This window comes from Proteus sp. TJ1640 (genome assembly GCF_003144445.1).
Taxonomy (GTDB): Bacteria; Pseudomonadota; Gammaproteobacteria; order Enterobacterales; family Enterobacteriaceae; genus Proteus; species Proteus penneri.
Genome location: NZ_PENY01000034.1, coordinates 1 through 57671, shown reverse-complemented (window position 1 = coordinate 57671; position 57671 = coordinate 1). Strand labels below are relative to the sequence as shown.

Below are 57671 nucleotides of genomic sequence, written 5' to 3'. Positions count from 1 at the left end.
CAATTGTTATTTACACTTTCATTATTCAAAGAAAAACTATTTTTACTAAAGAGTAAAAGTACAAAGCAGAATAGGTGAATTTTTTTAAATTTATGCATATATAAATCATCCTTAAAAAGATGTTTATATATTTACATAGGAAACGCATTTTAAAGGTTATCATTAAATAGTAGGTGTATAATACTTTTGGAAAACGTTCTTTCAGCAAATATTGACAAGTTTCTATTAACCCTATATTGCTAGATACTTAACTTGCACTTAGCTTACATTAAAAAAACAAGGCTAATTATAATGAAACACTTGCAACTCAACAAAACACAATTTCGCTTAAGCGATAAACTCTGTTTACAAATTGACAATTTAGTCATAAACGAAGGTGACAGTTGGGCGTTTGTAGGCAGTAATGGAAGTGGCAAAACTGCCTTAGCAAATGCATTATGCCAAGAAGGTATTTTGCTCTCTGGTGAGTTTATCAATACATTTTCTCGTCCAATTAGCCTCTCTTTTGAAAAACTACAAAAAATGATTGAAGAAGAGTGGCGTCGTAATAACACAGATTTATTAAGTGAAGGTGAAGAAGACACTGGCTTAACCGTAGCTCAAGTTATTCAAATGCAGGTAAAAGATGATGACAGATGCTTTTTATTAGCCAAACAATTTGGTATTGAATACTTGCTATCAAGACGATTTAAATATCTTTCTACTGGTGAGTCTCGGAAAGTATTACTTATTCAGCTTTTAATGAACAAACCAGATTTGATTATTTTAGATGAGCCTTTTGATGGCTTAGATGTTGATTCTCGCCGCGCTTTAAATGAGTTACTAACTCTATTACATCTACAAAATCTTACTATCATACTGATTTTAAATCGTTTTAACGATATTCCTGACTTTATTCAGTATGCAGGTCTACTAATTAATTGCGAATTAGTCGCCAACGGTGAGAAAGAACAGGTGTTATCTAACTCTGTAATAGGGCAATTCTCTCACAGTGAAACGCTGGAAAATCTCACATTACCTGAGCAAGATCTACCAGATGCTATTCCTCAATTATCACCGACACTTTCCCCTATCGTGCTAAAAAATGGCGTAGTGAGCTATAACGACAAACCTGTTCTTCACCATTTAAGCTGGGAGGTAAAACCTCAGCAACATTGGCAGATTTTAGGCCCTAATGGTGCAGGGAAATCAACGTTATTAAGTTTGATTACAGGTGATCACCCTCAAGGTTACAGCAATGACTTAACACTATTTGGCCGCAAAAGAGGCAGTGGTGAAACAATATGGGAGATTAAACGCCATATTGGTTATGTCAGTAATGCCTTGCATCAGAGTTATCGAGTTTCTTCAACAGTAAAGAATGTCATTATTTCAGGTTTTCATGACTCTATTGGCATTTATCAAGCGATTACAGATAAGCAGCTTAAACTCGCTGATGAATGGTTAGCGTTAATTGGTTTAACAAACTATGCCAATAGTCCATTTCATGCTTTATCATGGGGGCAGCAACGTTTAGTGTTAATTGTTAGAGCATTAGTTAAGCACCCTACTTTGCTCATTCTTGATGAACCACTGCAAGGATTAGATACAACGAATCGGCTCTTAATCCAACGTTTTATAGATATCATGATAAGCCACAGCAATACGCAACTTTTATTTGTGAGCCACCATCAAGAAGACGCGCCATCGTGCATTACTCATCGATTGACATTTATTAAAGAAGGCGAAATTTATCGTTACCAGCAAGAAATTTGTTAAATGTTGATTTTTACTGTCATAATCAGGGCAATGATTTTAGAAATTAACGGTAAACTTAGCTTTACTTTTTTATTTAAATTGACGCTTTTTTGCTTATTATTCGAACAATAATAAATAAAAAATCTGTCATTTTTGCGGACGTTATTTTCGTCTATTTTTTATACAAAACGGATATTTTGTTTTTTTACGCCGATCCCGCTAGATTAACAGCTTGAACGATTAAGCAAAAGGTGTGACAACTGTGCAATAATTCATCGAACAAACGACATTTTTGACTTAATCCCTCTTGTTTTGTCACTTATGTTTGGCGTTCTTGTCGATGATCCATATAATGATTGAAGTGCTGATTTTAAACTTATATTAAGAAAGTAATTATAGGAGTCTAAACTATGGCAGTAACTAAGCTTGTGCTAGTTCGACACGGTGAAAGTGTATGGAACAAAGAAAACCGTTTTACAGGCTGGACTGACGTTGAGCTGTCCGAAAAAGGCCGTAATGAAGCGCAAGAAGCAGGTAAACTGCTAAAAGCTGAAGGTTTTGCTTTTGACTATGCATATACTTCTGTTTTGAAACGCGCAATTCACACCTTGTGGAACATTCTTGATCAAGTTGATCAACAATGGCTGCCAGTTGAAAAAAGCTGGAAATTAAACGAACGTCATTATGGCGCTCTGCAAGGTTTAAACAAAGCTGAAACCGCTGAAAAATACGGTGATGAGCAAGTTAAACAATGGCGTCGTGGTTTTGCTATCACTCCACCAGAATTAACTAAAGACGATGAACGTTTCCCAGGTAAAGATCCTCGTTATGCATCTTTAACTGAAGCAGAACTGCCATTAACAGAAAGCCTAGCATTAACTATCGACCGTGTAACACCATACTGGGAAGAAGTTATCAAACCACGTGTTGCTTCTGGTGAGAAAGTTATCATCGCCGCTCACGGTAACTCACTGCGTGCTCTGGTTAAATACCTAGACAACATGAGCGAAGATGAAATTCTTGAGCTGAATATCCCAACCGCTGTACCTTTAGTTTACGAATTTGATGAAAATATGAAACCAATCAAACGTTACTACTTAGGTAATGCTGACGAAATCGCAGCAAAAGCAGCCGCTGTTGCTAACCAAGGTAAAGCAAAATAATTTTACTTTTATTTTGAGTTAGATAAAAAAATGCCACTTCAAAGTGGCATTTTTATACTCTAAATTTAATTATTACGCTTTATTTCGACGCGCCGCAACTGCATATGCTAGTTGGCGTAACAGTATTTCGGTATCATCCCAACCAATGCAAGCATCAGTAATGCTCTTGCCGTAAACCAAAGGCTCGCCACTTTCTAATGACTGGCTCCCTTCCACTAAATGACTTTCAATCATAACGCCAATTAATGCTTTTTCACCCGCACTAATTTGTTGGCAAATGTCAGCACCAACCTCCATTTGTTTCTCAAATTTCTTGCAACTATTGGCGTGACTGAAATCAACCATCACATTTTGTGGTAAACCGGCTTTTTTAAGCCCTTCTTTCACCGCTGCAACATGTTCAGCGCTGTAATTTGGCTCTTTACCACCACGTAAAATAATGTGGCAATCACCATTACCTGCTGTACGCACAATAGCTGAATGACCCCACTTAGTCACTGAAAGAAAACAGTGTGGTGATCCCGCCGCATTGATTGCATCAATAGCAACTTTAATGGTGCCATCTGTACCATTTTTAAAACCAACAGGACAAGATAAACCAGATGAAAGCTCGCGGTGAACTTGTGATTCTGTGGTTCGAGCGCCAATAGCCCCCCAACTCATTAAATCAGCAACGTATTGAGGTGTTATCATATCTAAGAACTCGCCAGCAGTTGGCAAGCCACTATCATTAATCGTTAATAAAAGATTACGAGCAATGCGTAAACCTTCATTAATATCAAAAGTATGATCCATATGAGGATCGTTAATTAAGCCTTTCCAACCGACTGTTGTACGTGGTTTTTCAAAATAAACACGCATTACAATTTCAAGTTTATCTTTCAGCTCTTCTCTAATAAGACTTAAACGTTGTGCATACTCCAGTGCAGCTTTCGGATCATGAATAGAACAAGGTCCAATTACCACTAATAGACGATCATCTTTTCCTGCTAGGATTTGATGAATAGCTTCACGGGCATGACGAACTGTAAAAGCCGCATTATCAGTTGCTGGAAACTTTTCCAATAAAGCTACTGGCGGTAAGAGTTCATTAATTTGTGTTATTTTAAGGTCATCATTTTGATAATTCATTCCCGTGTATCCACTCTTTTATGTTATCTAGTCAATGTTATTATTGCTTTCCCAATCTAACCATTCATTTTCTATCTGTAAACACCCTTTCACCTTAAAGCATCTATAGTTATTTTTCTAAAAAATCATCAAAAATGAAAATAGCGCATTTAAGCGAAATAATGATTCAAAATTGCGTTAAGGATAAGAATAAAAACAATGAATAGTAAAGCTGGCGAGAAAGATAACTCTGCCAGCCTTTTTTTTATTAGGAGAGATAATTATTTCTACTAGAGTGTTTTGCTGCTTTGATCCACAAACGAGAACCATTAATAGCGATAGCCAGTAAAATAATATATTCAACAGACATTGCATAAACACCTTGTTTGTAGAATATAACAATACTAATCACATTAATAACAGACCAAATTAGCCAGTTTTCAACTAATTTCCGTGTCATTAAGATCATCGCTACAATCGACAGGACGGTCATTGTAGAGTCCCAGAATGGGTAAGCATCAGGTTCAATCACTGGTGTAGCTAAGTTTGCACCAAAGACATTTAGTATATCAACAGCAACAACGGCTAAATAACCAAATACAGTATCAATATTAAAAGTCAAAGCGACAATAGCAGCAATTGAAACAATAATTAAAAAGAGACGATGGCTTGGTTTTAACCAACGAATTCTTAGTTCCGCTTGCTCAAAATCATTTACTCGGCTCCATGCATACCATCCATAAATATTGGCCGCAAAGAAGAAAATTTGAAGCAATAAACTTGCATATAACTGAATTTGGAAAAAGATAATGGCAAATAAGGTGACGTTAATCAGTCCAAATAAGTAATTAATAATTTTTTCCTGACTTGCAAGCCATATACACAAGAGACCTGCTATAGTGCCCACAGCTTCAATCCACGAAAGTGGGTACCCACCTTGTCCAAGTGGAATGTTGACTAAAATATTATTGATACTAAACCAACTCATGACATCCATTTTTCAACCCCGACTTAATCATAGAAAAAAACAAAGAAAATATGGGTTATTGCGACATCTTTGCAAAGTAGTAAAGATATATTATAAATTCATATTTATAATGGCACTTAGTTTTAAATACTAAACATTATATTGTTTAACTATAAAAACAACAAAAAAAAGTTTTATACACTAAACAAATTATTCTGATCTACGCTTTAAACAATAAAAACGATAAATAACTTTATACCTTTTAATTATTAGAGAGAAATATGGAGCCAACAACACGCTTAATCGATCGCACACTATCTTTTGCTCTCCTCGATCCTAGAATTGAAGCTGTAATACTGACAGGATCATTAGGTCGTAATCAAAAGATAGACAGTTATTCTGATATTGATATAGAGCTTATCGGTTATGGTGCGACTGAACTCGCAAAAAACCAACATTGGTTATCACAATTTGGTGATAGCTTAGTTAACTTACAATTAGAGTGTGAAGATCCTAAAGGTAAACTTTGGCCTATTTATTTACATGTTTTAGCTCAAGGTCGCAAAATGGACATTATGATGGCAGAGCCTGAGCGTATTTTTAGCATGAAAACAGAGGGACTTAGCCCAGTTTACCAGCGTGGATACCAGATCTTACTTGATAAAACAGGTTTATGTGACGGACTTCCTGAAATTAGCACTATAACGCCACCTACGCTCACGAAAGAGCAAGCTTACAATAATGCTCAAGAATTCTGGTTCGAAGCGTCACAAGTCGCTATAGCCATTTTACGCCATGAGTTTTGGTTTGCTAATTATCGTATAAACGATATGCGTGAATGGCTAATCGAGTTACTTGAACAAGTTGCGCTAAGTACATCAACACAAGATGTGTGGTATCAAGGAAAAAATCTGAAAGAATGGCTACCTAAGTTTTATTCATTGCGTTCACTAGAAAGCACCTTGGCAATGAGTACACCTTATGAGTCAGCAGCCGCTCTTTCTGTTATGATGACTTTTTTCCTTGATGCTTCGAAACGGTTAAACCATCCTATCGATACAGCCATTAAAACCCAAGAGCTTGTCAGTAATTGGTTAATCGATAATGAATTTTTGACTGAAAATGAATACATCCAAATCACGTCATCAATTATTTGTCATTACTGATTTGAATATTATTACAGATTAAGACCTGATAGTTTTTTCAATTGGGATAAAACTATTTTCATTGCTTAATAAAGTGGTGAACTGCACTATCAAAAAATAGAAAGATAATAAACATTATTTACTGTTTAAGAAATGATAGATATACAAGGAAGGGTTTGAAATGGTGGGTCGTGGGCGATTCGAACGCCCGACCAATTGATTAAAAGTCAACTGCTCTACCGACTGAGCTAACGACCCATTTCAATAAAAACGGATTGGTATTCGAAAATGGTGGGTCGTGGGCGATTCGAACGCCCGACCAATTGATTAAAAGTCAACTGCTCTACCGACTGAGCTAACGACCCTTTTTCGAACTCGCCACATTCTCTGTGGCAACGGCGGGTAATAATACTGATTTAATGTATTTGTGCAACGTTTTTTTTCAAAAAAACATTCAACCGTTGAAAAAACAATCATTTAACCCCGAAAATGCAACATTTTACATTACGGGGTCAATAATTAGAGTGTTCCTAGCTGCTTTTGCGCTAATTTAGCGCCAGCGCTATTTGGATATTGCTTAATCACTTGTTGGTAAACAGCTTTAGCATTATCCTTTTGCCCTTTCTCTTGCATAATTAAACCAATTTTATAAAAGGCTTCACTTGCTTTTTGAGATTTTGGATAGTTTTTAACAACAATAGCAAAGGTGCTTGCTGCCTGATCCTTATTACCTTTTAAGTAATACATCTGACCCAACCAAAATTGTGCATTTGATTGATAGCTAGATTTTGGATAGTTATTGATAAAGTTGTTTAATTCAACAATTGCCTTATCGTAATCTTTTGAATTCAATACGATATCAATTGCTGCATTATAATCAGCCTTCTCATCACCTTGCCCTGAATTAGTTGCCGCAGGAGATGTTGAAGAAGCAGTATTATCAGATTGGGTGGCTTCTGTTGATGTTGAAGCTCCACCACCAAGGCTATCTAATTGTTGATAGATATTGCGTTGGCGTTCAACAACTTGATTTAACTGATATTGATTTTCCTGAATTTGACCACGTAACATATCAATATCACGCTGAGAATCAGCGAGTTGTTGCTGTAATTGAGTCAAAAGCTGGCTGTGAGCATTTGAAAAACGCTCAAGTTGGGCGAGTCGTTCATCGGTCGAACCTGAACCGATATTACTGATTGGCGCTTGGGCAATAGCGGCTACAGGAGCCGCTACGCCAACCAGTAACAACAGACTCATCAAGAAAGGTCTGAAGTTACTGTTGTTCATGCCGTTCTCTTAGTAATCCAGTACTGCACGACGGTTTTTCGCATAAGCGGCTTCGTCATGACCCAGTACAGCTGGTTTTTCTTTACCGTAAGAAACGATTGACAGTTGTTCAGCTGATACGCCTTTACCTTGCAGGTACATTTTCACAGCGTTAGCACGGCGTTCGCCCAGCGCGATGTTGTATTCTGGAGTACCGCGTTCATCCGCATGACCTTCTACAGTGATACGTACTGAAGGATTAGCACGCAGGAATGCAGCGTGTGCATCTAACAGGTTAGCGTAGTCTGAGCTAATGTCATATTTGTCAAAACCGAAGTAAACGATGTTTTGTTGTTTCAGTTGTTCTAATTGCTGACGTGCTAATTCTTCAGCAGTAGGACCTTGTTCAACAACTGGTACATTGTTTGTATCAGTTTGATCGTCGTTTTTGTTTGAGCTACATGCTGCAACAGCAACGAGTGGTAATGCTAACATCAACCCTTTAAACACTTTGTTTAATTGCATCTCTATTTGTTCCTTTATTTGTTTGCCATACATAATTTTTATGCATCACATAAACGGCGACCAGGCAGGCGATTTAACCTGACCATCAGTCGCCGGAAGACGCGCTTTGAAACGTCCATCAGTCGATACTAGCTGCAAAATGGTGCCTAAGCCTTGTGTAGAGCTATAAATAACCATTGTGCCGTTAGGCGCGATGCTTGGCGTTTCATCCAGAAACGTATCTGTTAGATATTGTACGGAATTCGTTTCCAGATCCTGCTTAGCGATATGTTGCCTACCGCTTTCAGAACTCACCATAACTAAGAAACTGCCATCTGGGCTTACTGCAGGATTTTGGTTTTGTTTACCTTCCCACGTAATACGCTCTGGCGTTCCTCCGTTAATATTAACCTTGTAAATTTGTGGACGTCCACCTTGATCTGAAGTATAGACTAAGGTTTGTCCATCTGGCATCCAATTTGGCTCAGTATTATTACTTCTGCCATTGGTTACCTGTGTCATATTTCCACTTGCTAAATCCATAACATACAGATTTAAGCTACCACTCTTAGAAAGAGCAAATGCAAGTTTAGAGCCATCTGGTGAAAACGATGGTGCACCATTATGTCTTGGGAATGATGCTATTTGACGAATTTCACCTGTTGCTAATGTTTGTACCACTAAAGCAGATTGACCACTTTCAAAGGTTACATATGCAAGTTTAGCACCATCTGGTGACCATGCTGGTGACATTAATGGCTGTGATGAACGATAAACACGATCTTGGTTAAAGCCATCATAGTCAGAAACGCGCAATTCATAAGGATATGCGCCACCATTAGTCACAACAACATAAGCAATACGTGTACGGAATGCCCCACGAATACCTGTCAGTTTTTCAAACACTTCATCACTGGCAGTGTGAGCAGAATAACGTAGCCATTTAGATGGGACCTTAAACTCGCTTTGAGATAAAACCGCGCCTGGAGAGCCCGCAACGTCAACTAACTGATAGCTTACTAAATATTGACCATCCGCTGACGGTTGTACGCGTCCAACAACAACAGAATCAATCCCTAATGCAGTCCATAATGCAGGTTGGACTTCAGAAGCCGTGACAGGCTGTTGAGGTATACGTGATACATCAATAGGATTAAACTTTCCGCTATTACGCAAATCTGCTGCAATCACACCAGCGATATCTTCTGGCATTTGACCAGTGCCTTCCCATTTAAAAGGAACAACACCGATAGGGCGTGCAGTATTCACCCCTTGTGTAATTTCAATTCGAACTTCAGCGTTAGCCAGAGTGGTTACGCATAAAATTAAAAGCCCGAAGATAACATTTAATGCCTGCTTCATCATGTCTCCCTTTTATTATTGCGGTTATTACGCAATAACGCACAGAATAGTAACAAACGCTTTTCAACAACACCATACAACGCATCAATAACATTCTAAAATAGATATAAATTAGTGTGTGTTTTCCTACAATCAGACAGTTTTATGGTTTAAACTCAATTACTGATGATTTTACTTGTTCATAAACATCTTTCGGTGGCTTCGGTAATTTAGCGGTATTTGCTGCTCTTAATGCCACTTGACATAAAGAAGGGTCCCCCCCTACAACCTTCGCACTGATTAACAAGCCATCAGGTGCAATACTGACTTTTAGCTCACAAGTTCGCCCTTTATACAACTCAGGGTCAATAAACTTTTGCTCAATAGCCGTTTTTACTTGTCCAATATAAGTAGCAACACCTGCATTATTGGCACCAGTACGATTTCCACCGCCTTGACCAGCGGCTGCTGCACCACTTTGTTTATTACCATCAGCCATTAAACCATCAAGTAAACTATCTACTGCTTTACTTTGCTGTTGAGCTGCGGCTTTTGCTTTAGCCTCTGCTGCTGCTTTGGCCTTTGCTTCTGCGGCTGCTTTGGCTTTAGCGTCCGCTTCAGCTTTCGCTTTAGCATCTGCCTCGGCTTTAGCTTTCGCCTCTTCCGCTTTTTGCTTTGCGGCTAATTCAGCCTGTTTTTTCGCTTCAGCTTCTGCTTGTTTTTTAGCATCTGCTTGCTCTTTTAAAATGCGATCACGTTCAGCTTTTGCTTGCGCAGCCGCTTCTTCTGCAACCTTTTGTTCTTCTTTTGCTTTAGCGGCAGCTAATGCTGCTTCACGTTTTTGAGCCTCTGCCGCCTCTTTTGCTTGTAAACGTTCAACTTCTAACGTTTTCAAACGTTCTTGTTCTTTCATTTGCTGCTGACGCAACTCTTCTTCTTGTTGCTCAGCTCGCTCTTTACGCTCTTGCTCGGCTTTTTGGACGTTAGCTTGTTGCGCTTTTTGCTGATTATACTGTTGCACCACAGCATTAGGATCGACCATAATAGCATCAATAACTTGTCCATCAGATCCACCGCCACCACCTAAATCCCATTTCTGAGTTAACGAACCCCAGATAAGTAAGGCTATAACGAGTAAATGCAAGGCGGTAGACAAGATAACTGAACCGCTCAATTTACTTCGAATTGGCTTCGTTTTCTTTCCCACGCTATTATCCAAACTTATTTCAACCTAATTACATAGGTTGAGTCATTAAACCTACAGATTTAACACCTGCTTGACGTAACATGTTGAGCGCTTTAATTATCTCATCATAAGGAACATCTTTAGCACCGCCAATAAGAAATACAACTTTCGGATTTTTTTCCAGTTGTCGTTTAGCTTCAGCCATAATCTGTTCTTGTGGTAATAATTCTAATACTTCCTGATCAACACGAATATTGTATTGCCCAACCCCTGCCACTTCGACAATCACAGGAGGGTTATCACTACTTGAAACAGTTTGTGTCTCTGTTGCTTCAGGAAGATCAACTTCAACACTTTGCGAGATAATAGGTGCCGTCGCCATGAAAATAAGTAACAGCACTAATAATACGTCGAGCAAAGGAACAATGTTAATCTCTGATTTTACGCCTCGGCGGCTACTGCGACCCCGTGCCATCAGCTCTCTCCTTCTGCGTTAACTATTTCTTTTCTGCGGAGGCAAAAGCTTGGCGATGTAAAATCGTCAGGAACTCTTCCATAAAGTTATCGTAACTTTGTTCCAGTTTATTTACACGCTGCGTAAACCGGTTATAAGCCATAACTGCGGGGATTGCCGCAAATAAACCGATAGCTGTTGCAATCAACGCTTCAGCAATGCCGGGAGCAACCATTTGTAATGTTGCTTGTTTAACACTACCTAATGCAATAAATGCATGCATAATTCCCCATACTGTACCAAACAGACCAATATATGGGCTGATAGAACCAACAGTGCCGAGGAAAGGAATATGAGTTTCTAAAGATTCTAATTCACGATTGAAAGAAACACGCATTGCTCTTGATGCCCCATTAACAACTGCATCAGGAGCATGAACGCTTGCTTGATGCAAACGGGCAAATTCTTTAAAGCCAGAATGAAAAATTTGCTCTGAGCCAGATAATTCATCACGGCGAGCTTGGCTATCTTTATATAAACGAGCCAAATCAGTACCTGACCAGAATTTATCTTCAAAATCTGCAGCTTCACGATCGGCGGCATTCAGAACTTTAGTTCGCTGAATAATAATCGCCCAAGATGCAATAGAAAATCCGATTAAAAGCAACATGATCAACTTAACTAAAAGCCCTGCTTTTAGAAAGAGATCGATAACATTCATGTCAGCCACTACTTAAACTCCGCGATAATGGACTTGGGAAGCGCTACTGGCTTCATTTTTGATGAATCTACGCAGACAACAAGCACTTCTGCGCTACATAATACACAACCATCTTCATTAATAATCTTTTGAGAAAATGTCATTGAAGCACCACGCAATGTGGTAATTTCACTTTCTACTTGCAAAAGATTATCAAGTCGAGCTGGCGCAATATATTCTATTGATAATTTACGTACAACAAATACAACATGATCATACTCCCGTAAATCATGCTGATGAAAACCTTTTTCTCTGAGTAGTTCAGTTCTAGCGCGTTCAAAATATTTCAGATAACTGGCATGATAAACAACACCACCGGCATCAGTATCTTCATAATAAACACGAACAGGCCAAAGAAACTGCATATTACCTCCATTACCTTTCCCGAGTTAAGTCCATAAATAATGTAGCTATAGGTTACCTAACTATACTTAAGAGGTCGCTCTAAGGGAATCGTAGTAACGTAAAGAATAGAAAACGCAGTTTTCAGGCGCCAATCATAAACTCTTCTTTGCAACACGCAATATGCTTTGTGCTCTGAATAGAAAAAATATTTTTATTAAGACAGCATAAAAATGCTTGCTAATTAGAAATTCATAGATTGTCTAATTTAATAGTATTATTTTTAATGACAGAAAAAAACCAGTTAAAAACTGGTTTTATATATAAATCAATTAATTATTTACGATTGGGGTTTCATGAAGATAGTGCCATTGCCAACACTCATCATGAGAATTACGTCTCAATAACACTACAGATTCGCGCATGAGAATTTTCTTATTTTCACTGTGTATTTCTTGATATCTGACAAGCGCCAAACAATCTGACTGGTAAATTATTTTATAATTACTCGTTTGTATTTTCAGACCACGTCTTTTTCCTGCATTTTGTCTGAACATCGCGATAACGTCATCATAACTCACTGCTTTCCCACTGATCCCTACCATTGAAAACTCTTGAGATAAAAGGTTTTCTATTTTTGTAATAGCATCAGCTGATAATGGGTATTGTGTAAAAACCGTTTCAATCTCATCATGCAAAGATTTAATGCTTTCTATGATTGAGTCAGTATTAAAATTCATCTTGTGTTTCCTGTGTAATCACTTTTTTCTTTATTGTAAATAATAAAGTAAGAGGTAATATGCCTATCAATGCACATATTAAAAAGGTCATGCTATAAGCTGTTTGTGGTAAACAAAAAAGAGAAAGAATATTAAATAACATAGCAACCATAGTTGCCCCGATACTAAAAACAACTTGTCTATTAATATTCCAAATAATACTTGCTTGAACTAATTTTTGTGTACTAAAGTCATACAACGCTGTGGTTTGAGCGGTGTTAGCACCAATCCCCCCACCCACTCCGATAATTAGATAGGCAATAATCAGTAATAGAATATCTGTATTACTATTTACAAATGTTAATAAAGAAATACCAATACTGTGCAATAGCAATGCAATTATAAATAAATATTTCATACCTAATTTATTATAAAGTGCACCACTTATTGTCATTGAAATAAAAGCACCCAATGCATACAACAACATGAAAAAACCTGTTCCTTGAGCAGTAAATTTTAAATATTGTTGTAAATAAAAAATAGCGAGAATATTCACCCCAGTAAAAACACCTGGAATACAGTAATAAATAAAAATAGAGAGTGATAGATTTCTATTTTTTAATAATGCTAAATTAATAACCGGCGATGAATGATGCCGATAATGGTAATAATAAAGTACAGCAAAACTTGTTGAAAGTGCGGCTATCACTAAGGCAAATAATGTTGAGTGATATTCACCATAAGCAGATAATGCGAACAATCCAGATACAATGATCAAACTAATAAGAATGATCCCTTTAATATCAGGTATAACATTTTCTTTAGGTAAAGGCTCTTTTACCCAGATAAAGGCCAGAAACGCAGTTAACAATGAGAATGGAATATTGCTATAAAAAACCCAACGCCACGAAACAACATCAACAATAAATCCACCTAATGTCGGTGATATTGCCGGTGCAATCAAAGCTATCGCCATAATGATCGTTGATATTTTGCTTCTTTCATGTCCTTGAAAATATTGAAAAGTTAATGCTTGTCCGATTGGGATTAGCAGTCCACCACTCACACCTTGAATAAAGCGCCAAAAAATAAGTTCGCTGAAAGCGTGAGAATATCCGACTAATGCGACCGATAAACTAAACATCAACATTGACGTTACCATCAATGCTTTAATTCCAAAACGTTGAGATAACCAGTGACTCAAGGGAATAATTAATGTTAATCCCAGAATATAACTATTTGAAACCCATGTAACAGAAACGATAGAGATCCGCATATCATTGGCTATTGCAGGTAATGCAATGGCTGACATAAAAATGTTAATACAATCGATAAAAAAGCCCAGCAAAAATATAGATGCAATTCGATAGCGGTAAGTCATAAAAATCCTCCGCACATAGAGTACGGAATATTGACGAATTTCGTCTATCTGACAAAATAGAATTTATTGTTTAATCAGAGTAAACAATCATGCAAAATCAAATTGATCGAATTCGCTCTTTTATTGCTGTTGTTGATACCGGTTCATTTACTCAAGCAGCAAAATATTTGCGCCTAAGTAAATCGATGGTGAGTATTCATATCAAAGCATTAGAAACAGAATTGGATGTCTCTTTACTCAATCGTAATACACGACGATTTTCACTGACAGAAACGGGAGAAATGCTTTATCAAGACTTTCGTCTTGTGTTAAGTCAGTTAGAAAAAACTTTGGATAAGGCGCGATTAGGGCAACAAGAACTGCAAGGATCGTTACGATTAAGTTCAACAACTGAATTTGGTGAACACTATATTTTGCCATTGCTCAATCAATTTATACAGTTACACCCAAAGCTAAAAATACAATATGCATTTAATTCTTCTATTGAGGATTTAATAAACCATAAGCTTGATCTCGCTATTCGACTTGGTACATTGAAAGATAGCAATTATCGATCTACAAAGCTGGCTGATTATAAGATTAGTTTGGTTATTTCCCCTAGTTTATTACAGAAATTCTCAATAAAAACTATCGACGACTTAAAGGTTATTCCTTATTTAGCAAATAGTAATTTACGTCAAAGTAAACTTTCACCATCTTTAGAATTTAATATCTTACTCTCTCAGTTATCTCAAAATGCTTATTTTGAAACTAATACTATTTCGGCATTAAAAAAAATGGTACTTTCGCATACAGGAATGGCTATTTTACCACATTGGTTCATTCATCAAGAATTATTGGAAGAGAAATTAGTCGTGCTGTTTCCTGATATTTCTTTGTTAACACAATCCGTTAATATTATTTTCCCTTATAGTGAATATATCCCAAGAAAAACACGTTTATTTATTGATTACTTAAAAGAAAATATCCAGCTATAACGTTAGAAAAGTGAGCGAATTTAGCAAGGATATTTAGAAAATAAAATACCTTATTTCTTTTTCATACACTGAGTAGAAATAAGGTATTTTCTTAGAAGAAAAAGTAAATTAGCCCAACAACCAAAATAATAATTGCAGGGATTGGATGTAATAAACATTTTGCAACAACATGTTTAGGACGAAATGCTAGACCAAAAGTTGCTCCAGCACATACAGACCAAATAAGAAGGATACCTTGCCAAATTGCCAGTGAACTTGTGTTCGCGGCAAAACGACTAGGGTCCCACATGACACAAAATGCCATTACCAACGCCATGATTAAAACAAGAGCCCTAATAGGGCCCTTGTCTAACAGTTGGTAGCTTTTATCCAACATTATTCTTCACTTTCTGAAGCTTTTTTCGCTTCAGCATGCTCGAAAGCCAGTCCTGCGATCACCGCAATACTACAAGCGAAGAGCGTTCCGAGAAGCCATGTAAAATACCACATTCTCTATGCTCCTTAGTACAGAGTATGATTATTGCCTTCGATAAATTTCTTATCGAGGCGACCATGCATTTTCCAGTAACACCAAATGGTGTAAAGGAGAACGATAGGTACAAAGATAATCGCAACAACTGTCATCACCTGAAGAGTAAACAGGCTAGAAGTTGCATCCCACATAGTTAAGCTCACATCTGGGAAAGTGCTTGAAGGCATCACAAATGGGAACATAGTCACACCACACGTCAGGATAACACCCGCAATTGTCAGTGAAGTGAACAGGAATGCCCAACCCCCTTTATTTGCTTTAGTTGCAACAATCGCCAGTAATGGAGATAACAGACCTAAGGCCGGTAATACCCATAACACAGGATAATTGTTGTAGTTAGTCATCCAAGCACCTGCTTCATGAGAAACGGTTTTCAGTAGTGGAGATGATGGACCAGCTGTATCAATAGCGCTTGTAATAATAAAGCCATCGATACCATAGATTAACCATACACCAGCTAATGCGAATGCGATGAAAGTAATTAATGAGGTAATGTACGTTGTTTTACGAGTACGCTCATGTAATTCACCAGTTGTACGCATTTGAAGATAACTTGCACCATGTGCAACAATCATCATTAAACTAACCACACCCGCTAATAAACCGTATGGGTTTAACAGACTTAACAGGTTGATCAGCGCATTAGTCGTACCATTATAAGATACACGTTGCATGCTATCGACTTCTAAAGGTACACCTTGTAACAGGTTACCAAAAGCAACACCGATAACTAATGGTGGAACGAAGCTACCAATAAAGATACCCCAATCCCACATACCACGCCATTTTGGTGATTCTAATTTAGAACGGTAGTCAAAACCTACTGGACGGAAGAACAATGCAGCCAGTACGAAGATCATACCAAAATAGAAACCAGAGAATGCCGCAGCATATACCATTGGCCATGCAGCGAATAATGCACCACCTGCTGTGATTAACCATACTTGGTTACCATCCCAGTGAGGTGCAACAGAGTTAATCAAAATACGGCGTTCAGTGTCATCTTTCGCAATAACGCGTAGTAACACACCAACACCCATATCAAAACCGTCAGTGACTGCAAAGCCAATTAGTAAGATACCAATCAGTAGCCACCAAACAAATCGCAATACTTCATAATCAAACATAGTGGACTCCTGTGTTACTTACTTTGAGAAGAAGCTGTCTTCTGTTCAAAGTGATAGCGACCCGTCTTCAGGCTACTCGGCCCAAGGCGACCAAATTTGAACATCAGGAACATTTCGGCAACTAAGAACAGTGTATACAGACCACAGATAAGCCCCATAGATACTAGGATATCAGCCTGTGTCAATGAAGAAGTTGCTACAGCTGTAGGCAGGATTTCACCAATCGCCCATGGTTGACGTCCATATTCTGCAACAAACCAACCTGCTTCAACTGCGATCCATGGTAATGGAATACTAAACAGTGCAGCACGCAGTAACCATTTATAGTTACCAATACGGTTAGACAGAACTGTCCAGAAGGAGATCGCAACAACTAGTAACATTAGGAAGCCTGCGGCAACCATGATACGGAACGACCAGAACAGTGGGGCGACATTAGGAATAGTGTCTTTTGCAGCAGATTTGATTTGCTCTTCTGTTGCATCAACAACTTTATCAGTATAACGCTTCAGTAATAAGCCGTAGCCTAAATCTTGTTTAGTATCATTAAATGCTGCACGAATAGCAGGATCAGTATTACCTGCGCGTAATTCGCTTAATAATTCGTAAGCTTTCATACCATTACGAATACGAACTTCGTGCTGACTCATCAGATCATTAAGACCTAATACAGGTGTGTCGAAAGAACGCGTTGCAATAATACCCATGACATAAGGGATTTGTAATGCAAACGAGTTTTCCATTTTTTCTTGATTAGGGAATGCAATCAGATTAAATGCGGCTGGAGCGGGTTCTGTGTGCCATTCACCTTCAATCGCAGCCAATTTGGTTTTCTGTACGTCACCCATTTCGTAACCAGATTCATCACCCAGCACGATAACAGATAATACAGCTGCGATACCAAAAGTAGCAGCAACTGCGAAAGAACGTTTTGCAAAACCGATATCACGACCTTTGAGCAGGTAGTAAGAGCTGATACCCAGAACAAAGAATGCACCAGTACAATAACCAGCAGCAACGGTGTGAACAAATTTAACTTGAGCGACAGGGTTTAAAACCAGATCAGCAAAACTCAACATTTCCATTCGCATGGTTTCAAAGTTGAAGTCTGCAGCGACAGGGTTTTGCATCCAACCATTCGCAACAAGGATCCACAGAGCAGAGAAGTTAGAACCGAAAGCAACTAACCAAGTTACCATCAAGTGTTGCTTCTTACCTAAGCGATCCCAACCAAAGAAGAACAACCCGACGAAAGTTGATTCTAAGAAGAACGCCATTAAACCTTCGATTGCTAAAGGTGCACCGAAGATATCACCGACGTAATGAGAGAAATATGACCAGTTAGTACCAAATTGGAACTCCATGGTCAATCCAGTTGCGACACCCAGAGCAAAGTTAATACCAAATAACTTACCCCAGAACTTTGTCATATCTTTGTAAACTTGTTTACCCGACAGAACATATATCGTTTCCATGATTGCCAGCATAAACGCCATACCCAGCGTTAATGGGACAAACAGGAAGTGATACATTGCTGTTAAGGCAAACTGTAACCGTGACAGTTCGACAATATCAAACATCTTGACTCCTTGCTCCTAGCAGGAAGACACCGACTTGCGGCAACCCGACTTTATTAAATTATAAAGCCTCATAACTACCAGCAATAAATGCCTCTAAAAACAACAACGAATATTAAAGACCAAAAACACAATACCTTACAAATAGTACGCTTATATTTACATATAATAAATATATTTTGCGTGACCCAGATTTGAATTTTGAGCTTAGGTCAACAATACGACTTTTAGGTTTGTAACAGCATATTTGATCGTGTGCCAATTTAAGCATATTCAGAAATTTTTTCCACAATTAATAACTTGACCCACATCAAAAAAACACTTTAATGTTAACTAGTTGCGAATAAATTACCCAATAGTTACCATTGTGTTAATGCAATGTTGTTTTTATTTTTGAGTATTATTTACCTCCTTATAACTTCCATAATAAAATTAACTTTTTATTTTCATAAAAGACTTAAAAATAAACACTTTTAATTGTGTTTTATTAATTTTAATATCAAATTTATTTTTTTGTAGGTAAATAATAAATATTTTAAAAAAATAAGCTATTAATTAATAAGTTGAAATTTACAAAAATGTATATATGAAAAAATACTCTCAATTTTTGATCTAACAAAGATATATGAAAAAGTCTAATCTTGCTTATTTATTCCTAATATTATTTTTTATAACCTCTTTTTTATTCTAAATAAAAGAAGTGCAATAAATCCATATTTTGCTGACAAAACACAAAACAGCCATTTACACAAAAACAAATAACCACAAATAAATCAATCAGATAGATAATTTAAACAAGTCATTCATTGAACAATATGCGAAATAATACGAAAAATTTTTTATTATTTTTTCTTATTTAAACAAAATGTTCTTCGAGATAATACCAACTTCTTATTATCAATTCTTATAACGATAAATAGAACATAATCTGACTTTAATCGTCATTTTGATGTTTTGTATAATAGAAAGGTATTTTTTCCTACCAAAGAGCTTGCCTCCTTCTCTTCTTTATACATTCATTAGCATGCTTAACCGTCTTATATTCTTAGTAAAAATCAGCGTTACAGGGTGATCCTTGTATAAATTTAACGCTAATTATTACGATATTTATAGAAGAACCTAGTATTGAAAACACCATAAAACAAATGTTCATTTTTTCTAGATGACACTCTTTTCATTCAAAACACGTATTTAAAATATTATTTTTAACAATCCAAGAGACTTGTTTATGGTTTTTATCATTATTTTTAGGCTCGACAATAAAGTAAATAAATAGAAAAATGCGTTTTCGCATACAGATCAATTTTTAAAAAAAGATAATATAAAACAACTTATTAGCGTAAATTTAGGCAAGGTATTGATATGTTAATTACAATACTAGCTATTTATATAAGCTGTTAAATGAAACTAGAAATAAAAATGCCAGCTTCTTTTTTGGAAACTGGCATTTTAGATAGTATTAATCTGAAATTATTAACAGAATTGTTACTTACTTGATCAGTGATTTAATTGCTTCACCGATATCAGCTAAGCTACGGACAGTTTTCACACCAGCAGCTTCAAGAGCAGCAAATTTCTCGTCTGCGGTACCCTTACCACCAGCAATAATTGCACCCGCATGTCCCATACGTTTGCCTTTAGGCGCTGTTACACCAGCAATATAGCCGACAACAGGCTTAGTAACGTGATCTTTGATATAAGCAGCCGCTTCTTCTTCCGCTGTACCACCAATCTCACCGATCATTACAATCGCTTCTGTTTGTGGATCTTCTTGGAAAAGCTTCAGAATATCAATAAAGTTAGAACCCGGAATTGGGTCACCACCAATACCAACACAAGTTGATTGACCTAAGCCAACGTCTGTTGTTTGCTTAACAGCTTCATAAGTTAATGTACCTGAACGAGATACAATACCTACTTTACCTGGTAAGTGAATGTGGCCAGGCATAATACCAATCTTACATTCACCTGGAGTGATAACACCTGGGCAGTTAGGGCCAATCATACGCACGCCAGCTTCATCTAATTTCACTTTAACAGTCAGCATATCCAGCGTAGGAATACCTTCAGTAATAGTAATAATTAGTTTGATGCCTGCATCAATCGCTTCTAAGATTGAATCTTTACAAAATGGCGCCGGTACATAGATAACTGTCGCAGTTGCACCTGTTGCTTCAACGGCTTCACGCACTGTATTGAATACCGGTAAGCCTAAGTGCGTAGTGCCGCCTTTACCTGGTGTAACACCACCGACCATTTGTGTACCATAAGCAATTGCTTGCTCAGAGTGGAATGTTCCTTGGCTACCAGTAAAACCTTGGCAAATTACTTTGGTGTTTTTATCGATTAAAATAGACATTATTTTGCCTCCGCTGCTGCAACAACTTGTTTCGCGGCATCAGTTAAGCTTTTAGCTGCGATAATATTTAATCCACTATCCGCTAATTTTTTGGTGCCTAACTCTGCATTGTTTCCTTCGAGACGAACAACCACAGGAACATTAACGCCAACTTCTTCAACTGCGCCAATAATACCGTCTGCGATTAAGTCACAACGAACAATACCGCCGAAAATGTTGACTAATACAGCACTGACATTTTCATCTGACAAAATAATTTTAAATGCTTCAGTTACACGCTCTTTTGTTGCACCACCACCTACATCGAGGAAGTTAGCGGGTTCGCCACCGTGAAGTTTAACAATATCCATAGTACCCATTGCTAAACCTGCACCATTGACCATGCAACCAATGTTGCCATCTAATGCAACGTAGTTCAGTTCCCACTGTGCCGCTTGTGCTTCACGAGGATCTTCTTGTGAAGGATCGTGCATTTCACGCATTTCTGGTTGACGATACAACGCGTTGCTATCTACACCTAATTTACCATCAAGACAAATCAGATCGTCTTCTTTAGTGATAACCAAAGGGTTAATTTCAATTAGCGCAAGATCACGCTCTAAGAAAATAGAGGCTAATCCCATAAAGATCTTAGCAAATTGACTGACTTGCTTGCCTTTTAAACCCAGTTTAAATGCTAATTCTCGCCCCTGATAAGGCATAGGGCCTGTCAGTGGATCAATAATTGCGCGATGAATAAGTTCTGGCGTTTCTTCCGCCACTTTTTCGATTTCAACGCCGCCTTCTGTTGAGGCCATAAAGACAACGCGACGGGTACCACGGTCAACAACCGCACCAAGATAAAGTTCTTTAGCAATATCAGTTGCTGCTTCAACCAAAATCTGTGTAACAGGCTGACCATTAGCATCTGTTTGATAAGTGACTAAACGTTTGCCTAACCATTGTTCAGCAAATGCGCGGATCTCTTCTTTAGATTTAACGACTTTTACGCCGCCCGCTTTACCACGTCCACCCGCGTGAACCTGACATTTCACGACCCAAGGGCCTTGACCGATTTTTGATGCAGCTTCTTCTGCCTCACGCGGTGTAGTGCAGGCGAAACCAGCAGGTGCTGGTAATCCATACCGTGTGAAAAGCTGTTTTGCCTGATACTCGTGTAAATTCATGATGTTCTATCCATAATCTTGTTGAAAGTCGGGCTTTCTTATTTTTTTGACTATAAGCCAGTAAAATCTGGCTTCACGAACACACTGTACTTCTTTGATGCTTGTGTCTGTTGCTAAGTAGGCAGGAGGAGCATCTCCTGCCTAAAAGCGATATCTATTACCTATACATCAAGTAATAAACGAGCTGGATCTTCTAGCATCTCTTTAACGGTTACTAAGAAACCGACAGACTCACGACCATCAATTAAACGGTGGTCATAAGACAGAGCCAGATACATCATTGGTAGAATAACAACCTGACCATCTACTGCCATTGGGCGATCTTTAATAGCATGCATCCCTAAAATGGCACTTTGTGGTGGGTTGATAATTGGAGTTGACATTAATGAACCGAAAACACCACCATTTGTGATAGTGAAGTTACCGCCAGTTAAGTCTTCAACAGTTAACTTACCGTCACGACCTTTTACAGCTAATGCTTTGATATTTTTCTCAATATCGGCCATGCTCATTGCATCCGCATCACGTAATACTGGTGTTACCAGACCACGTGGTGTCGATACTGCAATACTGATATCGAAGTAGTTGTGATAAACCACATCAGTGCCATCAATAGAAGCGTTCACTTCTGGATAACGTTTCAGGGCTTCAACAACGGCTTTAATATAGAAAGACATAAAACCTAAACGTACACCGTGACGTTTTTCGAATGCTTCACCATACTGAGCACGTAACTCTTTGATTGGTTGCATGTTGATTTCGTTAAATGTTGTCAACATTGCAGTGGTGTTTTTCGCTTCTAATAAACGTTCTGCTACACGTTTACGTAAACGTGTCATTGGTACACGTTTTTCGCTACGGTGAGATAACGGTGCTTGAGGAACTTCAGCTACCGGTTGTGCCGTTGACTTATTCGCAACATGGCCTTCGATATCTTGGCGAGTTAAACGTCCACCTACACCGCTACCTTTCACATCCGCAGGGTTAATATCGTGTTCAGCCACTAAGCGACGTGCTGTTGGACTTAAGGCATCATTGTTGTCTTTTGCAGCAATATCCGCACTTTGACGCTGTGCTGGCGTACTATCTTGAGCAGGTTTCACATCAGCAGGAATGCCAGTGCTATCACCTAAACGAATACGACCTAGCAATTGGCGTGAACCAACAGTAGCGCCCTCTTCTTCAAGAATGCTTTCTAAAACACCAGCTTCACTTGCAGGAACTTCTAAAACAACTTTATCTGTTTCGATTTCAACCAGCACTTCATCGCGTTGAATGCTATCACCAGGTTTTTTATGCCAAGTTGCGACCGATGCGTCAGCAACTGATTCAGGGAGATCCGGTACTAGAATGTCTACACTACTCATTTTCTATCCTTATTTATTCAACTTTCAGTGCGTCTTCAACCAGAGCTTTTTGTTGCTCCTGATGAACAGAGGTATAACCAACAGCTGGAGAGGCTGATGCAGGACGTCCTGCATAACGTAATGTTGCACCCGTAGGGATCGCATCACGGAAATTATGCTGGCTGCAATACCAAGCTCCCTGATTTAAAGGCTCTTCTTGACACCAAACGAAATCTTTCACATGGGAGTAAGGCGCCAGAATTTGCGCAATATCTTCGTGTGGGAATGGATACAGTTGTTCAATACGAATAATGGCAACGTTGTTTTGTTCATTAGCACGACGCTGTTCTAATAAATCGTAGTAAACCTTACCTGAACACATCACAACACGTTTCACATCAGCTGGTTTTAAATCATCAATTTCACCAATGACCGGTAAGAATTTACCATTGGCTAATTCATCTAACGCAGAAACCGCTAATGGATGACGTAACAGTGATTTTGGTGACATTACGATAAGTGGACGACGCATACCACGTAACGCTTGACGGCGTAACATATGATAAACCTGAGCCGGAGTTGACGGCACACAAACCTGCATATTTTGTTCTGCACACAGTTGCAGATAACGTTCTAAACGTGCAGAGGAGTGCTCTGGGCCTTGGCCTTCATAACCGTGTGGCAACAACATGACTAAACCACACATACGACCCCATTTTTGCTCACCTGAGCTAATGAATTGGTCGATAACCACTTGAGCAACGTTTGCGAAGTCACCAAATTGTGCTTCCCAAATCGTTAAACCACGAGGTTCTGTTGTGGCATAACCATATTCAAATGCAAGTACTGCTTCTTCTGTTAATACAGAGTCCCAGACATTAAATTGTCCTTGAGCATTATGAACATTAGCTAATGGTACATAAACAGAGCCATTTGTTTGGTTATGAATAACGGCATGGCGATGGAAGAATGTGCCGCGTCCCGCATCTTCACCAGAAAGTCGAATGGTGATACCTTGATCAACTAAAGTTGCATACGCTAATGTTTCTGCTGCACCCCAGTCGAGTAGTTTCTCTCCTTCAGCCATAGCAGCACGGTCAGCATAAATTTTCTCAACCCGAGACTGCATCACGATTTCTGAAGGAACGGTACTCACACGACGCGCTAAATCTTGTAAACGCGTTTTCTCTACTTTATGTGGATACTCTTCATTCCATTCGTGATTTAAATACGGTTCCCATGTGTAAGAATGCAGACCCATTGGACGATATTCTTCAACAACACAATCCCCCCGATCCAACGCATCGCGATAGAGATTAACCATCTCTGTCACATCATTGGCATCAAGCAATGATTGAGCAACCAGTTTATCCGCATAAATTTTACGTGGTGTTGGGTGTTTTTTGATTTTTTGATACATCAGAGGCTGAGTCGCATTTGGCTCATCCGCTTCGTTGTGACCATGACGACGGTAACAAACGAGATCAATCATAACATCGCGTTTAAAGGTATTACGGAAATCTAATGCTAGGCGAGTGACAAAAGCAACCGCTTCAGGATCATCTGCATTAACGTGGAAAATTGGTGCCTGAACCATTTTCACAATATCAGTACAGTATTGTGTTGAACGGGCATCTTTTGGATTTGAAGTCGTAAAACCAACTTGGTTATTGATAACAATACGAACTGTACCACCGACTTCATAGCCACGCGCTTGAGACATATTCAGGGTTTCTTGCACAACACCTTGACCTGTCACCGCCGCATCACCATGAATAGTGATAGGAAGAACCATATTGCTACGCGCTTCATCTAAGCGATCTCGACGAGCACGAACAGAACCAATGACAACTGGGCTAACAATCTCTAGGTGAGATGGGTTAAAAGCTAATGCGAGATGAACTTGAGCGCCTTCAGTCGCAAAATCAGATGAGAAACCTTGGTGATATTTAACGTCACCTGTTCCCAAATGTTCTTTATGAATACCCGCAAATTCATCAAATAAATCAGCCGGTTTTTTACCTAAGATATTAACCAGCACGTTTAAACGTCCGCGGTGCGCCATACCAAGAACCACTTCACGAGTGTCTTGTTTACCAGCATGGCGGATTAAATCTTTTAACATCGGAACTAATGCATCACCACCTTCTAAAGAGAAGCGTTTTGCACCTGGGAATTTCGCGCCTAAATAGCGCTCTAAACCTTCAGCTGCGGTTAGCTCTGTCAGGAAGCGTAACTTTTCTTCTTTAGTGAATTGGTCTGCTACATTCACTGATTCTAAACGTTGTTGTATCCAGCGTTTTTCTTCAGTATTAGTGATATGCATATATTCAGCACCGATTGAACCACAGTAAATGCGTTTCAGTGCTTCATATAAATCACCTAACTTCATCGTTTCTTTGCCGATAGCAAAAGAACCGACATTGAAGGTTTCTTCAAAGTCTTCTTTAGTTAGATTATGGAAAGCTGGATCTAAATCTGGCACAGATTCTTGTTTCCATAAACCAAGCGGATCGAGATTAGCGTTTTGGTGACCACGAAAACGGAAGGCATTAATGAGCTGCAAAACTTTCACTTGTTTTGAGTCCATTGCCGGATCGCTTACCGAGGTATGATATCGAGTGGATTCTTTTGCGAGGCGTCTGAAATAGTCGCGGGTTTGAGAATGCGACTGTTCTATGCCTTGACTTGCGGGCAGTTGTTGAAAAATCTCTCTCCAACTTTCGTCAACAGAGTTTGGGTCAGTTAGGTAGTCTTCATAGATATCTTCTATGTAAGACTGATTCTCTCCTGCTAGAAAGGTTGATTCTAGCCAGTCCTTCATTGCGCCGTTCTGCATTATGATCCCTTAAGCTATACAGCTTTAGTTCGCCGTGGATAACTAATACCGTGATTAAACGGTGTCGATTGCAAGGTTCTCTTATGACCCGCTATCTCGCAGGTTCTTTAAATATGGAGCTTTAGCTCTCAAGGAACCTTTAAGCACTGTCTAACAGTGTTTAAAGGTGCCTTACTATTTACCGCAAACGTCTAACTTAGTTTTTCCATTAACCGCCCTAACTATTTTAGGGCGGTTATTATTTTATGCACTACGTTTTAACAACATCGACTTAATATGGCCAATCGCTTTTGTTGGATTGAGTCCTTTAGGACATACGCTGACACAGTTCATGATGCCATGACAACGGAACACACTGAACGCATCGTTAAGATCATCAAGGCGAGATTCTGTTTCTGTATCGCGACTATCAATCAAGAAACGATATGCAGCTAACAATCCAGCAGGTCCGATAAACTTATCTGGATTCCACCAGAATGACGGACAAGAGGTTGAACAACAAGCACAAAGGATACAATCGTAAAGCCCATCAAGCTTTTCACGCTGTTCTGGTGACTGTAAGTTCTCACGAGCAGGAGGATTCTTGCCATTATTAATTAAATACGGACGAATTTTCTCGTACTGTGTATAGAACTGAGTCATATCCACTATTAAATCACGAATTACTGGTAAACCAGGTAACGGTCTGATCACAATTTTCTTACTTCCTTTCTGTAAAGATGAAATAGGTGTGATACAAGCCAAACCATTTTTACCATTCATGTTCACACCATCAGAGCCGCAAACACCTTCACGACAAGAACGACGGAACGATAAGGTAGGATCTTTTTCCTTTAATTGAATTAATGCATCCAACAGCATCATGTCACGCCCTTCAGGAACTTCTAGGGTGTAATCTTGCATATGCGGCGCATTATCAACGTCGGGATTGTAACGATAAATCGAAAATTCAAGTTTCATATTTAAGTCTCCGCAACTTCAATAACACCGCTAATTAATATGTACGCACTTTTGGTGGGAAAGCTTCACGCAGTTTTGGCTGCATATTGACTTCACGTCGTGTCATTGTTTCGGTTTGCGGTTGATATAATGTATGACATAACCAGTTCGCATCATCACGTTCTGGGAAATCGAAACGGCTATGGGCTCCACGGCTTTCTGTACGGAAGTTTGCAGATACCGCGGTGGCATAAGCTGTTTCCATCAAGTTATCTAATTCTAAGCATTCAATACGCTGTGTATTGAATTCACTTGAATTATCATCCAGTCGTGCATTTTGTAAGCGCTCACGAATCACTTTCAGTTCTTCTAAGCCTTTTGCCATTGCATCACCTTCACGGAATACCGAGAAGTTATGCTGCATACAAGATTGCAGTGCTTTACGGATTTCAACTGGATCTTCACCAGAACGGTTATTTTCCCAGCGATTTAAGCGAGTTAATGCGGCTTCAATATCAGAATCGCTCGCATCACGCATTGTGCCTTGTTCCATCAGTGATTCTTTTAAGTGCACCCCTGCTGAACGACCAAATACAACGAGGTCTAACAGCGAGTTACCGCCTAAGCGGTTTGCACCATGAACAGATACACAAGCAATTTCACCGACTGCGAACAGTCCAGGAATAACCACGTCCTCGCCTTTCTCGTTCACACGAATAGCTTGACCCGTTACTTTTGTTGGAATACCCCCCATCATATAGTGACAAGTAGGTATAACAGGGATTGGCTCTTTAACTGGGTCAACGTGTGCGAAAGTACGAGAAAGATCAAGAATACCTGGTAAACGAGACTCAAGAACTTCTTTACCGAGGTGATCAAGTTTCAATTTCGCATGAGGTCCCCAAGGACCATCACAACCACGACCTTCACGAATTTCGATCATAATAGAACGAGCAACCACATCGCGGCCGGCAAGATCTTTGGCGTTTGGTGCATAACGTTCCATAAAGCGTTCACCGTCTTTATTTAACAGATATCCGCCTTCACCACGACAACCTTCGGTCACCAATACGCCCGCACCCGCAATACCGGTTGGGTGGAATTGCCACATTTCCATATCTTGCAGAGGAACACCTGCGCGAACCGCCATGCCGACACCATCACCTGTGTTGATATGCGCATTTGTAGTTGACTGGTAAATACGACCCGCACCGCCAGTCGCTAAAATCGTGGCATTTGCTTTGAAATAAACAACTTCACCCGTTTCGATACAAATTGCAGTACATCCAACAATATCGCCATCTTGGTTTTTCACTAGATCCAGTGAATACCACTCTGAAAAGATGGTTGTGTGATTTTTTAAATTTTGCTGATAAAGGGTATGCAATAATGCATGTCCAGTACGGTCAGCAGCAGCCGCTGTACGCGCAGCTTGTTCACCACCAAAGTTTTTTGACTGACCACCAAATGGACGCTGATAAATACGACCATCATCTAGTCGAGAAAATGGGAGCCCCATATGTTCCAACTCTAAAATTGCTTCAGGGCCGGTTTTACACATATATTCGATAGCATCTTGGTCACCAATATAATCGGAACCTTTTACCGTATCGTACATGTGCCATTCCCAGTTATCCTCATGAGTATTACCTAGCGCAACAGTAATACCACCTTGAGCGGAAACAGTATGAGAACGAGTGGGAAAAACTTTAGAAATCAGTGCACAAGACAGACCCATTTGAGAAATCTGTAAAGCGGCACGCATACCGGCACCACCCGCACCAATAACAACAGCATCAAACTCTCTTACTGGCAGATTCATTACACACCCCACACCACAATTGTTCCATAAATAAGATAAACCAACAGCGCAACAACAATAATCAGTTGTAAAGTCAGGCGTAATGCCAGCGGTTTAATATAGTCCGTTAACACTTGCCACATTCCTATCCACGCGTGAATAAGAATAGAAAGCAACGTCAAGATGGTGAACACTTTGGTTAAGGATGAGCTAAAGAACCCACGCCATACCTCATAGGTAATTTCTGTTGTAGCAATAAATCCCACAAGATAAAGAACATATAAAACGATAATAATGGCTGAAGCACGCAGAAATAACCAATCCTGTATGCCAGTACGGCCTAAAGTAGAAGAATTACTTACCATACTAATACCCCCGCCAATATTGATAAAATTACTGTAATAACCATTGATGCAGCCGCTGAGTTGCGACCGACAATCAAGGTTTCATCAATAAAGCCGAAGTCCATCAACATATGACGAATACCACCACAAATATGGTATGCCAATGCCGTTAGGATGCCCCACAAAATAAATTTTGCGAAGAAACCAGTCATTATTTCAGCCGCTTGCTGAAAACCTTCAGGAGAAGAGAGAGAGGTGCCAAGTAACCACAGTAAGATGCCAACTGCGACTAACATAATAACACCAGAGACACGATGCAAGATCGATGCGATAGCAGGGAGTGGAAACTGTATCGTCTGTAAATCCAGATTGACAGGTCTTTGTTTTTTCACAATTTATGCCCACACAGCTTTTATAATTTTTCCTTCCTCCGGACCTGGATGGAAATCAAACAGCGAATGGGGTACAAAGGCACATTTTAAGTAAAATGTTAAATCCGTCTATTTTACAAAAATTGTGGATTCGTTACGCTGGTTCTCCATACAACAACGGTTCCGGAGACCTGCGCGCAGTATAAGTGCTTCACAAACTTATTACAATTACCACACAACTTGTGTGCCCGACATTTGCCTCGAACAGTGAGAAGGATCACTATTTAATACATCCGATGCAAAAATGATTATCATTTTTGACACATGCACAACATTTTCATTACATTTACTGCATAATTTTAATGTTTATGTTTTTTTTGTGCGCAAACACGCTTCCAGAAACCTCAAACTTATGTAAAAGTGTTGTCAGTACTAATTCTAAGTGCATTGCATAAAAAAGCACCTAAAAAACATAACATCAAAAGCTCCTTAACATAAGTGACACACTATAGACCTAGATATGACGGGCATTAAGTAAAACTCGGCTGGGTACCTTACATCAACTATAGTTTCACTATCGAAGTGCATCTTTATGAAGATACCCTCGACTTTGTTAGGAGACATATAAGCGCTAAGGAGATTATAAATGGCTGATAACAAAGCTAAGCTAACGATTGCTGAAACATCTGTAGACTTGGACGTTCTATCCCCTACACTCGGTTCCAAAGTTATTGATATTCGTACTCTCGGCTCCAAAGGTTATTACACCTATGATCCTGGCTTTACCTCAACCGCCTCTTGTGAGTCAAAAATCACTTTTATTGATGGTGATAACGGTATTTTACTTCACCGTGGTTTCCCTATCGGGCAATTAGCGACTGAATCAACATACTTGGAAGTCTGTTATATCCTGCTGTACGGTGAAGCACCGACACAGGAGCAATACGATAAATTTAAAACCACAGTGACACGTCACACCATGATCCATGAACAAATTACCCGACTGTTCAATGGGTTCCGTCGTGATTCACACCCAATGGCCGTGCTGTGTGGTGTTACAGGTGCTTTAGCTGCGTTCTATCACGATGCATTGGATGTCAGTAATCCGGTTCACCGTGATATTACGGCTTACCGCCTGCTCTCTAAAATGCCAACAGTGGCAGCGATGTGTTACAAATATTCGATTGGTCAACCTTTCGTTTATCCAAGAAATGACCTCTCCTATGCAGGTAACTTTTTGCATATGATGTTTGCAACACCATGCGAAGAGTATATTGTTAACCCAGTACTTGAACGCGCAATGGATAGAATTTTCATCCTTCACGCAGATCACGAGCAAAATGCATCAACTTCGACTGTGCGTACAGCTGGTTCTTCTGGTGCAAACCCATTTGCATGTATCGCAGCAGGTATCGCGTCACTTTGGGGACCCGCTCACGGTGGTGCTAACGAAGCTTGTCTACGTATGCTGGAAGAGATCAAAACGGTTGAACACATTCCTGAATTTATTAAACGAGCAAAAGATAAAAATGACTCCTTCCGTTTAATGGGCTTTGGTCACCGTGTTTACAAAAACTACGATCCTCGTGCAACAGTAATGCGTGAGACCTGTCATGAAGTGTTAAAAGAATTAAACCTCAATGACAGCTTGCTTGAAGTGGCGATGGAATTAGAACGTATTGCTCTAAACGATCCGTATTTTATTGAGAAAAAACTGTATCCTAACGTTGATTTCTACTCTGGTATTATCCTGAAAGCGTTAGGTATTCCATCCAATATGTTTACGGTTATTTTTGCGATTGCACGTACAATTGGCTGGATTGCTCACTGGAATGAAATGCACGAAGATGGTCTGAAAATTGCGCGTCCTCGTCAGCTGTATACTGGTTATGATGAGCGCGATTTTAAAAGTGAAATTAAAAAGAAATAATTGATTTTTTTATTAATTATCCTTGTTAAGCCCCGATTAAATCGGGGCTTTATGTTTTAAAGTTATCGATAAAATCGATCAGCTTTTCAAATATTCTTGTGGTGTCTGACCTGTCATTTTCTTAAAAAAGGTAATAAAGGCACTGTCACTGGCAAATCCTAATATCTGACTAATATCTATATAACGATGATGAGTAGCTAATAATTCAATGGCTTTCATTAATCGCCACTGTTGACGCCATTGCTGGTAACTTAAGCCTGTTTCTTTATAAAATAAGCGTGTGATCGTTTTCTCACTCGCTCCCACATACTTTGCCATTTCTTGTAACGGTGGCGGCAAATCATCAAATGATAAACGTTTTAATCGCCTATCTTTCGGCATAAATAAATGATTAGGTTGTCGTTGAGCCTGCGTGATTTCATCAAAGAAAACCGCCAATAAATTGGCGTAGCGCCCTTCTTCCCATTGTGTATCAAAATCAGCTACAGAAATACGCTCAAGAATTTCTCGTAAAAGAGGAGAAAGCGTAAATATCTCACTCTCACTTGGAAATTTATCATGATATTTATCGGAAATATAAACAGAGCGATATCCCACAGAGGCATACATTTCGACTCGATGTTCCAATTTTGCGGGGATCCACGCAATTCTCATAGGGGGTAAAACAGAAACCCGAGAGGCTAAAGTAATTCGCATGCATCCTGACTGCGTAAATAATAATTGTCCTCTATCATGAGAATGAAATCCTGAATCGTGCTTTCCCATTTCTGCTGCAATACCCACAACTGATGCAAGATGCTCTTCTGGCACAAAGTGGTCGTATTGATTAAGCCAAGCCATCACTTGTCCTATTTGAAAAATAATATGTCTTTATGTTTATAACAAGACATTCATTATCTCTGTATTCTGCTCATCAAGATTTAAGGATGTAGGATAAAAAGATGAACAAAAAACTCTCTTTATGGTTAGCAATTGCGTTAATGATGTTTCCACAAATTGCAGAAACCATTTATAGCCCAGCACTTACTGATATTGCAAACGGCTTTCATGTCAATGCAAACGAGGCTGGACAAACACTTTCGCTCTATTTCTTTGCATTTGCATTGGGGGTCATTATATGGGGTCGGTTATGTGATGTCATTGGTCGTCGTCCGACAATGTTAGCTGGGTTGTTTATTTATGCTATTGCTTGTCTTGGTGTTTTCATGACACAAGATTTTTCAGTCTTACTTGGATTGCGCATGCTTTCCGCTTTTGGTGCTGCGGTAGGCTCAGTAGGTACACAAACCATTATGCGTGATGTCTATAGTGGCGATGAATTAGCAAAAGTATTCTCAGTTATGGGAGCCGCTATCGCATTAAGCCCGGCAATAGGTATGTTAAGTGGTTCATTATTAGTGAGTTATGCAGGCTACCAAGGCGTATTTAGTGGCCTAGCCCTTCTTGCCTTGATTTTACTGTTATGGAGTGCTTTTGCTTTACCTGAAAGTCGCCCTGAAACAATAAAAACAGCCCCATTAGGAGAAACGGCAATAAAAATGCTTAAGGATATGCAAATTGCTAAAACTGTATTATTAATTGCCTTTTTTAATATCAGCCTTTTTGCTTATTATCAGTTAGCACCTTTTATGTTTGATAAACAAGGTTATAGCGCAAGCACCTTTGGATATAGTGGCATTGTGTTAGCAATAGGTGTCGGTATTGGCTCTTATATTAATAAAGCATTATTAAATCATCATTGGTCATGTGGAAAATTAGTTTTACTTGCCAGCTTTATTGCATTAGTAAGTGCTGCGGGTGTTTATTTTTTACGTGACCACATTAGCTTTATTATCCCAATGATGACGAGTGTTATTGCTTATGGCATTGCTATTCCAAATATCTTAGCCACAGCATTAGCACAATATAAAGATCGTTTAGGCACTGCGGGGGCATTATTAGGCTTGTTCTACTATTTGTTAATTGGTGGCGGGCTCGCACTTGCAGGATGGGGACAAGATTTAGCCATCACCTTGCTGATTTGTAGCCTCGGCTCCTTGTTGTTGTCTTTCTCTCGCCAAACAACTAAATAATAATTTATCCCGTATTCCTAAAAGGTACGGGATTTTCTCTTACAATTGATCTTATTTTCCGCTGTTATTTTTTTAATCAATTTAGCTAAGTGTTAACGCTTATTTTGTTAAACAGACAATTCTTAAATTTTTCAAATACCACAAAAAATGCCTTTATTATCACTTCTTCATTTTCAGCACTTTTTCCTGATATAACGTTTTATATATTGCAGAATTGAATATTAATAAAGCTAGGTTAGCTTTTTTAGCGTTTACATCTATAAATTTAACAAATGATATACCTTGCTTTCGTTTCCAACAGTGATAATCAAATTGTTCGTTTCGCTATTTCATGGTAAAAAAAACTGTTTATCCATACATAGCTTAAGGAACTGGCGTGATAAAAAAAATCTTAGACATTTTCCCTATTTTTGGGAAAAAAGACGTCGATATTACTGAGAAATATCTCCAAGAATCTCTTGTACTACTTGCTATATTTGATGAAGGATTACCTAAACGTGCATTAGATTATGTACTTACAGGCAAAAACCCTGAAATTCTTTTTGAATTAAATAAACTGGATGCAGCAAAAGCAGCCGTTTATTTTCATCGTGCAGGAACATTAGAATGGTGGTATGCCAGTAATATTGATACAGGAAAATATAGTAAAGTTATCACCCAAGGCCTTAATGCCCGCCATAAGCTTTACTCTAAAGTTGGCGAAAGCTTTTCCTTAGAACAAGTCGCTCGTTATGCAAAAGTCATTGCAGCCGCATGTCAAGATATCAATATCAAAGTGACAACAACTGAAGTGCCAACTTGGGTTATTTACCTGTTAGTTGATGCATTTTACACCACTTATGATAATGCACGAAATCTTAATTTAGAGCATCGTAAACATTGGAGTATGGAATTTATCGCTAATATGGTCGAAGCAGAGGCCAATATTGCAGGCGAAAATGCATTATTCGCACTATTTGATAGAAAAGATATCTCTGAATATTATGCTTCTAATCTTAAGCGTATTTATGAACTTCATGATTTAAAAGATTATCTCCTTTCACATCAAGAATTTATTAGAACAGAATTAATTGAAAAACTATCAGCAAATGGTTTAGTTGAGCTCATTAACTATCTAAATAAAAATACGATATTACGCGATACTTTTGCAGATATTATTGTTTTACTTGCCACCAGTAACTTAAAAACCGTTAAGAAAACCGCAGAGCCAATTTTAAATACCTTACCGGCTGAAATTGTAAAAGAAAATTTAACCCATGTTTTAATGAATGGTACACCAAAACAACGTACACAAGCGGCTGATTTATTTGCTCGCCAAGGTGAAAACCGTGATGTACTTGAAGAAGCGTTAAAACATGAAACCTCAAAAGCAGTCATCAAAAGTATTGAAAGTGCCCTACAACGCTTTAGCATTGCTGATAATGCAAACACTGTTGATGCCATCGAAGCACCTGATTTTACGCCATTAGAAGATACACCATTACCCGATAGTGCCCGTGATATGATGGTCAATAACTTCAATGAAATGTTAGCTAAAGCGAAAGAAAATGCTGAACGCGAAATTGAAGAAAATAAAACATCGAAGCACTCTTATAATTGGGCACAACGTCATTATAAAGATTTATCTAAGATTGATGAAAAACAATGTCGTGCATTAGTTGATAAACTCAACAGTGGGCAAGGCACTATTCAGTCAAATGAAATCCAAATTATTAAACACAAAAATCGTATTCCTAATTTGCCAGAATACACATTCTTTCATGCTGTGCGTGTGATAACCAACAACCGCCAACATGCCGATCACTTCTCCTCTCACTACTTTAATGGTGATATTCCTGAGCGTTTATTTAGTGATATTGAATTACGACAAGTTGAAAATGTATTAGAAAGATGTGGCTTCAAACGTGCAGCCCGTGTCACAGCGGCACTATGCTTAGAATCCTATCAAGATGGTTTACGCCGTTTTCGTAAACCAGAACAAATTTGGCCTTTCTTCTCTCAACATACTGATTATATTGCAGAAGCCCTAAACTTAATGCCAAACCAAAGTGAACATCGTTATCGTCAATTTGAAACATCACAAGGTATAGAAGTATTAGGTCGTTTCCCAACCATTCCCGCACAATTTGTTCCGCGCATCATGGAATTGGCATTAGGCGAAAATAAAACACACCGCGTTTCTGCACAAAAATTATTAGAAACTCTGCCTAATATTCATTTAAGTGCACAAGAAGGATTAACCTCAAGTAAACAAGAGATCCGTGTTACAGCCATTGAATGGCTAGCTCGCTTAAATAATCCGGATTCCTTACCTGCGCTTAATGCCTTATTGAAAAAAGAGAAACGCGAAGTAGTGCGAGCTTCTTTACTCACTGCATTAGAGCAATTAGGTGAAGACATTTCGAGCTATTTATCACCAAAAACATTATTAGCAGAAGCTGAAAAAGGCCTTAAAGCCAAAGTACCAGCAAGCCTTGCTTGGTTTAATTTTGAGGCAATTCCTGCACTCACATGGGAAAATAAAAAAGCGGTTGATCCCGCGATTATTCGTTGGTGGATTATTCTGGCAGTAAAATTAAAAATGCCAGGAGGCAACGCGCTATTACAACGTTATATCGGCCTGCTTTCTACAGATAGCCAACATAAACTTTCTAGCTTTATTCTGCATACCTTCGTTGCTCAGGATATTAAAGGGCCATCACTGGAAGAAGCAATGATAGAAGCGCAACGTGAAGCGCCGGGACGTTTAAGCAATTATCAAAACTGGGCGAAGCGTTATCCTGAATATTACGCTAAATATGAAAACTACACTTTAGAGCAAGTAATTGAAGAGATTAAAAACGAGGTATTACGTCGTTATTTAGGCTCTGCAATCAGTGATAAAGGTATGTTAGCGCTTATCTGTGGGATTGAAGGTCATGTTGCGGTATCTGTACTACGCAACTATATGCGCGATCATTATCAGCGTCGTGCGCAAATTGAAGCGATGATTGATGCGGTTGCTTCAAGCAATGATCCTATTATCATCCAACTTCTTCTTTCGTTATCTCGTCGCTATCGCACTGCATCTGTTCAGGAAAAAGCCCGTCATTTAGTTACGCAAATCGCAGAGCGTAATGGCTGGAGTGCAGATGAATTAGCCGATAGAACTATTCCAACCGCAGGTTTTGATGATACCGGAACATTAGTGCTGGAATATGGTGAACGTATTTTCACTGCAAAAATGGATGCAAAACAAAAACTTGTTCTATTTAATCCAGAAGGAAAAGAAGTTAAAGCGTTACCTGCTGCGCGCAAAAATGATGATGCTGAGCTGATTAAAGAAGCGAAAAAACTTTTCACTTCAAGTAAAAAAGAACTTAAACAAGTTATTGAATTACAAAGTGTGCGCTTATATGAAGCCATGTGTGCTCAACGTCAATGGTTAAGTGCAGATTGGCAAGAATATATTTTAGCTCACCCAATTATGCATAAATTAATTGAACAATTAGTTTGGCAGGAAGTTAAAAATGGCGAAGTTATCAATACGTTCCGCCCTTCTGATGACGGCGCATTGCTTAACCTTGAAGATGACGAAGTCACTTTACAAAACGACTCATTTATTCAATTAGCCCACGCGGCATTAGTTAATGAAGATGAACGCAAAGCATGGATTGCTCATTTTAAAGATTACAAAGTGAAGTTCTTATTCTCACAAATGGAACATAAGATCCCAGAGTTAGATCTAACGCAAACAGAAGTTGAAGACCGAAAAGGCTGGATCACAGACACTTTCACTTTACGCGGTATTTTAACCAAAATGGGTTATCAGCGTGGCCCAGCAGAAGATGGAGGTTCGTTCTCCCACTATTACAAATTCTTCTCTAGTTTAAACTACTACGTCAACATCGGTTTCAGTGGTAGCTATGTGCCAGAGGAAAACATTCCTGCTGTCTTATTTGATTTGAGCTTTGAGAAAAATCAGCAAGATTACTGGGATCGCAATAATGTTGAGCTAAAAGAAGTTCCGCCAATTTTATTAGCTGAAAGCTATGCTGATTATCTAAAAATCGCTGAAGCTTGTGCAGGATTTGATCCTGAATGGGAAAAGAAAACACCTTGGTAATAATTAGGGATAACTAGGAAAGAATATGGCTAAAAAAGCACCCGCAGATCAACAAGTAATCAGGGAAAGTGCTGAGGTTCGATTTGCTCAAGAGTTAGAGTGTTTAACAAAAGCAGATGTTAATAATCCTAAACCACAAGGATGGCTTCGCTCTCCTCGAGCTGTACGCCAATTTATTTTAGGTGATGATGCATTAGGCATCACACCTAAGTTTTTCGGCGACGATGCCTTGGTTGATCGCGCGATTGTCACATTATTAGGCAAGCAAGGTTTAATGCTAGTGGGTGAACCAGGTACAGCAAAATCAATGCTCTCAGAGCTTTTTGCTGCCGCCATCAGCGGTGATTCAGGATTAACTATTCAAGGCACTGCGGGCACTACAGAAGATCACATCAAGTACTCATGGAACTATGCGTTGTTATTAGCAGAAGGCCCAACAGAGCGCGCTTTAGTGGGATCACCGCTTTATCAAGGTATGTTACAAGGTAAAATTGTTCGCTTTGAAGAGATAACCCGTTGTCCTCCTGAAATTCAGGACGTACTGGTTTCTTTGATGTCAGAAAAACAGTTAATGATCCCCGAAATGGGTGATGGTGCGCGTATTAGTGCAAAACCTGGGTTTAACCTTATCGGTACCGCAAACTTACGCGATCGTGGTGTTCATGAAATGTCAGCCGCATTAAAGCGCCGTTTTAACTTTGAAACCGTAAAACCTATTCGTGATCCGGCATTTGAAATTAGCTTGATCCAATCACAGCTTGAAAATGAATTAGGCTCTTTAGCTAATGAAGTGACGGTGCCTGCTGATGTAGTGGAATTACTGGTAACCACATTCCAAGAATTACGTTCAGGTAATACACAAGATGGCGGCAATATCAAAACGCCTGATGCAGTTATGTCAACCGCAGAAGCCGTAAACATTGCTTATGCTTGCGCCTTAGAAGCGCATTATTTAGGTGATGGAGTGATGAATGCCGGTGCAATTGCACGCCAATTAATCGGTGTTGTATTAAAAGACAATGCTGATGATATCAAGCGTATTCGTTATTACATGGACAACGTAGCCAGAGAAAGAGCCAGAAACAGTAAAGAGTGGAAAGCGTTCTTTGATGCATCAAAAGAGTTTTGGCAATAACACGCTGAGATTAATTGCTACACAATAAATACATTATTTATCAATTAAAGGCAGAGTTAACTCACTCTGCCTTTTCACCCAGAAAAGGGATCGACACGGTGATGCTACCTTCAATACCTTTGCCAGAAAGAATTGACCAAGCACGACTGAAATGGACGTCGTTACAGCAACAACATCTCTATTTTGCCCCTGTACGCCATCACAGCCCCGCTTGTGCTTATGCGGTTTTATCACTAATTGATTCGGTAAAGCCTGACTATATATTAATTGAAGGCCCTGATACCTTTAATTCTCTTATTCCAAGCCTGACTGATAAAGATACCCTACCTCCCGTAGCTATTATGGGGCAAGCAGAATATTTGCATAATGATGGTAACCAAGAAGGGCGTGAGAAATCACTGCACTCTGCTTATTTTCCATTTTGTGAATATTCTCCTGAATGGCAAGCATTGCGAGGTGGTTTACGCATCAATGCAAAAACACGCTTTATCGATTTGCCATGGGCAGCTCAGGTTAATAACGAAGAGTATAGTGATTCACAAAGTCGTAGCTTACAAAAAGAACGTTATTTAGCCCATAGCCAGTTTATTGCACAATTAGCCAAAAAATGTCATTGCCGTGATCATGATGATGTTTGGGAGCATCTTTTTGAGCTACGCAACATTGAAGCTTTAGCTGATTGGCAAGCCCTCTTTAATGATACCTTTATTTGGTGTGCACTTGCGCGCCTTGATTATGAGCCAGAAGTACTTGAATCAGAAGGTTCTTCGCAACGTGAAGCTCATATGCTCACTCATATTCAAACCATCAAACAACAAGATCCTAATGCCAAGATTTTAATTGTGACAGGAGGATTTCATACCCTTGCATTAATTGAAGGTCTAGCCAATTCACAATCTCACTCTTTCGCCATTTCTAGCACAGAGCAAAAGCAATTCACTAAAATGCAAAGAATGGCCGAAAAAGAACAAGCTTGGCTTATTCGCTACAGTTTTGACCGATTAGATGCACTTAATGGCTATGCTTCTGGTATGCCATCTCCGGCTTTTTATCAACAAGTTTGGCAAAGTTTAATGCAACAACATCATGATAAATTAGAAAATAATGATCTTGCTAAACAACCTACCCAAATTTATCGCAATAAAATGGGGATCGCATTTTTAAGCTCAGTGGCTCAATCTATTAGAGAAAAACAATTTGATAATCCACCTAGCTATTTAGCCGTAAAACTGGCTGCCGAGCAAAGTTTACGCCTTGCTTTACTGAGAGATCACGCTGGTATGGGCCGTTATGATTTGCTTGATGGTTTACAAAGTGCCTTTATTAAGGGCAGTTTAGATGATAGCCAAAGCGAGTTATGGACAGAAATTAAAACCTGTTTTTCAGGCTATCTCTTAGGCAAAATTCCATTAGGTACGGCAACGCCTCCTTTAGTCAATGAAACCTATGAGCGTGCTAGAGCGTTTCGCTTCAAACTGGATGATACATTAGCAAAAACCACTAAGTGTGATGTTTACCGCAACCCGCAACATCGCTTAAGAAGTCGTTTTTTACATTTACTGGCTTTCTTAGAAATTCACTTTGCACATCGAATCAATGGCCCTGACTTTCTTTCTGGTCATCAATTGGATTTATTATTTGAAGAGTGGCAGTACGCTTGGACACCTAATGTGGAAGGCGAGCTGATTTCATTATCAGAGAAAGGCTCACAACTTGAAGCTATCGCCTTAACTAAGTTGTTATCGATGGAAAAACAGCTTGAGGAGCAAGGGCAAAGCCGTTCAAGTCAAAGTGCCGTCACGTTATTAACACAAGCGGCATTAATTGGCCTCCACCAGCGCATTCCATCACTCTTTAAACTGTTAGATAGCTATATTCAGCAAGATTTTCGCCTTGAGTCATTAACTCAATGTGGACATAAATTGATCCATTTATGGCGAGGTCGCCAATATCTTGATATTACTGATGAGCTAGCACTGGAAAATCGACTACATCAAGTTATTCCACAAGCTTTCTTTTGCTTAGAACAACTCGCTCAAGGTGATGAACAACAACAAGAAAGCAATTTACAAGCTTTGCTCTCTTTACGTGAACTGATTGAATTTATGCCATCACTCAATAATCCACATGATTACAAAAGTGATTTCTATCAGCAACTCAATCGCCTTGATGGTCAACTAGATGCAGTTCCTTTATTAAAAGGTGCTGTTGATGCATTGCGCTATTTAGGCTCATATATTGATGAAACCACGCTGACAAACGCATTAAATGCCACGTTTAGTACAGGAAGTTCTCCTGAACAAGCTATTGGTTATTTTGTCGGGATGATGCGAACAGCACCAGAGCTTGTGATCCGCTTACCTTTATTGGTTGATCACTTAAATACCTTGTTACAACAATGGGATGAAGAACGTTTTATTCAAATCTTGCCTGATCTGCGTTTTGCATTTAGCCAACTTAATCCCAAGCAAAATGCAGAGCTTGCACAATATATTGCCAACGATATTGGTTTAGATACACAAGCGTTATCATTATGGCAGTCAGAATTCAGTGCTAAACAAATGATTGAAGCCACTAAACTCAATCAAAAACTGCAACAGCGTATAACGGAGCAAGGCATGATTTCTTGGTTTGATACTAAGAAAACAGAGAAAGGAGATAATGCCCATGAGTCAGCATAATGGCGATATGCCTGAAGATAAAATACAACAAGCAAAACGCTGGCGCCTGATTTTAGGTCAATATGCAGATGATGCTCTTGGGCAAGCGACGTTTAATGCTGATGATTTAAAAGTTGAACGCACACTCGACTTTCTCTATCGCCGAGAATATCAGCGCCGAGGGCTTCGCCAAGAACGAGGACGTCATGGCTCACTCGATGCATCGCAACTTACTGCGGTAAACTGGTTAAATCAAGCACGTAAGCTATTCCCTAATAGCACCTTTGAACGTATGCAATCACAAGCTATTGAACGTTATCAAATCAGTAGCTTTCTTAAAGATCCTAATACGTTAAAAGCAATGGAGCCCACAAAAGCGTTAGCCAAAACACTATTAAGCTTACGTGGACGAATGAGCGAAGAAACACGAGATGCGGTTAAAACTATTATTCGCAAAGTGGTTGAAGATATTTTACGTCAAATTCGTAATAATTTTCGCCAATCATTAACAGGTCGTCGTAACCGTTTTAGACGCTCTTTAGTCCCCAATAGTCGTAACTTTGATTGGCGCGCAACTATTGCCGCAAATTTAAAACATTACGATACCCAAAATCGTCGCTTAGTGATTGAAACACCTTATTTTAACTCACGGATGCAACAGCATTTTCCGTGGGATGTGATTCTTTGTGTTGACCAAAGTGCGTCAATGTCTAGTTCCATTATGTATGCGGCTGTTTGTGCCAGTATTTTAGCTTCATTGCCTGCCGTTAATGTCTCTTTAGTGGTTTTTGATACTCAAGTTGTCGATTTATCTCATCTAGCAGACGATCCTGTTGAGGTTTTAATGACCGTACAATTAGGAGGCGGTACTGATATTGCTGGTGCAATGCAATACTGTGAAAGTTTAGTCAAAAACCCTAAACGTACCGTTATTTCACTAATCAGTGACTTTGAAGAAGGTGGCTCATTAAACCGCTTATTAGATTGCACACAACGTCTTAATAGCCAACAAGTTAAATTATTAGGGCTTGCGGCACTTGATGATGAAGCTCAACCTGTTTATGACTCTGCGATTGCACAAAAACTCGCGGACAGAGGTATGCAAGTTGCCGCCTTAACACCAGAACATTTCGCGCAATGGCTAGCAGAGGTAATGCAATGAGTTGGCAAACCGTTTACTTTCATTACGATGAAGATGCGCTCACTGTATTTGCTAATGCAGGATTATTAAGACGCGCAAGAAAAGATGTTGATAACGAAAAAGTATCTCTCACTAATGCCAATACAGGGCAATTCAGTAGTGATGGACAAAATGTTGTTTTACACGAAGCGGGTATTCAACAAGCCAGTTGCGATTGTTCTGCATCTGGTTGCTGTAAACATATTTTAGCCGCCATTTTATGGCTCCAAGCTAATAATAGTGCTGATAATTCAAATAACGATAATAGTGGTGAAATATCATTAGAAGTCATTACTGAGCCTGTTGAAATCGCCCCTCTGTTACCCACATTATTTGCTCTTGATCCAGAAGCATTAATCAAAAAAACGGGTAAACCAGCCTGTCGAGCAGCAATTAAATTAATTGAGCAATGGGAAAATATAACATTCAATCTAGAAGACACAGGAACTCAGTTAAAAATTCAACTTCCTGATGTGAATGAACCTGTTATTTTCTTACAAGCGAGTGGTTACGATGGCATATTATCGCCATTTTCTGACTCACAGAAAAAAGCCTTTCATCTCGCTATCGTGGCTAAATTATTTGAACAACATGCTCAACCATGGACATGGCCTGAAGATTTAATAACGGTGCAATCTTCTAAACGTCCTCTGAATGATGAAGAAATAGCTCTAATTAATACCATTGAACAATTTATTTATGATTTATTACGTCAAGGGCTATCACATATTAGCTTAAGCAGTGCCACACAGTTGCATTTATTAAATATGTCCGCTCGAGCGGAAGGTTTACCTCGTTTAGCGTCTTATTTAAGAACATTAAGCACTCAAGTCAAACTGTTGGCAGAAAGACACTTCACCATGGATGAAAGCAATGTCTTGCGTTTATTAGCCCATATTTCTGCCTATTTATTCCAATTATCTAATGCGACACCAGAACAGTTAAAAGTGTTACGTGGGCAACTTCGTCGTCAATATGATGATAAAAAAAATAGCCTTTCTCTTATTCCAGTTGGGGCAAATTGGTGGACAGCACAAAGTGGCGCATTAGGAGCAACGTTTACCTTTTGGGATAGCGAAGAAAAACAGCTATTACAAGCGACACAAGCGCGCCCTAATCAGCTCGATACCTTGTTTAATCGTTATGGTGTTTGGAACAGTTTGTCATTATGGAAACAAACTGCGGATAAATTAATGCGTCGTCCTTTTTTATTACAAGATCCTCGTATTTCTGATGAAGGAAAACTCGCCACTATTGGTGATAGCTTTGCTCAAAATCAAGCAGATTTTCTTGATATGACGGACTATAACAATTTACAAACTGAGCTAGGCATCAATAATTGGCAAGATTTACCTGATTACTTTGCCCATCAAACAGAAGGGTTTCTTTCCCCTCTTGTTTTGCATATCAAAAACTATAAACCTTTAATTTGGTATGAGGTTGAGCAATGCGTAATTTGGGAAGTATCAGATAATCATGAAAATTCAGCATTCTTGCGCCTCTATTGGGAAGGAACAACACAAAATAATCTAGAAGAGTTGCGCTTTCTTACCAAAAAAGAGTTAGAAATTGTCGCCATCACAGTGCAACCCGTTCGACGTGAACTCAATATAGACTTGTTACCAACGACTATTTGGATAAAAACAGAAAAAGGCATTGAACTGTTTTATCTCGATTTTGACCAATTTCCACGTAAGAAAAAACAATCAGGCTTTATTAGCCGTATTCAAGAATATATGGCTAAACGTAAGCAACAAACAGCAATGCATCACAGTGAACCGACCTTAGCACAAAAGTTCTGTCGCCCTATTTTGTCTGTATTAGAAGCCCAAGCATGTACCGGACGGGAATTACTCTCAGAAATGCAAAAAGAGCAATTAGAAATAAGCAAACACACCGCAGACGATTTAGGGATGACATTAATAGCTGATCAATTAGCTTATTATTTGGCATTAACTTCCCGTGACTCACGGGCGTTATTACAGTTAATTTGGCTATGCGATAATCTGCAACAATTGCAGATCCCGTTACCTATTCAACTTAACGAGTAATTGATATTAGCGAAAAAAGCTATCTCTCTTTAATTTGGGAGATAGCTTTAAATGGGTTTATGCTGGATTATCAATATCAACAAATGTCACATCGAAGTGATGTGTTTGAGCAAGCCATTCACCTAATGCTTTAATACCATAACGCTCTGTCGCATGGTGCCCAGCGGCAAAGAAATGAACGCCCATTTCTCTTGCAATATGAATAGTCTGTTCTGAAACTTCACCTGTTACAAAGGCATCCACACCTTGCTCTGCGGCATCTTGAATAAAGCCTTGTCCGCCCCCCGTACACCACGCAATACTGCGAATAGCGTCAGGTGCATTATCACCACAATGCAATACATTGCGTTGTAACGCTTTTTCTAAACGTGCTTTTAATTCAAGCGGTGTTAAAGGTAAATCAAACACGCCTTTAGGCACTAACGGTAATATTTCACCTTCAACTTTAACGCCCATTTTTAACGCTAATTGAGCATTGTTCCCTAAGATTGGGTGCGCATCTAACGGCAAGTGATAACCAAAAAGATTAATGTCATTGCAAAGTAATGTCTTTAAGCGATTACGCTTCATTGAACGAATAACAACAGGCTCGTTTTTCCAAAAGTAACCATGGTGTACTAAAATGGCATCAGCGTTTAATCGCACAGCCTCATCAAGTAATGCTTGGCTTGCCGTTACACCCGTTACTATTTTTTGAATATGAGGACGTCCTTCAACTTGAAGTCCATTAGGTGCATAATCTTGAAAGTTCTCAATGCTTAACTTTTCATTAATCACCAATTCCAGATCAGTATTCTTCATTTTATTTATTTCCCTGTTATCACGAATGCCACTATTTATATAACAATAAGATAAATAGCATTAGGTTAATAGCCTTCGTTTAAATGACTTATTACTGCTTATTGTAACGTAAAAATTAAAGATTATTTGAAGATAAGGAAAAACAAGAAGGTCGCACTGGAAAGTACTTAAAGCGGGATGAAAATAACGCCCACATTTGCAGGCGTTATTTTATATTCTGTTATTTGTGGCTATTTAGCGCCATTTCTGATTTTGCCAACCAAACGGGTTTATCACTTGTTTTAGACCATACACGATGTATATAGCTATAAAATTGTGCACGTTTAGGATGAAAAATCATAACAGGAAATGCCACAACACCTAGCGCAACAGCACCAGAACGACGGGCTAAAACATGTTTTTTTGTATATTCGTTATAAGCTGGCATAGTGCCCTCCTGTATAGATATTAATTTAATGGTGAAATTTTACCTCATTTGATGAAATTTTACTACTGATCAGACCACTTAATTCGTGCGAAAAATCACCTTTATTTTGCTTGATATGTAATTAAATTTCAGAACGGAAACAAAAAAGAAATATTCAATAAATTTTATTAACAATTGAATAACGATATTTTTACTTATCTTAAATCGTGATAAGTAACACTAGTCATAGGTTACCGAAAAGGTAAAATTTTAAATCAGCGAGGAAATGGGAGGAGATATGGAATATTAAAAAATACAAGTTTACTGCGAAACAAGACAAATTTAGCAGTAAAAGGAAAGGTTAAAGATATTATATATCTAGCTAACTCTTTAAATAAATTAGAATTTTTATTAATAGCAATAAGCACTTTTGCTCTAATTCATCATTATAAAATGTACACACATAGCGTTTAAGATTAAATATGAGTTCTTGTGCTACGGAGCGTTTTATTAAAAAAATCCCTCTATTTAAAGAGGGAGGTAATTTTGATTAAAATATTTTGCTTTATTTCTTAACCGCTTTACCTTTGCCACGTAGAGTTTCAGTTAAGCCTTTCAGAAAATACCTTACCAGCTGATCACCACAATTACGGTAGTTTTTATGTCCTGGTTTACGAAATATCGCACTAAGTTCTGGCTTAGAAACACGGAAGTCTGCAAGCTCATAAATCTTTAGAATATCCACATCTTTTAATTCAAAAGCGACACGCAGTTTTTTTAGGATAATATTATTTGTGATACGCTTTTCAACTTCAGGTGCAGGGAAGTTTTCGTCTTTTCCACGACGATAAAAAATTAGGCCATTTAAAAAATGTCCCATCGCATTATCGTCACACTCGACAAATTCAGGTTCATCGTCTTTTTTCAGCCAACTATTGACTAACTCTTTTGTGACGGTGTAATCGGCTAGTTTCATGATTTCTACGACATGTGCATCACTTAGATCCAGCATGTAACGTACACTGCGTAAAACAAAATTATTTTGCATTATATTGATTATCCGCTTTATTTTTAATTCTAAATCAACCTCAATGATGGATATCAATGCTGTGATCTAAAAATATTCAATAATTAAAAAAATACACTCTACTTTTAGGTAGAGTGTATTCTATATAACTCGTTTATTGCACTAATTTATTTGTTAGCAAAAACATTATTTACTATTTCAATGGCTTCTTTTTCAATTAATTCACGGTGCTCGGGGCCACGGAAGCTTTCACAGTAAATCTTATAGGCTTCTTCAGTACCAGAAGGACGAGCCGCAAACCAACCGTAATCGGTCATCACTTTTAAGCCACCAATTGACGCGCCATTACCTGAAGCATGTGTTAAACGAGCTGTAATTGGGTCGCCAGCTAATGTGCTAGCAGTCACCATTTCAGGGGATAAACGTGACAACAGTGTTTTTTGTTCATGGGTTGCTGATGCTTGAATACGATTATAGCTTGGTGAACCAAAACGTTGTGCTAATTCATTGTAATGTTCTTGCGGATCTTTACCTGTGACGGCTTTCATTTCAGCAGCTAAAAGACATAAAATAATACCGTCTTTATCAGTTGACCATGGTTTACCATTAAAGCGTAAGAAAGATGCACCAGCACTCTCTTCGCCACCAAAGCCAAACTCACCACTAAATAAGCCTTGAACAAACCATTTAAAACCAACAGGCACTTCGACTAGCTCACGACCTAAATCTGCCACAACACGGTCAATCATTGCACTTGAAACCAGTGTTTTACCCACTTTTACATCTTTAGTCCATTGTGGACGATGACGGAAAAGATAGTTAATTGCAGCCGCTAAATAGTGGTTAGGATTCATTAAACCAGACGGTGTCACAATACCATGACGGTCATAATCAGGATCGTTGGCAAAAGCTAAGTCAAATTTATCACGCAGTTGTAATAAACCTTCCATTGCCCATGGTGATGAACAGTCCATACGAATAACGCCATCATGATCGAGCGTCATAAAACGGAATGTCTGATCGACTTGATCGTTAACCAATTCAAGATCAAGACCATAATATTCACCAATGCGTTTCCAGTACTCAATACCGGAACCACCTAATGGATCAACACCTAATTTTAAGCCGGCTTTCTTAATGGCTTCCATATCAACAACGTCACCTAACGCTTTGACATAAGGCATAATTAAGTCTTGAGCTTCAATATAACCACTCGCCAATGCTTCATCATACGAAAGACGCTTGATCCCTGCTAAATTATTTTCAAGCAGTTCATTAGCACGTTTTTCAATAACCGAAGTTAAGTCAGTATCAGCAGGCCCACCATTTGATGGGTTATATTTAATACCGCCATCTTCAGGTGGGTTATGTGATGGCGTGATAACAATGCCATCAGCAATATCTTGATGTGCGTCGTTGTAAGTCAAAATAGAAAAAGAAACTGCCGGTGTGGGTGTATAGCCATTATTTTCTTGAATAATCACTTTCACTTTATTGGCAGCGAGTACTTCTAAAACAGAAATAAACGCAGGCTCTGACAGTCCATGAGTATCTTTACCCACATAACATGGCCCTGTTACTCCATTTTTTGCACGTACTTCAGCAATAGCTTGTGCAATTGCCAAAATATGCGCTTCGTTGAAGCTATGGCGATTTGCACTTCCACGATGACCAGATGTACCAAATTTCACACGATGAGCGTTATTGCTAGCTTGTGGTTTAAGTGAATAATACTGAGACGTTAATTGCGCCACATTAATCAGATCACTTTGACGAGTATGCTGCCCTGCTCTTGGATGAATTGCCACGAACCTTCTCCTATTAGACATCACAATCACGCTTTAAACAAAAGCCTTTGCAATGCATCAATTAACAATAGTGGTTAGATAGTTCCACACACCTTATCAATCTCATTTGCAGGAAATTGCATATCCTGCATGATGCTTTGTACCATTGTTCTTTTACGCTCTGTGTTCGAGTTAGTAATAACCCAAAACGGCGTACCTGAAATATGGCGCGGTTTTGTATGACGCCCACTATCGAGTAATGTTTGTTCATCACCAGCAAAATAGATGCGTGTTCGTCCATGTACTGTTTCAGCAGATTGAGTAAAAGTAGCACTATCTAGGCTATATAACGTAGAAAGGATCTGTAAAAAACGATCAACTGATTTTGTTTTTTCTGCATAGCTGTCAGATAACAACAGTTCTCGCATTTCACGAACCGGATTTTTTGCTGGTGTAATCGATTTAGGTTCAGCTTCCTGTTTCATAACAGGTGCTTGTACTGACTCAGTGACGACGACTGGTTGTACGGGCTGTTTGGCATCGAGCTTCAGTAGACGCCTTAAAATATCTGAAGCGCTTTCACCGATATGCCTAGTTTCGCTAGCAATATAGCGGTAAAGTTCGTCATCAATTTCTATCTTTTTCATTGCTACCCAGTACTGTTTTCAAAAAAAGTAATTAGGATTATAAGATATAATCTTTAAAAACAAAATAGGTAAAATTTCAATAACTTAAAGAAGATCTATTCAAGATCCTACCGTTTGAAAGGCTAAGCTCGGTATTTATCCTATTGTTTATCTTGGTATCATCTTCTATTCTTTGAACTTATTCACACAAAATCAGTTTTAAATTCAAACATATCACACCACCAACCACCAAATAATATAAAATCCTGACTATTTATTTTTTAGCAATGTTAACATTTCAATTTCTTAAATAACTTTAGAGCATATATCTATAAAATATTATTTTATGGATTTTTATAAATTTATCTTATTAATTATTTCTGAGTTTCATTACTCTTTTATATTATTGCGATAAGTTGGCTTAGCATCTTGTGCATGTCATCATAGAAAAAATCGCAATCATTTTGGTCATTAATATGAAACTCAATACATTATTAAATTATCAATTACACCAACCTGAAACTACACCTGCGCCTGCATCTAATTTACCTATCGTCTTGATCCACGGCCTCTTTGGTGATCTCAATAATTTAGGCGTTTTAAGTCGCGCACTTCGTCAAGATAATACCGTGATACAAATTGATGTGCGTAACCATGGACACTCTCCTCATAGCGAAAGTATGAATTATCAAGATATGGCGCAAGATGTACTTGCATTGCTTGATAATTTAGCTATCCCAAAAGCCATTATTATTGGGCACTCAATGGGAGGCAAAATTGCAATGGCGATGACAGCATTAGCCCCCGAACGTATCGCAAATATTGTTGTGATTGATATGTCTCCTGTTGCTTACAACGTTCGCCGTCATGACAAAATTTTTGCTGCGCTTGAAGCCGTAACAGAAGCTCAAGTCACACGTCGTCAAGATGCTATGGAAATCATGCGCCCTTTTATTGAAGAGGAAGGTGTGATCCAGTTTTTACTCAAATCATTCAAAAATGGTCAGTGGCTATTTAATTTACCTGCAATAAAAAATGCTTATTCAGACATTATTGGCTGGCAAGAGGTGCCTGCTTGGCATCATCCTGTATTATTTATTCGTGGCGGTTTATCACCTTATATTTTAGATGAGTATCGTGAAAATATAGCTCGCCAATTTCCTCTCGCAACCGCCTTTGTTGTCGCAAACACAGGGCATTGGGTGCATTCAGAAAAACCCGATACCGTTATTAAGGCCATTCGTCGTTTTTTAGAAAAAGCTTAATTAATAAACGTTATAGCTTAAAATAACGCCACTGAAAAATAAGAATGTCATAGAGTGTATAATTATTGTGCTTAAAAATAGTGTCTGTTGATAAAAAGACCAAATCACAATAGGTTAAATTCAGGAAGCAGTGGCGAGACATCACTATGTGGGGTATTATTGGGCGTTTCACAATTTAGTCATTGGTATACGCCCTTTCACAGCAAAATTTATGGCAAAAGAACAAACTGATCGCACCACTCTGGATTTGTTCGCAGATGAACGCAGACCTGGGCGACCTAAAACAAACCCGCTTTCTCGGGATGAACAGCTTAGAATTAATAAACGCAATCAATTAAGACGTGATAGAGTCAATGGGTTACGTCGAGTTGAGTTAAAATTAAATGAAGATGCTGTGAATGCTCTCAATGAGTTAGCGACAGAAAGAAACGTCAGTCGTAGTGAACTTATTGAAGAAATATTACTAGAGCAATTGGCGCAAAATCACGCCTTAAAAATGCATCAAAACAAAAATAGCTAGCAGATAAACCACACAAATTCGACAGAATTAGCCTGCTATTTTCGTCAAAATACATTTTTAGTTTTCTATTATGAAAACACAATGCTTATCTTTCACTAGTAATTGTTCAAACACAGACAAATATACTCTAAATATTTTGAAGTGTAGCTAGGTGACAAGTGAATGAGTCACTAGGAACATACAAAAAGTATGTAACTTGTGAGAATAGACGTAGTCAATAACGCTACAATTTGAAATATAACGAATTTAGAATAAAAGAGGTTATCTCACTTTATGGCAATCATAGGAATATTCTTCGGCAGTGATACTGGCAACACAGAAAATATTGCCAAAATGCTTCAAGAAAGACTGGGCGCTGATAATGCCGAAGTTCATGATATTGCAAAATCTAGTCAAGAAGACATCGAAGCGTTCGATATTCTGTTACTAGGTATTCCTACTTGGTATTATGGTGAAGCACAATGTGATTGGGATGATTTTTTCCCAACACTAGAAGATATTGATTTTAATGGTAAGCTTGTTGCACTATTTGGTTGTGGTGACCAAGAAGACTACGCAGAATATTTCTGTGATGCAATGGGTACCATTCGCGATATTATTGAGCCTCGTGGTGCAGTTATCGTCGGACATTGGCCAACTGAAGGTTATCATTTCGAAGCCTCTAAAGGACTTGCTGATGATAATCATTTTATCGGTCTTGCAATTGATGAAGATCGTCAACCAGAATTAACCGAAGAGCGTGTTGACGCTTGGGTTGCTCAAATCAAAGAAGAAATGAGCTTAGACGAAATTCTGGGATAAAATAAATTCTCAATATTGAGAATGATAATTATTCAATGGTGTGCTAAGATAGTGTGATAGGTGGGGTGTTTATTTTTAAATATCATGCCTATAATCAATAAGGTTATTTATTCACCCGAGTATTAATGAATAAAACCTATTTGTGAGCACAAAAATTAAATTCACCATTAGCAACAGGATTAAATCCGCATGACCGACAATAATAAAGCGTTAAAAAATGCTGGGTTAAAAGTTACACTTCCTCGCTTAAAGATCTTGGAAGTGCTCCAGGATCCTGAGTGCCATCATGTCAGTGCTGAAGATCTCTATAAAAAACTCATCGATATCGGTGAAGAGATTGGTCTGGCAACCGTGTATCGCGTCTTAAACCAATTTGACGATGCTGGTATTGTTACCCGTCATAATTTTGAAGGTGGTAAATCAGTATTTGAATTAACTCAACAACACCATCACGATCATTTAATTTGTCTTGATTGTGGTAAAGTTATCGAGTTTACAGATGATGCGATTGAAGTGCGCCAAAGAAACATCGCTGAACGTCATGGTATCAAACTTTCCAATCATAGCCTTTATCTATATGGCCACTGCGCTGAAGGTAATTGTAAAGAAGATAGCCACGCACATGATGAGAAATAATTCATTCTGGATAATCTCTCAGTAAAAAAAAGGAACTGCCAACAGTTCCTTTTTTATTGCCTAAAATCCGAGGATAACTCTACTTAGCTACACTGATGCTGTGTTTAATATGCTTTAAATGAACCACGATAGTAAATGTAACAATGACTAACAATGACCAAGAGCCCCATTTTCCTGCATGTACTGCAGACCAAGCACCCATTTGATTAGGATATTGCCATACACCAAAAAATGTACCGAAATTCTCAGCAAGCCAAATAAAGAAACCTATTAAAACAAAAGCCAATAATAGTGGCATTTTTCGCTCTGTATCATAAGGCGTAAAGTAAACCACACTACGAGCATAAAGACCTAAAATAAAGGCAGTTAAATACCAGCGATAATCGCCGATAAAGTGATGAGAAAAGAAATTAATATAGATAGCGAGCGCAACCAAAGTTGCCATCCAATAAGGTGGATAATGTTCAATTCGTACTTTTAAAAAACGCCATGCTTGAATTAAATAACTTCCTACTGCGGAGTACATAAATCCTGTAAACAAAGGGACTTCCCATAATTTAGTGTAAGCAAAATCAGGGTATTTCCACGATCCAATTGCCGCTGATGTTTTAAATAATTCCATCACAAAACCAACAATGTGGAAAAAACAGATCGCTTTTAATTCATCCCATGTTTCGAGTTTGCCCCATACCATCCATAATTGGAAAGCAATAGCGAGAATGAGTAAAACGTCATAACGAGGTATCCCTAATATTCCTTTACTTGGTGTTGCAAATAAAATAAAAAAGAAAAACCCCGCAAATAAACAAGAACGCGCTTCTTTCACACCAAAAAAAAGAAATTCAACAATAAATCGTTTTATACCTCTAAAGGGCTTCAATGGTGGTTCTAATAAAAAATCATCCAATCGCTTTAACATGCTTCTTCCTGAAAACGTGCATTATTAAATAGCATTCAATGCAGAATAATAAATTAAGGAGAGATAAAATGAATGAGAAGAAATTTGCCATAGAATGAAAAAACGCACAAGGATGAAAAGGACGAAAAAGAAAGGATTTAAAAATAAAGGTATTTACCCCCCACTACGATACCCACTCTGACTGCCTATTAGGGTAAATACCTTACGCAAATTTTGCGAAATAACTGAAGCACAAGAGATAAACATAACCCACTCACATTTATCTCAGACGGCATGACATGACGACTTTACTTCTTACTGCTGCTGACAACTTCACTTTATTAACGAGGCTAATTTTTGAGAATAATATTTATTCTTTTTAATTTATCCCTACTCTTTCTATTACTTATTTTTACTTATCGTAATCGTATTTACCTTTTTATTTTATTCAGGATAAAGTGCAATTAATGCACTTTATCCTCACTCTGATATTAGAAAATAGTAAATGGCATAATTACGTTAAACTTAACGTCTTTTTCATCTTGGAAGATATTACCAAAACCACCTTCATAACTTGGGATATCGGAATGGTTATCATAACGGGTATAATGAAGCTTAAAGAGTGTCCCTTTAGCGCGACCTTCTTGAACCGTATACATAATATCCGCATTCCATGCACTTTCTCTGATGCGCTGACCTTGATCATAAATGGCTTTACCACTTGGCTTAGCATCCCATGCATAAACATAAGAAGTGCCTACCGCCCAGCCAGATAGATCCCAATTTTTCAGATCGTACATTACACCCGCATAAAGTGCTTTTTCACCATTGGCGTTAAAGTCAGAACGACCATCCCACCAAATATCAAGACGACCATTTGATGTCGCCCAACCCGGCGTCATACGTTGTAAGAAATAACCTTGATTACCTTCGGCTTTAACCCATGTTCCTTCTACTTTGAAGTCAAATACATTGTAGGTATAACCAAAAGTCAGTGCTTGTAACCATGCCAGCCCATCATAAACGTCATTAACACCACCACCGGTCACTTTATCTTTAGCGCCGTAGAATTGATAAGATGTTCTTAATGCATTATCAGCAATTGGGAAATCATAAGAAACTTTACCAAAATACTGATCGATATAACCATCGGCCTGACCAAATGCAGCTTCTAACACTAGGCTGTTTTTAAAATCATATTTGGCGCCAAAAGAGTGAAGATAGCTGATATTGGTTTCTAGATCAGCTTTACGGAAGTTATACATATTCCGATACCATGGTGCTTTATATTCATCTGTCCACATATAGGAGAAAGATAATTCACCGCTTTTATCGAAGTCGAAAACAGCACCCGCTTCAGCACCGCGGTAAGTTCCCGGTAAGAAGCTCCAATGTGGACGCAATAACGTTTGACCTTTAGGTTGAATATATCCCCCTTGAGCCCAGAAATTGCCTAATTTGAATTTTGCAGCTGCTTTATAAACGCTTAAGCCACTGCGATCGCCAGTCCATTTTTCATCCCAGCGACTTTTTGCGTCACTAAAACCGATTTCGTTAGGTGCCGCAGGACCACTATTATTCAATTCAGCCGCACCAAAGGCAGCTAAATCAATACCAATAAAATCACCAAGGTAACCTGAAGAGAAATCTAGATTAGCGTTGAAAGTAGAATGGTGTAGGTTAGCTTTGTATTTGCCGTAATCAGGACTATTTGGTGTTAACTCTTTTCTATCACGATCACGTTGCCAATAAAAAAGGCCGCCTGTTAGAGTAGAGTCATCAATAAATCCTTCAGCATGAGACATTTTTGCAGGTAGTGCAGTTACAAGCAATGCGCCCATAACGACAAGTGCCACCCTGCCTGGTTTAGCATGTTGCATAACCATAGCATTGTTTCCTCTTTGACTTTGACTAAAAAAGAAATAAGCACAATGCCTATTTCCAAATATAAAACCCCAAGTGGGGAAAAAACCTAAATTAGGTTAGAAACAGCATATTTTTCGCGACGCGAATTATCAACCAAAAAAAGAGAATTTTTATCAAAATATGACCAAGGGCACATAACTAAATGATCGTTTCATTTTCTTGTTTTTAGAACCCCTTATTAAAAATAAATATAACAAATTGATTTTATTTAGTTTTTATACCAATCTTTAAACGATATTAGATTTCGTTTTTATTAAAAGGAATAATAAGTAGTACTTATAAATAAGCTTTTTTAACGATGTAAAATATGTGCATTCAATCACACTTTTCTTACTACAGTCTTATTTAATGAAATGGTATGAAAAAACGGAAGAATAAAGTGATAACAAGTTAATTATTTCAACTGAAACAAATAAAAAGTTATCGTTTGAAATGAAAAAATTGAGATTAATTGATCCCAGAAGAATAAATATTAAATATAAATAGATGAAAAATCGTACAACATTAAAAAGAAAACAGATAAAAAAATGCTCGATAACTTAATTACCGAGCATCCTATTAATTTTGGTACTAACGATACTTAATACAACTCAAAATAAGGTTTAAATTAACCTTGTTGAGAAATCTTCGCCCAAGTGTCGCGTAAGCCCACGGTACGGTTAAACACAAGTTTATCCGCCGTTGAAAGCTTATCAACACAGAAGTAGCCTTCACGCTCAAATTGATACGCTTTTTCGATAGCGGCATCTTTTAAGCTACGTTCAACAAAACCTTCACGAATAACTAAAGATTCAGGATTAATTGTTGATAAGAAATCATCTTCTGCCGCTGGGTTTGGCACACTAAATAGACGGTCATAAAGACGGATTTCAGCAGGAATAGCGTGTGGAATGCTCACCCAGTGAATAACGCCTTTTACTTTACGTCCATCAGCAGGATCTTTATTTAAAGTCTCAGCATCATAAGTACAGTAAATGGTTGTGATTTCACCTTGCTCGTCTTTTTCAACACGCTCGGCTTTAATAACATAAGCATTACGTAAACGTACTTCTTTACCTAGCACCAGACGTTTATATTGACGGTTTGCTTCTTCTTTGAAGTCTGCACGATCAATATAAATTTCACGGCTAAATGGCACTTCACGCGTACCCATTTCCGGCTTATTTGGGTGATTCGGCGCAGTTAAAATCTCTTCGCCTTCAGGCATATTTTCAATCACTAAACGAACCGGATCGATAACCGCCATTGCACGTGGTGCATTTTCGTTTAAATCATCACGAATACAAGATTCTAATGCAGCCATTTCAACATTATTTTCTTGTTTAGTCACACCAATACGTTGGCAGAACTCACGAATAGATTCTGCTGTATAACCACGACGACGTAAGCCTGAGATCGTTGGCATACGAGGGTCATCCCAACCATTCACAATGTTTTCTGTCACAAGCTGATTCAGCTTACGTTTTGACATCACTGTGTATTCAAGGTTAAGACGTGAGAATTCATATTGACGAGGATGACAAGGGATAGTGATATTATCCAGCACCCAATCATATAAACGACGGTTATCTTGGAATTCTAAAGTACATAAAGAATGTGTGATATTTTCCAGTGCATCAGAAATACAGTGGGTAAAATCATACATTGGATAAATGCACCATTTATTTCCAGTTTGGTGGTGTTCAGCAAATTTAATACGATAAAGCACCGGATCACGCATAACAATAAACGGTGATGCCATATCAATTTTCGCACGTAAACACGCTTTACCTTCTTCAAAGCCACCAGCACGCATTTTTTCAAATAGTGCTAAGTTCTCTTCTACGCTACGTGAGCGATAAGGGCTGTTTTTACCAGGCTCTTTTAATGTACCGCGGTATTCACGAATTTCTTCAGCGCTCAACTCATCGACATAAGCTAAGCCTTTATTAATCAACTCAATTGCATATTGATAAAGCTGATCAAAATAATCTGAGGAGTAATGAATGCTACCTTCCCATTGGAAACCTAACCACTGAACATCTTTTTGAATTGAGTTGATATACTCAATATCTTCTTTTACTGGATTGGTATCATCAAAACGTAGATTACATTTTCCCTGATAATCTTTAGCAATACCAAAATTCAGGCAAATTGATTTCGCATGGCCGATATGAAGATAGCCATTAGGTTCAGGTGGGAAACGCGTATGAACGCTATCATGTTTCCCAGTAGCCAGATCTTCGTCAATAATTTGACGAATAAAGTTCGTTGGGCGGGCATCTGCCTCATTCATGGTCATTTTTTCCTCAAAGCAAAACGCATAATTAACCCACTATAATCCAATAAGTTTATTTAAATCAAGCTATTGTTTTAAAATCAACAATTTACAATTGAATTATTATGTAATTAA

Annotated in this window: 48 protein-coding genes and 2 tRNA genes (1 of these 50 running past the window's edge); 15 read left to right on the top strand and 35 right to left on the bottom strand. The window is 38.5% G+C overall.

The window, feature by feature from the left end; translation table 11 throughout:
- Window positions 1-98, bottom strand: partial view of a ShlB/FhaC/HecB family hemolysin secretion/activation protein gene (locus DK861_RS15525; RefSeq protein WP_109400690.1) — the 5' end (the start) only. It extends 1447 nt beyond the left edge of the window; 98 of the gene's 1545 nt are visible here — the first part of the coding sequence; it begins with the start codon at window positions 96-98; its stop codon lies off the left edge, out of view.
- A gap of 193 nt (window positions 99-291) precedes the next feature.
- On the opposite strand from DK861_RS15525, the gene modF reads away from it, so the two are divergent.
- Both modF and gpmA read left to right on the top strand, forming a co-directional pair.
- Window positions 292-1758: a molybdate ABC transporter ATP-binding protein ModF gene (gene modF, locus DK861_RS15520; protein WP_109400689.1), complete on the top strand. Its 1467-nt coding sequence runs from the start codon at window positions 292-294 to the stop codon at window positions 1756-1758.
- 389 nt (window positions 1759-2147) lie between these two features.
- Window positions 2148-2900 carry a 2,3-diphosphoglycerate-dependent phosphoglycerate mutase gene (gpmA, locus tag DK861_RS15515; RefSeq protein ID WP_072062906.1) on the top strand — a complete coding sequence of 251 codons (753 nt, stop codon included), beginning with the start codon at window positions 2148-2150 and terminating at the stop codon, window positions 2898-2900.
- Window positions 2901-2972: 72 nt separating this feature from the next.
- On the opposite strand, the gene aroG is transcribed toward gpmA, so the two are convergent.
- Window positions 2973-4031 carry a 3-deoxy-7-phosphoheptulonate synthase AroG gene (gene aroG / locus DK861_RS15510; RefSeq protein WP_109400688.1) on the bottom strand — a complete coding sequence of 353 codons (1059 nt, stop codon included), beginning with the start codon at window positions 4029-4031 and terminating at the stop codon, window positions 2973-2975.
- 247 nt (window positions 4032-4278) lie between these two features.
- Window positions 4279-5007: a nicotinamide riboside transporter PnuC gene (gene pnuC, locus DK861_RS15505; protein WP_082147311.1), complete on the bottom strand. Its 729-nt coding sequence runs from the start codon at window positions 5005-5007 to the stop codon at window positions 4279-4281.
- A gap of 251 nt (window positions 5008-5258) precedes the next feature.
- Between pnuC and DK861_RS15500 the strand changes: the two genes are divergently transcribed.
- The gene (locus DK861_RS15500) at window positions 5259-6143 is read left to right on the top strand and encodes an aminoglycoside 6-adenylyltransferase (protein WP_109400687.1); all 885 of its coding nucleotides are present in this window, start codon (window positions 5259-5261) and stop codon (window positions 6141-6143) included.
- Between the two features lie 161 nt (window positions 6144-6304).
- Here DK861_RS15500 and DK861_RS15495 read toward each other — a convergent pair.
- The 11 genes from DK861_RS15495 to DK861_RS15445 form a co-directional block, all read right to left on the bottom strand.
- Window positions 6305-6380 (bottom strand) — tRNA-Lys (locus DK861_RS15495).
- Window positions 6381-6411: 31 nt separating this feature from the next.
- Window positions 6412-6487 (bottom strand) — tRNA-Lys (locus DK861_RS15490).
- Window positions 6488-6641: 154 nt separating this feature from the next.
- Window positions 6642-7409: a tol-pal system protein YbgF gene (gene ybgF, locus DK861_RS15485; RefSeq protein WP_072062909.1), complete on the bottom strand. Its 768-nt coding sequence runs from the start codon at window positions 7407-7409 to the stop codon at window positions 6642-6644.
- 9 nt (window positions 7410-7418) lie between these two features.
- Window positions 7419-7913 (bottom strand): peptidoglycan-associated lipoprotein Pal, encoded by a 495-nt coding sequence (gene pal, locus DK861_RS15480; protein ID WP_072062910.1) that lies wholly within the window; start codon window positions 7911-7913, stop codon window positions 7419-7421.
- 45 nt (window positions 7914-7958) lie between these two features.
- The gene (gene tolB, locus DK861_RS15475) at window positions 7959-9254 is read right to left on the bottom strand and encodes a Tol-Pal system beta propeller repeat protein TolB (RefSeq protein ID WP_023581196.1); all 1296 of its coding nucleotides are present in this window, start codon (window positions 9252-9254) and stop codon (window positions 7959-7961) included.
- Window positions 9255-9396: 142 nt separating this feature from the next.
- Window positions 9397-10440 carry a cell envelope integrity protein TolA gene (gene tolA, locus DK861_RS15470; protein WP_109400686.1) on the bottom strand — a complete coding sequence of 348 codons (1044 nt, stop codon included), beginning with the start codon at window positions 10438-10440 and terminating at the stop codon, window positions 9397-9399.
- Window positions 10441-10468: 28 nt separating this feature from the next.
- Window positions 10469-10894, bottom strand: coding sequence for a colicin uptake protein TolR (gene tolR, locus DK861_RS15465; protein ID WP_023581195.1), 426 nt, complete (start codon window positions 10892-10894; stop codon window positions 10469-10471).
- Window positions 10895-10916: 22 nt separating this feature from the next.
- The gene (gene tolQ, locus DK861_RS15460; RefSeq protein WP_036912094.1) at window positions 10917-11603 is read right to left on the bottom strand and encodes a Tol-Pal system protein TolQ; all 687 of its coding nucleotides are present in this window, start codon (window positions 11601-11603) and stop codon (window positions 10917-10919) included.
- Window positions 11603-11998: a tol-pal system-associated acyl-CoA thioesterase gene (gene ybgC, locus DK861_RS15455; protein WP_006537646.1), complete on the bottom strand. Its 396-nt coding sequence runs from the start codon at window positions 11996-11998 to the stop codon at window positions 11603-11605. Before ybgC ends, tolQ begins: the two co-directional genes overlap by 1 nt.
- A 309-nt stretch (window positions 11999-12307) precedes the next feature.
- Window positions 12308-12715: a DUF4440 domain-containing protein gene (locus DK861_RS15450; RefSeq protein ID WP_109400685.1), complete on the bottom strand. Its 408-nt coding sequence runs from the start codon at window positions 12713-12715 to the stop codon at window positions 12308-12310.
- On the bottom strand, window positions 12705-14075 hold the full coding sequence (locus DK861_RS15445) for an MFS transporter (protein WP_109400684.1): 1371 nt from the start codon (window positions 14073-14075) through the stop codon (window positions 12705-12707). The genes DK861_RS15450 and DK861_RS15445 overlap by 11 nt, the downstream gene beginning before the upstream one ends.
- An 89-nt stretch (window positions 14076-14164) precedes the next feature.
- On the opposite strand from DK861_RS15445, the gene DK861_RS15440 reads away from it, so the two are divergent.
- Entirely contained in the window at window positions 14165-15052 is an 888-nt protein-coding gene (locus tag DK861_RS15440; protein ID WP_109400683.1) for a LysR family transcriptional regulator, read from the top strand.
- Window positions 15053-15143: 91 nt separating this feature from the next.
- Here DK861_RS15440 and ybgE read toward each other — a convergent pair whose 3' ends face one another.
- From ybgE to sdhC, 12 genes are all read right to left on the bottom strand, one after another.
- Window positions 15144-15428 carry a cyd operon protein YbgE gene (gene ybgE / locus DK861_RS15435; protein WP_069370100.1) on the bottom strand — a complete coding sequence of 95 codons (285 nt, stop codon included), beginning with the start codon at window positions 15426-15428 and terminating at the stop codon, window positions 15144-15146.
- Window positions 15428-15541, bottom strand: a complete 114-nt coding sequence (gene cydX / locus DK861_RS15430) for a cytochrome bd-I oxidase subunit CydX (protein ID WP_072062915.1) — start codon at window positions 15539-15541, stop codon at window positions 15428-15430. Before cydX ends, ybgE begins: the two co-directional genes overlap by 1 nt.
- A 12-nt stretch (window positions 15542-15553) precedes the next feature.
- Complete coding sequence (gene cydB, locus DK861_RS15425) at window positions 15554-16711, bottom strand: cytochrome d ubiquinol oxidase subunit II (protein ID WP_006537654.1); 1158 nt, start codon at window positions 16709-16711, stop codon at window positions 15554-15556.
- Between the two features lie 14 nt (window positions 16712-16725).
- Entirely contained in the window at window positions 16726-18291 is a 1566-nt protein-coding gene (gene cydA, locus DK861_RS15420; protein ID WP_109400682.1) for a cytochrome ubiquinol oxidase subunit I, read from the bottom strand.
- A 1486-nt stretch (window positions 18292-19777) separates the two neighbouring features.
- Complete coding sequence (gene sucD / locus DK861_RS15415) at window positions 19778-20647, bottom strand: succinate--CoA ligase subunit alpha (RefSeq protein ID WP_006537657.1); 870 nt, start codon at window positions 20645-20647, stop codon at window positions 19778-19780.
- Complete coding sequence (gene sucC / locus DK861_RS15410) at window positions 20647-21813, bottom strand: ADP-forming succinate--CoA ligase subunit beta (RefSeq protein ID WP_006537658.1); 1167 nt, start codon at window positions 21811-21813, stop codon at window positions 20647-20649. Before sucC ends, sucD begins: the two co-directional genes overlap by 1 nt.
- Before the next feature lie 161 nt (window positions 21814-21974).
- The gene (gene odhB / locus DK861_RS15405) at window positions 21975-23180 is read right to left on the bottom strand and encodes a 2-oxoglutarate dehydrogenase complex dihydrolipoyllysine-residue succinyltransferase (protein ID WP_072062917.1); all 1206 of its coding nucleotides are present in this window, start codon (window positions 23178-23180) and stop codon (window positions 21975-21977) included.
- Window positions 23181-23193: 13 nt separating this feature from the next.
- On the bottom strand, window positions 23194-25998 hold the full coding sequence (gene sucA / locus DK861_RS15400; RefSeq protein WP_072062918.1) for a 2-oxoglutarate dehydrogenase E1 component: 2805 nt from the start codon (window positions 25996-25998) through the stop codon (window positions 23194-23196).
- Window positions 25999-26241: 243 nt separating this feature from the next.
- Complete coding sequence (locus tag DK861_RS15395) at window positions 26242-26958, bottom strand: succinate dehydrogenase iron-sulfur subunit (RefSeq protein WP_006537662.1); 717 nt, start codon at window positions 26956-26958, stop codon at window positions 26242-26244.
- Between the two features lie 34 nt (window positions 26959-26992).
- Window positions 26993-28759: a succinate dehydrogenase flavoprotein subunit gene (gene sdhA / locus DK861_RS15390; RefSeq protein WP_006537663.1), complete on the bottom strand. Its 1767-nt coding sequence runs from the start codon at window positions 28757-28759 to the stop codon at window positions 26993-26995.
- A complete protein-coding gene (gene sdhD, locus DK861_RS15385) occupies window positions 28759-29103 on the bottom strand; it encodes a succinate dehydrogenase membrane anchor subunit (protein ID WP_006537664.1) in 345 nt (114 codons plus the stop codon). The genes sdhA and sdhD overlap by 1 nt, the downstream gene beginning before the upstream one ends.
- The gene (gene sdhC / locus DK861_RS15380; RefSeq protein ID WP_129586864.1) at window positions 29097-29477 is read right to left on the bottom strand and encodes a succinate dehydrogenase cytochrome b556 subunit; all 381 of its coding nucleotides are present in this window, start codon (window positions 29475-29477) and stop codon (window positions 29097-29099) included. Before sdhC ends, sdhD begins: the two co-directional genes overlap by 7 nt.
- A gap of 622 nt (window positions 29478-30099) precedes the next feature.
- Between sdhC and DK861_RS15375 the strand changes: the two genes are divergently transcribed.
- A complete protein-coding gene (locus tag DK861_RS15375) occupies window positions 30100-31383 on the top strand; it encodes a citrate synthase (RefSeq protein ID WP_072062920.1) in 1284 nt (427 codons plus the stop codon).
- A 78-nt stretch (window positions 31384-31461) separates the two neighbouring features.
- On the opposite strand, the gene DK861_RS15370 is transcribed toward DK861_RS15375, so the two are convergent.
- Window positions 31462-32223 carry a helix-turn-helix transcriptional regulator gene (locus DK861_RS15370; RefSeq protein ID WP_006537667.1) on the bottom strand — a complete coding sequence of 254 codons (762 nt, stop codon included), beginning with the start codon at window positions 32221-32223 and terminating at the stop codon, window positions 31462-31464.
- 101 nt (window positions 32224-32324) lie between these two features.
- Here DK861_RS15370 and DK861_RS15365 point away from each other — a divergent pair, with 101 nt between their 5' ends.
- The 6 genes from DK861_RS15365 (at window position 32325) to DK861_RS15340 (ending at window position 44586) form a co-directional block, all read left to right on the top strand.
- Window positions 32325-33455 (top strand): multidrug effflux MFS transporter, encoded by a 1131-nt coding sequence (locus DK861_RS15365; protein ID WP_109400681.1) that lies wholly within the window; start codon window positions 32325-32327, stop codon window positions 33453-33455.
- A 376-nt stretch (window positions 33456-33831) separates the two neighbouring features.
- Window positions 33832-37560: a DUF4132 domain-containing protein gene (locus DK861_RS15360; protein WP_109400680.1), complete on the top strand. Its 3729-nt coding sequence runs from the start codon at window positions 33832-33834 to the stop codon at window positions 37558-37560.
- 25 nt (window positions 37561-37585) lie between these two features.
- Window positions 37586-38695: an AAA family ATPase gene (locus DK861_RS15355; RefSeq protein ID WP_006537674.1), complete on the top strand. Its 1110-nt coding sequence runs from the start codon at window positions 37586-37588 to the stop codon at window positions 38693-38695.
- A gap of 98 nt (window positions 38696-38793) precedes the next feature.
- Window positions 38794-41376 (top strand): DUF5682 family protein, encoded by a 2583-nt coding sequence (locus DK861_RS15350; protein WP_109400679.1) that lies wholly within the window; start codon window positions 38794-38796, stop codon window positions 41374-41376.
- Entirely contained in the window at window positions 41363-42517 is a 1155-nt protein-coding gene (locus DK861_RS15345) for a VWA domain-containing protein (RefSeq protein ID WP_109400678.1), read from the top strand. Before DK861_RS15350 ends, DK861_RS15345 begins: the two co-directional genes overlap by 14 nt.
- Entirely contained in the window at window positions 42514-44586 is a 2073-nt protein-coding gene (locus DK861_RS15340; RefSeq protein WP_109400677.1) for an SWIM zinc finger family protein, read from the top strand. The genes DK861_RS15345 and DK861_RS15340 overlap by 4 nt, the downstream gene beginning before the upstream one ends.
- Window positions 44587-44643: 57 nt before the next feature.
- Here the strand turns inward: DK861_RS15340 and DK861_RS15335 are convergent, their stop codons facing one another.
- The 5 genes from DK861_RS15335 to seqA form a co-directional block, all read right to left on the bottom strand.
- Window positions 44644-45387 (bottom strand): type 2 GTP cyclohydrolase I, encoded by a 744-nt coding sequence (locus DK861_RS15335; protein WP_072062926.1) that lies wholly within the window; start codon window positions 45385-45387, stop codon window positions 44644-44646.
- A gap of 220 nt (window positions 45388-45607) precedes the next feature.
- Window positions 45608-45814: a YbfA family protein gene (locus DK861_RS15330; protein WP_006537681.1), complete on the bottom strand. Its 207-nt coding sequence runs from the start codon at window positions 45812-45814 to the stop codon at window positions 45608-45610.
- Between the two features lie 544 nt (window positions 45815-46358).
- Complete coding sequence (locus DK861_RS15325; RefSeq protein WP_109400676.1) at window positions 46359-46841, bottom strand: DUF1456 family protein; 483 nt, start codon at window positions 46839-46841, stop codon at window positions 46359-46361.
- 146 nt (window positions 46842-46987) lie between these two features.
- Complete coding sequence (pgm, locus tag DK861_RS15320; protein WP_109400675.1) at window positions 46988-48628, bottom strand: phosphoglucomutase (alpha-D-glucose-1,6-bisphosphate-dependent); 1641 nt, start codon at window positions 48626-48628, stop codon at window positions 46988-46990.
- 74 nt (window positions 48629-48702) lie between these two features.
- On the bottom strand, window positions 48703-49254 hold the full coding sequence (gene seqA / locus DK861_RS15315) for a replication initiation negative regulator SeqA (RefSeq protein ID WP_109400674.1): 552 nt from the start codon (window positions 49252-49254) through the stop codon (window positions 48703-48705).
- Window positions 49255-49709: 455 nt separating this feature from the next.
- On the opposite strand from seqA, the gene ybfF reads away from it, so the two are divergent.
- The 4 genes from ybfF (at window position 49710) to fur (ending at window position 52455) form a co-directional block, all read left to right on the top strand.
- Window positions 49710-50498 (top strand): esterase, encoded by a 789-nt coding sequence (gene ybfF / locus DK861_RS15310; protein ID WP_109400673.1) that lies wholly within the window; start codon window positions 49710-49712, stop codon window positions 50496-50498.
- 211 nt (window positions 50499-50709) lie between these two features.
- Window positions 50710-51018 carry a LexA regulated protein gene (ybfE, locus tag DK861_RS15305; RefSeq protein ID WP_036912278.1) on the top strand — a complete coding sequence of 103 codons (309 nt, stop codon included), beginning with the start codon at window positions 50710-50712 and terminating at the stop codon, window positions 51016-51018.
- A gap of 273 nt (window positions 51019-51291) precedes the next feature.
- Complete coding sequence (fldA, locus tag DK861_RS15300) at window positions 51292-51819, top strand: flavodoxin FldA (protein WP_004244384.1); 528 nt, start codon at window positions 51292-51294, stop codon at window positions 51817-51819.
- A gap of 189 nt (window positions 51820-52008) precedes the next feature.
- Window positions 52009-52455: a ferric iron uptake transcriptional regulator gene (gene fur / locus DK861_RS15295; protein WP_006537692.1), complete on the top strand. Its 447-nt coding sequence runs from the start codon at window positions 52009-52011 to the stop codon at window positions 52453-52455.
- A 79-nt stretch (window positions 52456-52534) separates the two neighbouring features.
- Here the strand turns inward: fur and DK861_RS15290 are convergent, their stop codons facing one another.
- The 3 genes from DK861_RS15290 to glnS form a co-directional block, all read right to left on the bottom strand.
- On the bottom strand, window positions 52535-53374 hold the full coding sequence (locus DK861_RS15290; protein WP_072062931.1) for a DUF817 domain-containing protein: 840 nt from the start codon (window positions 53372-53374) through the stop codon (window positions 52535-52537).
- A 470-nt stretch (window positions 53375-53844) separates the two neighbouring features.
- Window positions 53845-55239, bottom strand: coding sequence for an OprD family outer membrane porin (locus DK861_RS15285; protein ID WP_109400672.1), 1395 nt, complete (start codon window positions 55237-55239; stop codon window positions 53845-53847).
- Between the two features lie 647 nt (window positions 55240-55886).
- Window positions 55887-57554: a glutamine--tRNA ligase gene (gene glnS, locus DK861_RS15280; protein ID WP_072062933.1), complete on the bottom strand. Its 1668-nt coding sequence runs from the start codon at window positions 57552-57554 to the stop codon at window positions 55887-55889.
- Between the last annotated feature and the right edge of the window lie 117 nt (window positions 57555-57671).

Excerpts from the sequence above, each read along its gene's own strand:
- sucC (WP_006537658.1), bottom strand. The coding sequence starts at position 21,813 with ATGAATTTACACGAGTATCAGGCAAAACAGCTTTTCACACGGTATGGA.
- tolB (WP_023581196.1), bottom strand. The coding sequence starts at position 9,254 with ATGAAGCAGGCATTAAATGTTATCTTCGGGCTTTTAATTTTATGCGTA.
- aroG (WP_109400688.1), bottom strand. The coding sequence starts at position 4,031 with ATGAATTATCAAAATGATGACCTTAAAATAACACAAATTAATGAACTC.
- sdhD (WP_006537664.1), bottom strand. The coding sequence starts at position 29,103 with ATGGTAAGTAATTCTTCTACTTTAGGCCGTACTGGCATACAGGATTGG.
- DK861_RS15285 (WP_109400672.1), bottom strand. The coding sequence starts at position 55,239 with ATGGTTATGCAACATGCTAAACCAGGCAGGGTGGCACTTGTCGTTATG.
- DK861_RS15450 (WP_109400685.1), bottom strand. The coding sequence starts at position 12,715 with ATGAATTTTAATACTGACTCAATCATAGAAAGCATTAAATCTTTGCAT.
- odhB (WP_072062917.1), bottom strand. The coding sequence starts at position 23,180 with ATGAGTAGTGTAGACATTCTAGTACCGGATCTCCCTGAATCAGTTGCT.
- sdhA (WP_006537663.1), bottom strand. The coding sequence starts at position 28,759 with ATGAATCTGCCAGTAAGAGAGTTTGATGCTGTTGTTATTGGTGCGGGT.
- DK861_RS15395 (WP_006537662.1), bottom strand. The coding sequence starts at position 26,958 with ATGAAACTTGAATTTTCGATTTATCGTTACAATCCCGACGTTGATAAT.
- glnS (WP_072062933.1), bottom strand. The coding sequence starts at position 57,554 with ATGAATGAGGCAGATGCCCGCCCAACGAACTTTATTCGTCAAATTATT.
- DK861_RS15500 (WP_109400687.1), top strand. The coding sequence starts at position 5,259 with ATGGAGCCAACAACACGCTTAATCGATCGCACACTATCTTTTGCTCTC.
- DK861_RS15325 (WP_109400676.1), bottom strand. The coding sequence starts at position 46,841 with ATGCAAAATAATTTTGTTTTACGCAGTGTACGTTACATGCTGGATCTA.
- pal (WP_072062910.1), bottom strand. The coding sequence starts at position 7,913 with ATGCAATTAAACAAAGTGTTTAAAGGGTTGATGTTAGCATTACCACTC.
- DK861_RS15340 (WP_109400677.1), top strand. The coding sequence starts at position 42,514 with ATGAGTTGGCAAACCGTTTACTTTCATTACGATGAAGATGCGCTCACT.
- DK861_RS15355 (WP_006537674.1), top strand. The coding sequence starts at position 37,586 with ATGGCTAAAAAAGCACCCGCAGATCAACAAGTAATCAGGGAAAGTGCT.
- ybgF (WP_072062909.1), bottom strand. The coding sequence starts at position 7,409 with ATGAACAACAGTAACTTCAGACCTTTCTTGATGAGTCTGTTGTTACTG.
- modF (WP_109400689.1), top strand. The coding sequence starts at position 292 with ATGAAACACTTGCAACTCAACAAAACACAATTTCGCTTAAGCGATAAA.
- DK861_RS15365 (WP_109400681.1), top strand. The coding sequence starts at position 32,325 with ATGAACAAAAAACTCTCTTTATGGTTAGCAATTGCGTTAATGATGTTT.
- ybgE (WP_069370100.1), bottom strand. The coding sequence starts at position 15,428 with ATGTTGGATAAAAGCTACCAACTGTTAGACAAGGGCCCTATTAGGGCT.
- fur (WP_006537692.1), top strand. The coding sequence starts at position 52,009 with ATGACCGACAATAATAAAGCGTTAAAAAATGCTGGGTTAAAAGTTACA.
- fldA (WP_004244384.1), top strand. The coding sequence starts at position 51,292 with ATGGCAATCATAGGAATATTCTTCGGCAGTGATACTGGCAACACAGAA.
- DK861_RS15375 (WP_072062920.1), top strand. The coding sequence starts at position 30,100 with ATGGCTGATAACAAAGCTAAGCTAACGATTGCTGAAACATCTGTAGAC.
- pnuC (WP_082147311.1), bottom strand. The coding sequence starts at position 5,007 with ATGGATGTCATGAGTTGGTTTAGTATCAATAATATTTTAGTCAACATT.
- ybfF (WP_109400673.1), top strand. The coding sequence starts at position 49,710 with ATGAAACTCAATACATTATTAAATTATCAATTACACCAACCTGAAACT.
- sucA (WP_072062918.1), bottom strand. The coding sequence starts at position 25,998 with ATGCAGAACGGCGCAATGAAGGACTGGCTAGAATCAACCTTTCTAGCA.
- DK861_RS15330 (WP_006537681.1), bottom strand. The coding sequence starts at position 45,814 with ATGCCAGCTTATAACGAATATACAAAAAAACATGTTTTAGCCCGTCGT.
- DK861_RS15335 (WP_072062926.1), bottom strand. The coding sequence starts at position 45,387 with ATGAAGAATACTGATCTGGAATTGGTGATTAATGAAAAGTTAAGCATT.
- tolR (WP_023581195.1), bottom strand. The coding sequence starts at position 10,894 with ATGGCACGGGGTCGCAGTAGCCGCCGAGGCGTAAAATCAGAGATTAAC.
- DK861_RS15445 (WP_109400684.1), bottom strand. The coding sequence starts at position 14,075 with ATGACTTACCGCTATCGAATTGCATCTATATTTTTGCTGGGCTTTTTT.
- ybfE (WP_036912278.1), top strand. The coding sequence starts at position 50,710 with ATGGCAAAAGAACAAACTGATCGCACCACTCTGGATTTGTTCGCAGAT.
- DK861_RS15440 (WP_109400683.1), top strand. The coding sequence starts at position 14,165 with ATGCAAAATCAAATTGATCGAATTCGCTCTTTTATTGCTGTTGTTGAT.
- DK861_RS15290 (WP_072062931.1), bottom strand. The coding sequence starts at position 53,374 with ATGTTAAAGCGATTGGATGATTTTTTATTAGAACCACCATTGAAGCCC.
- DK861_RS15345 (WP_109400678.1), top strand. The coding sequence starts at position 41,363 with ATGAGTCAGCATAATGGCGATATGCCTGAAGATAAAATACAACAAGCA.
- cydX (WP_072062915.1), bottom strand. The coding sequence starts at position 15,541 with ATGTGGTATTTTACATGGCTTCTCGGAACGCTCTTCGCTTGTAGTATT.
- DK861_RS15370 (WP_006537667.1), bottom strand. The coding sequence starts at position 32,223 with ATGGCTTGGCTTAATCAATACGACCACTTTGTGCCAGAAGAGCATCTT.
- seqA (WP_109400674.1), bottom strand. The coding sequence starts at position 49,254 with ATGAAAAAGATAGAAATTGATGACGAACTTTACCGCTATATTGCTAGC.
- ybgC (WP_006537646.1), bottom strand. The coding sequence starts at position 11,998 with ATGCAGTTTCTTTGGCCTGTTCGTGTTTATTATGAAGATACTGATGCC.
- cydB (WP_006537654.1), bottom strand. The coding sequence starts at position 16,711 with ATGTTTGATTATGAAGTATTGCGATTTGTTTGGTGGCTACTGATTGGT.
- gpmA (WP_072062906.1), top strand. The coding sequence starts at position 2,148 with ATGGCAGTAACTAAGCTTGTGCTAGTTCGACACGGTGAAAGTGTATGG.
- cydA (WP_109400682.1), bottom strand. The coding sequence starts at position 18,291 with ATGTTTGATATTGTCGAACTGTCACGGTTACAGTTTGCCTTAACAGCA.
- sucD (WP_006537657.1), bottom strand. The coding sequence starts at position 20,647 with ATGTCTATTTTAATCGATAAAAACACCAAAGTAATTTGCCAAGGTTTT.